Genomic DNA, 42,492 nt, shown 5'->3' with positions numbered 1-42,492 from the left:
CGCGACGCGCGGCGCACGAGGGCAAGCGCGGCACCTGGCCGGAGACGGTGGAGGCGGCCGGCGTGTCGCGGTTGCGTCGTGAAATGCATCGTGAAGTTTCCTTTCGTTCGGATAAAGAGAGGCGCTGCCGGGCCAGGGGTCTTGTGCCGGCCCGGCAGCGCGCGGCGCGCGTGGCGCCTGCGCCGGTTAGCGTATTTCGATCGTAATGCCCGCCGCGCTGACGAGCCGGCGGCTTTCCACGCCGGCCGCGGTGGCCGCGTCTTCCCAGATGCTGATGGCTCTCGGGATGTCGATGTCGTGACTTTCGGCGTAGGCAAACCATCGGTTCGCCGCGTCCGGCTCGGGCAGTTCCTGATTCTGCAGAAAATATTTTCCCATATTGCGCTCGCTGATTTCGGAATCGTGCCGCCGACGTCAAACCCGTCGACGGGATGGAGTGGGCCGATCGGACGGTTCGACCGGCGGGAGCCGCATAAGTGCGGCGGGCGGTGGCCGGTCGGCGCAGAATCCGGCGCTTCCGGTACTGCCTCGGGCGAGCCGCCGCCCGCTGGACCCCGGTCCGGCGGCACGAGTACCATAGCGTGACCCGCGGAGGCCGGCCGCGTCTGGCCGATTATCGCTGGCGCAGCCTTCCCGCCGGAACCTTTTGATGAGGCGATCATGGACATTCGCTTTCCCGCGGACGCGCCCGCTTATCGCGACTCGAATCTGACCGTCGTCTTTCCCGCGCTGGTGGACGGCGAACCGGTGCCGTGCGCGATCTCGGTCGAAGCGCTCGAGGACCATTTCGGCGCCTATAGCGAGGATCTCGAAGGCTGGCTGCGCGCATTCGACGCCGGCCGGCCGCGTATCGAAGCGGTGGCGCGCGGGCATCTGCAGATCAGCAACGGCACGCCGGTGTTGCTGAAGAGCGGGCATTTTCCGCCGGGGCAGGTGGCGGGCTAGCGCCGAATCTGCCCGTAAGGCGCAAAGCCGCGAGCCCGTGATAACGTTCAGTTCCCTCTCACCTCGCGCCGCCGCGCCCTGTTTCCCATGTCCATCTCCGTCTCGCCTGCCGCCAGCGACGAAATCGCGACTCACGTAGCCAACCGCATCGGCTTTATCGAACTGGAGCGGCCCAAGGCGCTCAACGCGCTGTCGACCGGCATGATCCGCGCGATGCACGCGGCGCTCGATCAATGGCGCGAAGACCCCGAGGTGCTCGCGGTCGTGGTGCGCAGCCAGCATGCGCGCGCGTTCTGCGCGGGCGGCGACATCCGCTTCATGTACGAGGCGGCGCAGCGTGGCGATCAGGCATCGCGAGATACATTTTTCACCGAGGAATATCGCCTCAATCACGCGATCTTCACGTATCCGAAGCCCTATGTCGCGCTGATGAACGGCATCGTGATGGGCGGCGGCATGGGTATTTCGCAGGGCGCGCATCGCACGGGCGGCCTGCGGGTCGTCACGCAATCGACGAAGATGGCGATGCCCGAAACGCGCATCGGCCTCTTTCCCGACGTCGGCGCGAGCTGGTTTCTCGCGCGCACGCCGGGGGCGATCGGCCGTTATCTGGCGGTGACCGGCGAGACGATCGGCGCGGCCGACGCGCTCTACGCGGGTCTCGCCGATACCTATATCGACGAGGAGGCGCTGCCCGCGCTGCTCGACACATTGCGCTGCGAACTGTTCGAGCGCGGCGCGGACGTGGTTGCCTGCATCGAGCGCGAGGCGCGCGCGTATCAGGTCGCGCCGCAGCCCGACGAGTCGCCGCTCGCGGGGGGGCGCGCATTGATCGACCGGCATTTCGCGCTGCCCGATGTCGCGCGGATTCTCGCCTCGCTCGACGAAGCGCGCGAGCGGGGTGGCGACGCGGCGGAGTGGGCCGAGCAGACGATCGCGGTGTTGCGCGAGCGCTCGCCGTTGTCGATGGCGGTATCGCTGGAAGTGGTCACGCGCGCCGAGGGTTCGATGGCGGATGCGCTGCGCGTCGATCTCGATCTGACGCGTTCGAGTTTTTTAATTGGCGACACGGTGGAAGGGATTCGCGCGCGCATCATCGACAAGGACAACGCGCCGACCTGGCGAGTCGCTCGCATCGAGGACGTGCGCGCGGCCGACGTCGAGAAGATGTTCGACAGTCCGTGGGCGGAGAGCGAGCATCCGCTGCGCGATCTGCGTGGCTGAAGCACGCTCGAACCGCTGAAGAAGCAAGCGGAGCTAGGCCGGCGCGAGCCGATTCGCCCGCGCTTACGCTTCCTCTTCGCTCGCCATGAACGCGCGCATGAACACGAGCGCGCCCCAGCCCCACATCGCGTTGGCCGCGAAACCGACCGCGAGCCGCGGCAGCATGTTGCCGCTCGGCCAGATGCCGCGCAGCGGATCGACGACGAACACGCTCGCTGCCGTCAGCACGATGCCGCCGAACACGAAGGCCGGCACCCACGGCGCGCGCCGCTGCGGCGCGACGCGCAGCAGCCACGCCATCAGCACGGCCCAGAACGCGCTCCAGATCGCGTTGGCGATGAATTCAGGCAGTCCGAGCGGCAGGAACGGCGCGGTCGAAAAGCCGCTCGGGTCGATGAGGCCGGCGGCGTGCAGCAGCGCCAGCGTTGCTTCGCGAAAGAACAGGGAGGCCAGAAAGCCGGCGACGAACGGCAGGATAAGTTTTTGCATGCATTGCACCGCGCAAGGTACAGGCGGCGCGAATCTGCAAAGCCTGTAGCGGATGATCGGAAAACGTGCGCCATTATATCGACAGGGTTGGCGCCGCCCGTCGCCGCGTGCATAAAGCGCAACACCTGTATGCGCGCGAACCCGTATGCTCGGGCGTCGGGCTAATCACGAAAGCGGAAAACCTAAGCTCAAAAAAATCGTTCAAAAGCCTCGGGCCGCTCCATAGACTGTTTCCTCATGCAGACGGCGCCGGTCGCCGTCATCCGTTGAATCGGGCGCGTTACGCGCACGTTGGTCGAGGAAAGCCGCCGCGATGTTCAGCCTGCCGCCGTCGAAGTATTTCCATTGCCGCGTCGGCATGCGCGCGCGGCCGTGCCACGGCTCGCGGGGCGGTTCGCTCCGTAGCTCGCGCTGTCCGCCTCGCCGCGAGTAAGCCGCCTCCGGCCTGAACCGGCCGGCCATTTTTCAATTTCCCCATGCGTTGCAGCGCGTGGCCGCATGCCGGCTCGATGCGCGCGGCAGGCGCTCGCGCAGCGTTTTCCCATTACTTCGTTAGAACAGGCAGGAGCAACAACTCATGAATGTGTTCTGGTTCATTCCGACTCACGGCGACAGCCGGTATCTCGGTACGTCCCAAGGCGCGCGCGCAGCCGATTACGATTACTTCCGACAGATCGCCGTCGCCGCCGACACGCTCGGCTACGAAGGCGTGCTGCTGCCGACCGGGCGCTCGTGCGAGGATGCATGGGTGGTCGCCTCGAGCCTGATTCCCGCGACCCGGCGGCTCAAGTTTCTCGTGGCGATCCGCCCGGGGCTCTCGTCGCCGGGGCTGGCCGCGCGCATGGCGGCGACGTTCGACCGATTGTCGAACGGGCGGCTGCTGATCAACGTCGTGACCGGCGGCGACGCGGCTGAACTTGCGGGCGACGGCGTGTTCGTCGATCACGACACGCGCTACGAAATCACCGACGAATTCCTGCATATCTGGCGCAAGCTGCTGAGCGCGGCGCATACCAACGACGCGATCGATTTCGACGGCCAGCATCTGCAATCGAAGGGTGGCAAGGCGTTGTATCCGCCGGTGCAGAAGCCGCATCCGCCATTGTGGTTCGGCGGTTCGTCGGCGGCCGCGCACGACATCGCGGCCGAGCACATCGATACGTACCTGACCTGGGGCGAGCCGCCCGAAGCGGTGGCGAAGAAGATCGCCGACATTCGCGCACGCGCCGCGGCGCGCGGCCGGCAGATCCGCTTCGGCATCCGCCTGCACGTAATCGTGCGCGAGACCGAAGAGGAAGCGTGGGCCGCCGCCGACAAGCTGATCAGCAAGCTCGACGACGACACGATCGCGCGCGCCCAGGCCTCGTTCGCGAAGATGGACTCGGAAGGGCAACGCCGCATGGCCGCGCTGCACGGCGGCAAGCGCGGCGGGCGCGAGCAGCTCGAAATCTATCCGAATCTGTGGGCGGGCGTCGGCCTCGTGCGCGGCGGCGCGGGCACGGCGCTGGTCGGCAGTCCGGAGCAGGTGGCCGCGCGCATGAAGGAATACGCGGAACTCGGCATCGAAACGTTCATCCTGTCGGGCTATCCGCATCTGGAGGAATCCTATCGTTTCGCCGAACTCGTGTTCCCGCTGCTGCCGAAGCGGCTCAACAAGGTCGCGAACGGACCGCTGTCGGGGCCGTTCGGCGAGATCGTCGGCAACCACCATCTGCCGAAGGCGGCGAGCGCGAGCTGAATGGCGCCGTGAGGCGCGCGGGTGTCGCGGCGCTCGCGCGCCAGCGCCACGACGACTTTCGACCGGCCGACTTTCGACAGACAACAAGGACAGCCATCATGACCCCAACCACTTTGAGCGCGGGGCAGCGCGCCGGCGCTGCGGCGCCGGCGGCCGGTACGCGCGCGAATCCGTTGCGCCGCTTCGGCGCGCATCTGCTGCCATGGCTCGCGCCGCTCGCGATTCTGCTCGCATGGGAAATCGCGGCGCGCAGCGGCGTGTTGTCGACGCGCGTGCTGCCCGAACCGCTTGCGGTCGTGAAGGCCGCCTGGTCGCTGATCCAGTCCGGCGAAATGTGGGCCGACGTGCGGGTCAGCACGTGGCGCGCGGTATCGGGCTTTGCGATCGGCGGGGGCATCGGGCTCGTGCTCGGACTCGCGACCGGGCTGTTCAGGCCCGCCGAAGTCGTGCTCGACTCGACCGTGCAGATGATCCGCAACATCCCCGCGCTCGCGATGATTCCGCTCGTGATCCTGTGGTTCGGCATCGAGGAGGAAGCGAAGGTGTTTCTCGTCGCGCTCGGCGTGTTTTTCCCGGTCTATGTGAACACGTTCCACGGTATCCGCTCGGTCGACGCGAATCTGGTCGAGATGGCGCGCAGCTATGGCGTCAATGGTTTCGCGCTGTACCGGCACGTGATCCTGCCGGGCGCGTTGCCGTCGATTCTGGTCGGCGTGCGTTTCGCGCTTGGGCTCATGTGGGTCACGCTGATCGTCGCCGAAACTATTTCCGCGCAATCGGGCATCGGCTACATGACGATGAACGCGCGCGAATTCCTGCAAACCGATGTGGTAGTGGTCGGCATTCTGCTGTACGCGGCGCTCGGCAAGCTCGCCGACGTGCTCGCGAAAAGCCTCGAACGCGTGTCGCTGCGCTGGCATCCGGCTTATCAGCGAGGAGCAAAAGCATGAGTGCAACGATATTGTCGACGAGCTTCGGCGCAGTCGCGGGACGCGATCTCGAAGCCGAGCTCGCGCAGACGCGGGTCGCGGACCGCGATGCGAACGAAGCGCTCGATGCGGGGCGCGGCGGCGCGACACAGTATGCGCTGGAGCGGGCGCAGTCGCAGACGAAAACGCAGACCCAGTTGCAATCGCGCGAAAAAGCACGCCACGGCGCGGGCGATAAAACGCTGGCGGCGCACGGCGCGCTTTCCCGCCACGACGCGCGTTACGACAGCGATTACACCGTGCAATTGTGCGGTGTCGGCAAGCGGTATGGCGAGCGTCAGGTGCTGTCGGATTTCGATCTGTCGATCGAGCGCGGCAGTTTCGTCGCGATCGTCGGCCGCAGCGGTTGCGGGAAATCGACACTACTGCGGCTCGTCGCCGGTCTCGAAGAGACCAGTTCGGGCGTGCTCGAAAAGCGTGCGGCAGACGAGGGTCCGCTCGACACCCGCATCATGTTTCAGGACGCGCGCCTGCTGCCGTGGAAGACCGTGCTGCAGAACGTGATGCTCGGTCTCGGCCGCGGGGCGCGCGACGACGCGCGCGCCGTGCTCGCCGAAGTCGGTCTGCTCGAACGCGCGAGCGACTGGCCCGCGCAACTGTCGGGCGGCCAGCGTCAGCGCGTCGCGCTTGCGCGGGCGCTCGTGCATCGTCCGCAATTGCTGCTGCTCGACGAACCGCTCGGCGCGCTCGATGCGTTGACGCGCATCGAAATGCACGCGTTGATCGAGCGGCTGTGGCGCGAGCATCGCTTCACCGCGCTGCTCGTCACGCACGATGTGCACGAAGCGGTCGCGCTCGGCGACCGGATTCTGCTGATCGAAGAGGGGCGCATCGCACTCGATCAGCCGGTGGCGCTCGAGCGTCCGCGTGCGCGCGCGTCGGCGGGTTTCGCCGCGCTCGAAGAACACGTGCTGCAACGCGTGCTGAAAACCGGCCCCAACGACGACACGCTTCTGCATCGCGCCTATGGCGAACCGGCGCCGGAGCGGTTCGCGCGTCCGACCGACGTGCGCTGGGCGATCTGACATCCCAATCCGCGGTTCTTACCGATTCGTTTCCAACCGTTTTTCTGGAGTCACTTTAAATGAGCATTTCCGCAATCAACGTGCGCAATCAGTTCAAAGGCAAGGTCAAGGAAATCATTCGCGGCTCGGTGGTGTCCGAAGTCGACGTGGAGACGCCGTTCGGCATCGTCACCTCGGTGATTACGACGCGCTCGGTCGACGAACTCGAACTGAAAGTCGGCTCGGAAGTAGTCGCGCTCGTGAAGTCGACGGAAGTGTCGATCGCGCGGCTGTGATCGCTGCGAGTATCGGGCGCTGACCGAGTTATAGCGCCGGCGCTCGCACGCGCCTATTTCGCGTTCGCGCCGCTTGCGGGCGGCTCGTGTGTCATGCGATCGTTGGCTGGCGTCCGCGGATGCCAGATCGGCATGTTGTCCGGATTGTCCGAACCACCCGGGCGCGATGTCGTTGCGGGCGGCGTGACCATCGGCGAGTGACGGTCGCGGTTGCTGTCGCCGTCGCGCGATGCTTGTGGCCGCCAGCGTTGTCGATCTGCCTTGCTTCATGTCGTTCTCCTTCGCGGTGCCGCCGACAGGTCCCGGTGCGCTCGCACTGCATGCGCGGCCCATGCCCGCCCCAGCCGCCAATCGTCAGCGTTTGCAGCGCACACCGCGTGCCTGCGCGTATAGTGAACCTGCATCCGCCGATGAAACTTGCTACGATGAATCAAGCGTTCAGACGGAGACGGCCATGTCGAAGTCCTTGAGTCCCGAAGCGGTTGAAGCGTTGCGGCGTCTGAACGACGTCGGCGTTGGACAGACGGCGCCCGAACTCGCGCAGTCCGTCGTCGCTGAGTTATTGGCGAGCGATCTCGTCGCCGAGTCGGGGAGCGGCGAGGTCGAGATCAACTGCAATGGCCGGCAATATCTTTCCGGCGATTGCGACTGATCCTCAAGCAGGGCATCGAGCCAGGGTGGCCTGATGACGAAGCAGAGTCTCGCGGGCGTCGGCGACGCTCGCGGGATGAGTGCGTCCGCTTTCTTTCATGCATGCGATCAGGCGATACCACGGAGGCGGGCATGGAGCCAAAGAGCCTCGATATGGGGGACTACCAGGAGCGCTACGGAGACTACGACATCGAGGTCGCGGTCGAGCAGGTGCTGACCGGCGTCAAGGCGCATTTTCGGGTGCTGCGCAACGATGCGGTGGTCGTCGACTGGCAACTCGTGCATATCGACAGCTTGTGGTCCACCGAGCATGCGGCGGCCGAGGCGGGCTTTCGCGCGGCACGCGAATTGATTGACGCGGGGCTCCCGCGTTAGCGGCGGATAACCGCAGATAAAGGACGTCGTGCGGATTGGCACATGCATTGGCTGTGGCGCGCTGCGGCACCTGTTTTGCGAACGCCTGCCTTAAGGCGATGGGCTGGCGCGTGGATCCTGCCCATACGTGAGACGACCACGTGGTAAACGCAACTGGGCGCCGGCATCGATACCCGATGCGCGGCGCCCAGATCGATCGCGGTCCGCCCGAGCGGGCCGCGAATCGACGTGACTGCTGATTGGCTTAGTGGCCGAAGAACACCGATTGCGGGCCGGAAGCCGGCTCGCGCGTGCCCGATTGCGACGACACGTTCTTCACGCCGCCGTAGGCATTCGTCGTGGCTTCGTTGCGTTCAGCGGCAACGGTCTGCGCGTTCTGGCCTTGTTGCGAGGCCGGAGCGCCAACCGCCGGACGATAGAACGGTGCCGGACCATAACCGCTTGCAAAAGCGGGAGCGGCGATCGAGGCAGAAGCGGCAACCAGCAGGGCGGCGATGAACTTGGTCTTCATGGTAGGACTCCGATAACGTTCGACTGCATTTCAGGGAGGCGTCGCAGGGAGCTACTGAGGTGTGTCTGCAACGTCGATGGAATGCAGTGTATACCCCTACTATTGAAAATTTGTGCCGATAAACTGAAATTACTATTCCTCGCTGCGAAACAATCTCTCAGACGTAAGCGCGGCAAGGCTCGACGATGATCGGTCCCCATTGACCAAGTTTTTTGAAGCCGAGACCATAGAGCGGGGAGGGTTTAGAAAAGGGAGATAGCCCTTGGAGCCGGAAAAGCGGAGAACAGTGGAAAATCCCAACCCAAAACAAAAACGGCGTTGTGATTTCTCACAACGCCGTTTGCAAAACTTTACCGCTGAATTCTCTGGGGTGGCTGATGGGACTCGAACCCACGACGACAGGAATCACAATCCTGGACTCTACCAACTGAGCTACAGCCACCACTAACATCTGCTTGACTTGCTTTAAAAACCTGTCTCGCCGACGAAGAAACGAGATTATAGGGACTAGATTTGCGTTTGCCTAGTCCTTTATTCAGAAATTTCGACAGGCTCGCGCAGATGCTGTCTTGCTTCGTTGAAGATGGACAGATCGCGCGCCGCGAGCCGCTTGCTATCGGACAGCACGCGCCGCCAGCCGCGCGCACCCGCTTCGCCGCGATAAAGCCCCAGCGCATGACGCGTGATCGCGCCGAGATACGTGCCGCGCGCCATTTCGGCGGCGCAGTATTCGATCAGCTTCGCTTCGACTTCGTCGCGCGTCGGCGGCGTTTGGCTGGAGCCGTAGAAGCGCGCGTCGACCTCGGCGAGCACATACGGGTTGTGATAAGCCTCGCGTCCGAGCATCACGCCATCGACGTGCTGAAGATGCTGTTCGACTTCATCGAGCGTCTTGATGCCGCCGTTGATAATGATCTCGAGTTGCGGAAAATCGCGCTTCAACTGATACGCGTAGTCGTACTTGAGCGGCGGAATTTCGCGGTTTTCCTTTGGGCTCAATCCCTTCAGGATCGCATTGCGCGCGTGAACGATGAACACCTCGCAACCGGCCTGCGCGATCGTGCCGACGAAGTCGCGCACGAAGCCATACTCCTCGACCGTATCGACGCCGATCCGGTGCTTGACCGTCACCGGCACCGAGACCGCGTCGCGCATCGCTTTCACGCAATCGGCGACGAGCTGCGGTTCGTTCATCAGACACGCGCCGAATGCGCCGCGCTGCACGCGCTCGGACGGGCAGCCGCAGTTCAGATTGATTTCGTCGTAACCCCATTGCTCGCCGAGCTTCGCCGAACGCGCGAGGTCATCGGGCTCGCTGCCGCCCAGTTGCAGGGCGACGGGAGCTTCGTCGGGCGTGAACGCGAGGTGGCGCGGCACGTCGCCGTGCAGCAGCGCGCCGGTCGTCACCATTTCCGTGTAAAGCCACGTATGGCGCGAAATCATGCGATGCAGCGAACGGCAATGGCGATCGGTCCAGTCCATCATCGGCGCGACGGAAATGCGACGCGGGCTGGGAGTGCGAGGTACAGACATGGGACGGCGGGGCTTGATTCAAAACGCTAATTTTACCGCAACGCCGTAAATTGCCGATGGCGTGGGCCGACGGCGAGCCACGGGGCGCCGCTGTCGCGGTCATTGCATGCATGTCACGGCATGACGGGCCGCGCGGCCTCGCACGCCACCTCAATGACCATGCCCGCCGCTACTCCACGAACTTCCACCACCATGTCCGCCGCCGTGCCAGCCGCCATGGCCGCCATGCCAGCCGCCGCCGTGCCCGTATCCGTGGCCGCCGTGGTAGTAGCAGCACGGACCGCCAAAACCGCCCCAGACGTCGACCGTGCCGTACACCGGCGCATAGGGCGGGCCGTAGGCGTACGGGTAATACGGTTGTGCGTACGCGTAGCCCGCCGGCGGCGCGACCACGCATCCGGTCAAGCTCGCTGCCGCCGCTAGCAGCGTCATCGATGCAATGAGCCTGCTCACGATTTTCTCCTTCATATATACGTGAGAAAAACCGCGCGCCGTGGAGTTCAGTGGCATTTGTGTCCGCGCGTTACCGCGCGAGCGCATCGGGACACGGTCGTCACTCATGCTACGCGGTCGAATGCCGTCATGCTCAACCTTGGCCGCAATCTTGCCGCGTCTTACGAGACGACCCCGCGGTAACACTTGGTTAACGATTCGAAACGCAACTGAAGGGCGTGGCTGCTAATTTCGGCCCAGACAATGAGCCTTTGAATCCGGGCCGTTCGATAACCCTGCGCATGCGATTGCGCATGCCGAAGCCGGAAGAAAAGAACGTACCCGCCCTCGAGCCGTTATCGGGCCGCCCGGGCGACGCCTGCCCGAATCCAGTTCTCGATGAAGCACGATCCTCCGCCGGCCACCGCGGCGCAATGGCGCGCCGAAGCCGACGCCTGCCTCGCACGCGCGGAGCACGAAGCCGCATTGCGCTGTTTCGAATCCGCATGCGCGCTCGAACCCGCCGATGCCGGCCATCACGAGCGCCTTGCCGCGACGCTGGTCGTGCTGGACCGTTTCTCCGAAGCCGAAGTCCGTTATCGCGAGGCCATTGCGTGCGATCCCGGTAACGCCGATCTGCACCACGGGCTCGGCTGGACGCTCGAACGGATGAACCGGCTGGAACCGGCGGTCGATGCCTATCGCGAGGCGGTGCGTGTCAATCCGTGCGCCGACGGGTCGCACAACAACATCGGCAACTGTCTGCAGGCGCTCGGCCGCTTCGAGGAAGCGCATGAAGCGTATCGGCGCGCGATCGACGGGGCGCCGCGCGTGCCGCTCTATTACCGCAATTTCGTGCAGATCCAGCACCTTGCCGCCGACGACCCCGTGTTCGTCCGGCTTGCACAGCTTGCCGCCGATACGGCATCGTTCAATCCCGCCGAACAGGCCGAGTTGCATTTCGCGTACGCCGCGGCGCTGTCGGGCGTGGGGCGTGACGACGAATCGTTCGATCATCTGCTCAAAGGCAACGCGCTGTTTCGCGCCGGCCTGCGCTACAACGAGGCCGAATCGCTCGGACTGTTCGCGAGCCTGCCCGGGTTGCTCAGCGCGGATACGCTGGCGGCCGCGCGAGGTCTCGGCGATCCATCGGCGGCGCCGATTTTTATCGTCGGCATGCCGCGTTCGGGCTCGACGCTGATCGAGCAGATTTTCGCGAGTCATCCCCAGGTGTTAGGCGCGGGTGAGCGCACCGAATTCGGCGAGGCGCTGGTGACGTGCATTCGCCGTGACGCCGCCGACCCGTTGCGGATCGATATCGAAGCGTTGCAGCAGGCCGGCGCCGCGCAATGGCGCACGCTGGGCGCCGACTATCTGCAACGGATGCAATGCGTGCTGGCGGAAACCGGGGCGCGCGCGGGGAACGCCGCACCGCGCCACCCCCATTTCACCGACAAATATCCGTTCAATTTCATCAACGTCGGCCTGATTCATCTGGCGCTGCCGAATGCGCGCTTCATTCACTGCCGCCGTTCGCCGTTGCAGACCTGTCTGTCGATTTTTTCGCGGATTTTCCACGACGTGCCGTTCGGCTACGATCTCGGCGAACTGGGCCGCTATTACCGCGCGTACGATGCATTGATGTCGCATTGGCGGCGCGTGCTGCCCGAAGGCGTGATGATCGAGATCGAATACGAAGACCTGGTCGACGATTTCGAGGCCAATGTGCGTCGTCTGCTCGCGCATTGCGGACTCGACTGGGACGAGCGTTGTCGCGCGTTTTACCGGACTTCGCGGCGCGTGAGCACCGCGAGTTCGGCGCAGGTGCGCCGTCCGCTTTACCGGACTTCGATACGTCGCTGGCAGCCGCGCGCGGAGTTGCTCGAACCGTTGTTGACGGGGCTGGGGGCGGAACTGGGAGCGGCGCGGGAAATGAGGCGGCGAGAAGAGGGATCGCAGGAGAGAGGACTACCGGAAGCCGACGTAAACAACCCGCCTTGATCCCGGCACGCAGCGAACACGACCGGCACCGGCACCGGCACGAGCGGATAAAAACGTAGCGCGCGTCAACGCGGGATCGCCGCCGCGTGATGCAGCGCAGGGTACACGCCGACGATGAACGCCGCGTAGAGCGCGGCCATCGTCACGCCGGCGGCCGTGCCCCAGATATCGCGCGATGCCGCGCCCTGGCGGAAATGCACGGGCAGCCCGACGATCACATAGCCGATCACGAAGAACACGATGACCGCGCGCACGGGCGACAGATCGTGACCGATAAATTCAAGCAGGGCGGACAGATTGAATGCGGGCATGGACAGGCAGGCAATCACGCGGTCGGAGGTGTCGCGCGCGAAGCCGGAAGCCGAGAGCGGCGAGTGCGAGGCAGCGAGCGGTTCGCTCCATTTCACTCGTGCGGCGAGCTTCATCGCGCGATGACTTATGCGCATTAAAGGCTACGCACTCGCGACACGCAAGAAAAAGACTGTATAAATTTGTACGGCGCCGCCTTGCTTGCAGCGGGCCTGCAAGGCGACTTTCAGCGGGGCTTCACGACGCTCCGGATGGCTTTCGACGCGAGGGTGCCGGCGTATGTCCGGCGCTGCCTTAATGTCGCTTCAATAGTGCTTTAACGTTTCCCCGAGGCGACGCCCGAACCTTGCCTAAGCGCCCGCTTCGCGCTTGCGCAATGGATCGAGCAACGGCTTCAGACCGTTGTGATCGATCTCCTGCATCAACGCGAGCAGACGGCCGATTTCGCCAGGCGGAAAGCCCTGGCTCGCGAACCAGTTCAAATAGTGGCCAGGCAGATCGGCAATCACGCGGCCCTTGTATTTGCCGAAGGGCATCACGCGCGTGACCAGCAGTTCGAGTTGTTGGGGATTCATGGAGGATTCATGCGGGGTAATTGCCGGGAAGCCGGCGCGAGGTTCATGAAGCGCGCCGCGAAGGATCGGGCCCGAGGCGCGGCCGCGAGCACGACCATCGAGGCCCGGCAGCGCCGGTCCGGCTTGGGTTCCGCGCAGGCACCGTATTCTAGCCGTGCTGCAGGCAGGGCGCCGGCATGGTAACGTCTGCGCTTTCCGTTCATCTATTCGACAGGACAAGCTAAATGGAATACCGCAGACTCGGTGACTCCGACGTGAAAGTCAGCCAGATCGGTCTCGGCACCATGACGTGGGGCGAGCAGAACACCGAACAGGAAGCGCATGCGCAGATCGACTACGCGCTCGATCACGGCGTCAATCTGATCGACACTGCTGAAATGTATCCGGTGCCGCCGCGCGCCGAAACGCAGGGCTCGACCGAGCGCTACATCGGCACGTGGCTCGCGCAGCACGGCAGCATGCGCGAGAAGATCGTGCTCGCCACCAAGATCACCGGGCCCGCGCGTCAACCGCATAACCCGCGCCATATTCGCGGCGAGGCCAACCAGTTCGATCGCAAGAATCTGACCGAGGCGCTCGACGGCAGCCTCAAGCGTCTGCAGACGGACTACGTCGATCTGTATCAGATGCACTGGCCCGATCGCAGCACGATGACGTTCGGCCGCCCCCTGTATCCGTGGGTCGACGACGCGTACACGGTGCCGATCGAAGAGACGCTCGCGGTGCTCGCCGACTTCGTCAAGCAAGGCAAGGTGCGTCACATCGGCGTGTCGAACGAAACGCCGTGGGGCGTCGCGCAATTCCTGCGCGCGGCCGAAAAGTTCGGCCTGCCGCGCATCGTCAGCGTCCAGAATCCGTACAACCTCGTGAACCGTACCTACGAAGCGGGCCTGTCCGAGTTCGCGCATCGCGATGGCATCGGCCTGCTCGCGTATTCGCCGCTCGCGTTCGGCTGGCTGTCGGGCAAGTACGAAGGCGGCGCGCGTCCGGCCGGCGCGCGCATCACGCAGTTCGAACGTTTCCAGCGCTACAGCAAGCCGCAGGCCATGCAGGCGACCTCGCGCTACGTCGAACTCGCGAAGCGTCACGGCCTGTCGCCCGCGCAGTTCGCGCTCGCGTTCGTCAACAGCCGCCCGTTCGTGACGAGTACCCTGGTCGGCGCGACCTCGCTCGAGCAGTTGAAGGAAAACATCGCGAGCGCGCAGGTGACGCTGTCGGCGGAAGCGCTGGCGGAAATCGACCAGCTGCATGAATTGCAGCCGAGCCCGGCGCCTTGAGCGTGAGGTGAGGGCGAGGTGAGCGCTGCGTGTTCCGGTGGGCCGGGCTGGTCTGCCGGAACACGCCCGTGAAGCTGTTTCAGCCCGCGGCCCTCGCTGCATCTGCCGCTGCGTTCCTAGGCTCATGCGTCGACTCATGCGTCGGTTCGCGCGTCGCCCCATGCGGCGCATTCTCGCCGAGATCCCAGAACAGTCCCGCCATCATCCGCAATCCCTCGCGCACGACCGGGCTAAGCAGATGCTCGTTCGGCGCATGCTGCGAGCAGGCCGGGTACGAATGCGGCACCCAGATCGTCGGCAGACCGAGCGTGTCGGCGAATACGTCGTTGGGCAACGTGCCGCCGAGGTTCGGCAGCACCGCGGTTTTCTTGCCCGTGGTCCGTTCGAGCGACGCGATCGCCCATTCGACCCACGGGTCGTCCGGATTCAGGCGCGTGGCCGGCGCGCCGCGTTCGACGTCGAGTTCGACGAGCTGAAAACCATGCGCGTCGAGATGCGCGCGCAGATGCTGGCCGAGGTTCTCCCAATCGGTGCCGACCACGAAGCGCAGCTGGCAAACCGCGAACGCCGACGGCGGAATCGCATTGACCGGGTTCTCGGGATTGCCGGCCTTGAACGCGAGCACCTCGACGCTGTTCCAGCCGAACACACGCTCGGGCGCCGTGAGACCCGGCTCGCCCCAGTTGTCGTCGATGGCCGGGTCGCCGGGGCCGCCGCCCACTGCGATGTCGGCGAGCGCGCGGCGCACGGCCTCGGGAATCGGCGGCGGACGCAAGCCTGCGACCGCGATCACGCCGCGCGTATCGACGAGACTCGCGAGCGCACTCGCGAGCACGGTGGCCGGATTGCGCAGCAGGCCGCCCCAATTGCCCGAATGGTGCGCGCCGTCGCGCAGGTTCAGCGACAGCCTGAAATTGACCGCGCCGCGCGAGCCGAGGAACACGGTCGGGCGGTGCGCGGCGAGACGCGGGCCGTCGGAGGCGATCAGCACGTCGGCGGCCAGTTCGTCGCGCTGCGCGCGGCAGATCGCATCGAGCCCCGGCGAGCCGGTTTCCTCGCCCATCTCGATCAGCAGCTTCGCGTTGAAGCCGAGCTTGCCGCCGCGCGCCTCGCGCACGCTCGCGAGCGCGGCGAGGTTGATCGTGTGCTGGCCTTTGTTGTCGGCGGTGCCGCGGCCGAACCAGCGTTCGCCTTCGACCGTCACGGCCCACGGCGTGAGCGGCGCGCGCCACTGGCTGTCGTAGCCGCGCACGACGTCGCCGTGGCCGTAGATCAGCACGGTCGGCAGAGCGTCGCCTTCATGACGGTTCGCGATCAGGAACGGTCCGAAGCCGTTCACCGGGTTATCGACGATGCGCGTCTGGAACCCGAGGCGTGTGGCTTCGGGTGCGATTTCGTCGCTCAGATAGGACCGCAGCAGTGCGTCGCGACCGCTTTCCTCGCTCTCGGTGCGAAAGCCGACGCGGCGGTTCAGGTCGGCGAGAAAGGCGCCGGATTCGAAATACCGGGTTGCGTGCTCGATCGCCTCGTTGCGGCTCATGGATGTCTCCGATGCGGGTTGGGCTGAATGGCTCGGGAGGCTGACGAGATCGTCATGCGTGTCATGCCCTGTCATTGAGAGCGATTCTAGAAGCCGGGCTTTTTTGTCACAATGGCCGCATGGCCATGTGCGACACCCAACGGCAAATGTTCTCCAGGATGCCGAATCACGGCCTACACTGTGGTGGACAGCGGCATCCCTCGACAATGCATTGCGTAAAAGGTCACGAAAAACGGCGCAGAGATAACTCAGGAAGTTCGCGGAAGAACCACGCAGAGGCAGCACGGTAACGCCGTCCGCCCGCGATGCTGCAATGCACATCGACGGCGGATATCGACCCGGACAAGAAGCGCGCACCCTCATCGGTACGAGGCGTTCGCTCACAACAGAGCAATAGGACCAGGACATCGAATGGCGCAGCAAAAAACCAATCCCAAACTCGAACAGGCGCTGACGCGCGGCGATCTGGCGATCCGTCAGGCGAACTCGGCACGCGCAACCGCGTTGTTGCGCGCGCTGGCCAAGATGATCGTCGATGCGTCGGCGACCATCGGCGTGGAAGCCTTCACGTTGATCCACGACGGCGACAGGATCTACGATCCCGCCGATGGTTTGTGGCCGCAGGCATTGCTGATTTCGCTCGACGGTCCGGTCGAGGATACCGATCCCGACGAAGTGCGCACGGTGCGGCTTATCGCCGACGATCCGGGCACGGTGTTCCGCGTCGAGTGGCAGCGCGCCGACGGCAAGATCGGACGTCATGAGGGAGGACCGTTCGCGACGGTCGCGTTTATCTCGGACGTCGATATTCCGTGGACCGATGACGAGGATTGATCGGGAGCCAGACTGAGGCGCGGGAGCGCTGCGGTTCAACCCCGCGCGCGGACAGCATCGCGCGTGCCCGATGCCTTGCACGGGTGGCTCACGTTTCTTGCCTGGCGTGACGTGCAGGGTTCCACGGAGTGGGGGCCGCGGCTTGCCGCACTCGGCCTACTTCATCATCCTGCGGCGAAACAGAATCGCCGCTACGACGAAGCCACCCACCGCATACGCGGCCAGCACGCCCGCGTGCCACAGCGCGTGAGCGACCGGCCGCCCGAGCATGACCGGGCGCATCAGTTCGACCGCATGCGCGAGCGGCAACGCGCCGGTCGCGGCCTGCGCGGCGGCAGGCAGTTGCGAGGTCGGAAAGAACACGCCCGAGAGCAGCAGCATCGGCGTGAGCACGAGCGTCTGATAGAACATGAAAAAGTCGTACGACGGCGCGAGTGCCGTCACGATCATCGCGATGCTGGCGAAGGCGAGACCGGCCAGCACGATGACCGGCAAGCCGAGCAACATCGATGGAAAGCTCGCGTAGCCGAGCACGCCGGCCACGAGCATGATCGCGGCGCCCGACAGCATCGACTTGCTGGCTGCCCAGATCACCTCGCCGAGCACGATATCACCGAGCGTGAGCGGCGTGTGCATGATCGCTTCCCACGTGCGCTGCACGTGCATGCGCGAAAAGCCCGAATACATCGACTCGAAACTCGCCGACATCATCACGCTCGAAGCGACCGTGCCCGCCGCGAGAAACGCGATGTACGAGACGCCGTCGACGTGCCCGACCATCAGCCCGAGTCCGAGGCCGAGCCCAAACAGATAGATCATCGGGTCGGCGAGATTGCCGAACATCGACGCAAGCGCGAGCTTCTTCCAGACCAGATAGTTGCGGCGCCACACCGCGATCCAGTTCACGGCGTTGGCGGGGAAAGCGGCGAACGGTTCCTGTGCCGAAGGCGTGCCGCCGTGGGTTTCGTAGGTGCGTGCGTCCATGAGGTGTCTCGGGTTGTTCTCGCGTGCCCGGGGTTTGCCGGGTGCCTGCCTTGTGCCTGGTCCGTGCCTGCTTTGCGCGATCTTCTCGGCGGCGTCCTTTGTTTGCGGTTTCTATCCGGTTGCCGCATCTATTGTGCGACGTCGCGGCCGCTTATGCCTCGCGTGCCGGGCATGTTTCGACGCCTCGTTTCGATGCGCGTTCTCAATCCTGCATCTCGCGGCCCGTGAGCCGCAAAAACACGTCTTCGAGATTCGCCGGCCGATGCAGATAGCGCAGATCGGCGCGCTGCTTGAGCCGCGCATGCACAGGCTGCGCGTCGTTCACGTAGCAGAACAGGGTTTCGCCGCTGATCTCGGTTCGCTCGGCGAGCGGCGCGAGTTCGTCGCGCAACGCAAACGGGTCGGCGCCGTAGATCTCGATCACGTCGCAGCCGATCTCGGAGGCGATCAACTCGCTCGGCGCGCCCTCGGCGATCTTGCTTCCTTCCTCGATCACGCAGAGCCGATGACATAGCCGCTCGGCTTCTTCCATGAAGTGCGTGGTCAGCAGGATGGTTTTGCCGCGCGCGAGCAGCGAGCGCAACCGCTCCCAGATCAGATGCCGCGCCTGCGGATCGAGCCCGGTGGTCGGCTCGTCCATGATCAGCACGTCGGGGTCGTTGATGAGCGCACGCGCAAGCGTGAGGCGCCGCTTCATGCCGCCCGACAGTTCGCTCACGCGTGCGTCCGCCTTGCTTTCGAGCCGCGCGAATTCGAGCAGTCCGGGCACGGCCGCGCGGCATTGCGCGGCGCTCAAGCCAAAGTAGCGGCCGAACACGAGCAGGTTTTCGCGCACCGTGAAATCGGGATCGAGGTTGTCGAACTGCGGCACCACGCCGACGCGCGCCCGCGCCACGCGCGCACGGCCCGGAATCGGCTCGCCGCACAGGCGGATTTCGCCGGCATCGGGCGACGCGATGCCGAGCAGCATGCGCAAGGTCGTGGTCTTGCCCGCGCCGTTGGGGCCGAGCAGGCCGAAGCATTCGCCCGCATTGACATGGAACGACAATCCATCGACGACCGTTTTTTCGCCGTAGCTTTTCCTGACCTGATGGAATTCGATAGGGGCGGCAGGCATGGATCGACGAAGGCTCCGGAAGAACACGCTACGGCAGGCAATGGACGCGGTGCGCGCGGATGGCCGCAACGGCTACGAAAGCAGTCCATTCTAGGGCATTGTCGAGCGAAGACGCCTGCAGCCCTGTTGGGCGTAGACGCGTGTTGGACATCCTTCAGGCACCTATCGTGCTGGGGAATCGATGCTCGGGGGCGACGCTGAACGGAGCGTCGCCACGCGATATTTTTTGCGCTGCCATATTTGCGTGCAAAACCGGGCCGATGCCGCCGCAACGTCCGTGCGGCCTGCATTAACCTGTAGCGACTACGCACTTAGCGTTTTCCATCTCTTGCAAGCTGAATTGCGGCGCACCATGATTGACTCAGACCGCGCTTTCCGCGCGAAGGGAGAAAATGATGGCGAGCTACCAGAAAATCCTGTTGTGCTACGACGGCTCGCGCGAAGGCCGTAAAGCCCTGCGTTGCGGCGCCGATCTGGCGTTGGACCTGAAGGCGGAAACGCATTTGCTGTCGGTGGTCGACATGCGTTCCAGCATCGCGCAAAGCGCGGGCCTGTTGACCGACGTGGCCTGTGGCAGCTTCGAAAAAACCGCCCGCGAGATTCTGCAGGAGGGCGTGAACTGGCTGACCGAGCGCGGCGTGAACGCACAAGGGCATTTCGCGTTCGGCCATCCGATCGACGAGATCGCCAATCTCGCCAATGAGTTGCAGGTCGATCTCGTGGTGGTCGGTCATCGCTGCCGGACCGGCTTGTCGCGCTGGTGGATGGGCGCGGGTAATACGCCGCTGCTCGATCGCGTGTCGTGCAGCATTCTGGTCGCGTGTTCGTCGGTGCAGGAGCAACAGCAGGCCGCGGCCTGACGCGGTGATGTACCGATGAGCGTTGCCTGAGCAACGCTTGCTTATGCAAGATGAGGCACGATCACGCGCGGGATTTCGACATGGCGCGATCGTGCATGAGAGTTGACGCGTGCGGCTCGTTGCGTGCCGGTCTGAATGAGGGCTTGCACGAAGGTCTGAATGACGGCGAGCGCCATTGAAAGACCTCGATGCGGTATCGAACTGCGCCGGGTGTATCGAAACGCTTGTCGCATCCTGCCGAGTGGCCGGCTACGATAGCCGGCCACTCGACCATTCAGATCAAACTTCCCATTCACTCGTTCAGATTGATCGCGGCGAGCTTCCACGTGATCAGACCTTCGCGGCGGAAGATGGCCGAGTAGTTCGCATTGCCTTCGCCGCGCCGGTACGTGATGACGAATTCATTGAGGCTGCGATAACCGGCCGTGCTTTGCCGCGCGGGCGGTGCCGCATTCGGTTGATTGGTGTTGTTTGCGGCGGGTGGCGCCGGCTGGCCTTCCGTGCCCGCGGCAGGTGGTGCCGCCGGCTGCTCGCCCGGGGTGCCGCGTGGCGGCATGCCGTTCAGCAGGGCCGCGACACCGTCTGGTGTCGCATAGGCATCGACGAGCGGACCGATCAACGTCACGCCGATCACCGCGCCAATCGTGGCTATCTTGTTACCGGCGTCCGCTTCGAGCCGGCGCGTCAGCATGTCGGCCACCTGCAGCTTGAGGCTGTCGCGTAACGCGGGAAAGTCCACGTACGAATTGACGGTTTGCACGTCTCGCGCATCGGCCGCGCGTTTGAGATTGTTCACCGCGATATACGGCGACGCATAAATAAACCCTAGCGCGGCAATCACGATGACCACGATCAACGTGATAAGTAGTGGCCGGGTGGCACTGCCCTGGATGCGTTTCTGAACTCTCATCGGATCGGACTCTCCCGTCAGGTTGGGTCTAACGTGGACCACGGCGAGGACGAAACGATCCCAATACCACGCGAATACCTGAACACAGGAAGTACGCTCCGCGTTCATTCACAAATTATTCAGGACTCGCTCAGAATTTGCTCAGGACTCGAACACCGCGCCGTGCATATTGGCTTCGTCGGCTATGCAGCGATCGATCATACGGCATACGGCCTCGATCGTGCCGACCATGATTAATCGCGATGGCCCATGATAGACGCGCACCGGCGCGCGCCGCGATGGCTCGGCCGTATTCAAGCCCGAATTCAGCGAGACGCGCGCGAATGCCGGCAACGACGACGGCAAGCCGGAGCTTGCAGCGGGCTCGTCGAACAGCGACGGCGTGTGCTCAGCGGGCGCTTCGATCAGTGGGCAGGGCGTGAGCTTGCGCAGATGGCGCAGACGGCCGAACTGGCGAAAAGGCAGCAGACGGGCAAGACGTTCCATGAGTCTCTCCAGGCGATGCGAGGTAAATGCAGCTTGGGTTGGACAAACCGGCGCGAGCGGTCCTGGCGGTACGGACGTACCAGCCAATCAGAACTCGCTCGGGCGGATCAGCCCTACGGCGATCCCTTCCAGCGCGAAATCCGCGCTGCCGGTTGCCACGAAGATGTTTTCGTAATCGGGGTTTTCCGCGATCAACTCAATGCCGTTCGAGCGGCGCTTCAGGCGCTTGACCGTGACGTCGTCTCCGAGCCGGGCAATGATGATCTGGCCGTCCTTCGCTTCGCTGCGCTTTTGCACCGCGAGCAGGTCGCCGTCGAGAATGCCCGCGTCGCGCATCGACAGGCCGCGCACCTTCAGCAGGTAGTCGGGCTTGCTCGAGAACAGCGCCGGGTCGCATGCGTAGTGCTGCGAGATATGTTCCTGCGCGAGGATCGGGCTACCCGCCGCGACCCGGCCGATGAGCGGCAGCGACAACTGCATGAGCCCCGCGTGCGGCAGCGTGAACTGGTGCGGCGCATCATCCTGCCCGGACAGCAGGCGGATGCCGCGCGAGGCGCCGGCCGCGAGCTCGATCACGCCCTTGCGGGCCAGCGCGCGCAGATGTTCTTCCGCCGAATTGGCCGAGCTGAAACCCAGTTCGGCCGCGATTTCGGCGCGGGTGGGCGGAAAGCCGGTGCGTTCGATCGCGCGGCGGATCAGATCGAAAACCTGCTGCTGTCGTGCGGTGAGTTTTGTCATGGCCACTGTATGTATGAACAGGTGACTGTATTTTTATACAGTATTCGGCGCATTTCAAGCTTTACTTTAAGTTCTCGAAACGGGGGACGTTCCGGCGTCGCTTTGGGGCGTCATCGCGGCTGTTTGGTCGTTACGGCGCCGCGCCCGTCTGCCGTTACCACTTTTGCGTATTAAAAAATGAAGAAACATTATTTTTAATGATGAAAGCGCTTCGATAGACTGGCTTCCGGGTTGGCGCTCATGTGCACGTGACCGCGACGCAAAACAACAGCAGATTCGCCGAGGCGGATCATCACGCGGAGAAAAGTTGACATGAACCATCGGCAGACGGGGCTTACGGGCAGGACGAAACGATTCATCGCGGCATTGGCCGTCGGCGCGGTGGGCGCGCTCGGCATGTTCGGCGCGAGCGGGGCGGCGTATGCCGACACGACGCTGCTCAACGTGTCCTACGACCCGACGCGCGAGCTGTACCAGGACATCAATCAGGCCTTCGGCAAGGAATGGAAGGCGAAGACCGGCGAGACCGTCAATTTCAGGCAGTCGCACGGCGGCTCGGGCGCACAGGCGCGCTCGGTGCTCGACGGCCTGCAGGCCGACGTCGTGACACTGGCGCTCGCTTACGACATCGACGCGCTCGCGAACAAGGGCCTCGTCGACAAAAACTGGCAGAAGCGCCTGCCCGACAATGCCTCGCCCTACACGTCGACGATCGTGTTCCTCGTGCGCAAGGGCAACCCGAAGCACATCAAGGACTGGGACGATCTCGTCAAGCCGGGCGTGTCGATCGTCACGCCGAATCCGAAAACCTCGGGCGGCGCGCGCTGGAACTACCTCGCCGCGTGGGCGTACGCCGAGCACCTGGCGGGCGGCAACGCGCAGACGGCGAAGGCGTTCGTCGGCAAGCTCTATAAAAACGCGGGCGTGCTCGATTCGGGCGCGCGCGGCGCGACCACGAGCTTCGTGCAGCGCGGGATCGGCGACGTGCTGATCGCCTGGGAAAACGAGGCGTTCCTGTCGCTGAAGGAATTCGGCCCGGACAAGTTCGAGATCGTCGTGCCGTCGGCGAGCATTCTTGCCGAGCCGCCGGTCGCGGTGGTCGACAAGGTCGTCGACAGGCATGGCACGCGCAAGCTCGCCGAGGCCTATCTGAACTTCCTCTATAGCGAAGAGGGCCAGGAGATCGGCGCGCGCAACTTCTATCGTCCGCGTTCGAACAAGGTGCCGGCCGAGCTGACCGCGAGGTTTCCGAAGCTGAAGCTCTACACGGTGGACGATTCGTTCGGCGGCTGGGCTAACGCGCAGAAGACCCATTTCGCGGACGGCGGCGTGTTCGATTCAATCTATCAGCCGCAGTAACAGCGGTTGCCGCCGCGCCTGAAAACGAGCGCGGCGGCAATGCCGCATCAGGCAGCATAAGACGACATAAGGCAACGCGCGGCGCGGCGGCGCGCGGGCCATCCGCCGCGCGAGCATCAACCCTGAACGAGTATCCAGCATGACCACGTTGACCTTTCGCAAGCCGAGCGCATTGCCCGGCTTCGGCCTGACACTCGGCATCACGGTGGCGTATTTGAGCCTCGTGGTGCTGATTCCGTTGGCATCGACCTTTCTGAAGACCTCGACGCTCGACTGGGACCAGTTCGTGCGCGCGGTCACCTCGCCGCGCGTGCTCGCGTCGTATCGGCTGACGTTCTTCTCGGCGCTCGGCGGCGCGCTCATCAACGCGGCGTTCGGCTTTCTCGTCGCGTGGGTGCTGGTGCGCTACACGTTTCCGTTCAAGCGCATCGTCGATGCGGTCGTCGATCTGCCGTTCGCGCTGCCGACCTCGGTGGCCGGCATTTCGCTCGCGGCCGTGTATGCGGGCAACGGCTGGATCGGCCAGTTTCTCGTGCCGCTCGGCATCAGGATCGCGTTCACGCCGGCCGGCGTGCTGGTCGCGCTGACGTTCATCGGCCTGCCGTTCGTGGTGCGCACGGTGCAGCCGGTGCTGGAGGAGTTCGAACGCGAGCAGGAAGAGGCGGCCGCCTGCCTCGGCGCGTCGCGCTGGCTCACGTTTCGCCGCGTCGTGCTGCCGGCCGTGTTGCCGGCGCTGCTGACCGGCTTCGCGCTCGCCTTTGCGCGCGCGCTCGGCGAATACGGCTCGGTGATCTTCATCGCCGGCAACGTGCCGATGAAGTCGGAGATCACGTCGCTGCTCATCATCACGAAGCTCGAACAGTACGACTACGCGGGCGCGACCGCGCTCGCGGTCGTGATGCTGATCGTGTCGTTCCTGATGCTGCTGTTCATCAATACGTTGCAGTGGTATTTGCAGCGGCGCACGAGCCGCGGCGGCGCGGGGCCCGTGCCGCAGGGGCCGGCGGGCGGCGCCGTGAGCAACGCGGCGAGCGGCGCCACTGGCACAGCAACGAGCCATGCAGCGCGGGTCGCGGCAGTCGGCGGAGGTGCGCAATGAGCGGCCGTTCTACGAACCCGAGCAACCACGCGAACGGAGCCAGCGAAGCGCAGGGCGCAAATTCCGCGCGGGCCCGCGCCAGTGCGTCGCTTGACACCTCGCTTGACACCTCGCGTGGCACCTCGCCTGATACGTTACTCAACACGTCGCCCGGCGTGCCGCGCCGGCCCGATCCGGTCAGCGAGCCGCCGGCGGTGCGCTGGCTGCTGACCGGCATCGCGCTGCTGTTTCTCGCGCTGTTCCTCGTCGTGCCGCTTGTCGCCGTGTTCTATCAGGCGCTCGCCAAGGGGCTGCGCTTTTACTTCGCGTCGCTCGCCGATTCCGATGCGCTCTCGGCCATCAAGCTCACGCTGCTGACCGCCGCGATCGCCGTGCCGCTCAATCTCGGGTTCGGTCTCGCAGCGTCGTGGTGTATCGCGAAGTTCGAGTTTCGCGGCAAGGCGCTGCTGACCACGCTGATCGATCTGCCGTTCTCGGTCTCGCCGGTCATCTCGGGTTTGATTTACGTGCTGATGTTCGGCGCGCAGGGCTGGTTCGGCCCATGGCTCGCAGACCACGACGTGCAGATCATCTTCGCGGTGCCGGGCATCGTGCTTGCGACGATCTTCGTGACGTTCCCGTTCGTCGCGCGCGAACTGATTCCGCTGATGCAGGCGCAAGGCAACGACGAGGAAGAAGCCGCGCACGTGCTCGGCGCCTCGGGCTGGCAGATTTTCCGCCGCGTCACGCTGCCGAACATCAAATGGGGCCTGCTGTACGGCGTGATTCTCTGCAACGCGCGCGCGATGGGCGAGTTCGGCGCGGTGTCGGTGGTGTCGGGCCATATTCGCGGACAGACCGACACGATGCCGCTGCACGTCGAAATTCTCTACAACGAGTACAACTTCTCGGCAGCATTCGCCGTGGCGTCGCTGCTGGCGCTGCTCGCGCTCGTCACGCTCGGGCTCAAGTTGCTGGCCGAGCGCCATATGTCGGCGGAGCTGTCGGCCGCGCGCGAGGTGCCCGCGTATGCGGGGCCGGCGCCGGTGCCGTTGTCCACGGACACGAGCACGGGCACGCGGCCGGCCGGTGCGCCGTCCGCGCCTCATTCGTTTTTTGCCAACGCAACGCCTGCGTCGCAGCCACACCCGCTCAAGCAAGGAGAGCTGTAAATGGGTATCACCGTTCGTCACCTGCACAAGCGCTTCGGCGATTTCGTCGCGCTCGACAATGTCTCGCTCGACTTTCCGCCGGGCGAACTGGTCGCGCTGCTCGGGCCGTCGGGGTGCGGCAAGACCACGCTGCTGCGCGTGATCGCCGGTCTCGAATACGCGGACGCCGGCCAGGTCGTGCTGCAAGGTCAGGACGTCGCGGCGGTTGGCGCGCGCGAGCGTGAAGTCGGCTTCGTGTTCCAGCATTACGCGCTGTTCCGTCACATGACGGTGTTCGAGAACGTCGCGTTCGGTCTGCGCGTGAAGCCGCGCAAGGAGCGGCCTGCCGAGAGCGTGATTCGCGAGAAGGTGCATGAGCTGCTCAGGCTCGTGCAGCTCGACTGGCTCGCGCAGCGTTATCCGTCGGAACTGTCGGGCGGGCAGCGGCAGCGTATCGCGCTCGCGCGTGCGCTCGCCGTGGAGCCGAAGGTGCTGCTGCTCGACGAGCCGTTCGGCGCGCTCGACGCGAAGGTGCGCAAGGAGTTGCGCAGCTGGCTGCGGCGTCTGCACGACGATCTGCATATCTCGACGATCTTCGTCACGCACGACCAGGAAGAAGCGCTCGAAGTGGCCGACCGCATCGTCGTGCTCGATCGCGGCCACGTCGAGCAGGTGGGCAGCCCGCAGGACGTCTACGATCATCCGCAGACGCCGTTCGTCTACGAGTTTCTCGGCGCGGCGAACCGTCTGCATGGCAACGTCGACGCACAGGGCTTCGTGGTCGATGGCGCGGCTTTGCCGGTCGCGATCGCGGCCGGTTTCAGCGGGCCGGCGTTCGCCTACGTGCGGCCGCACGATCTGCAGCTGTATCCGCAGACGGCGGGGCATCGCGAGGGTATCGTGGTGGACGTGCAGCGCGTCGTGACGCTTGGCGGTTCGGTGCGCGTCGAACTCGCGGGCCGCGAGGGCAATCTGCTCGAAGCGGAACTCGATCGCGAGACGTGGCGCGATCTGCAACTGGCGGTCGGCGATGGCGTGACCGCGGTGCCGCGCGCGTTGCGCGTGTTTCCCGCGCAGTGAGAGGGGGGCGCCGCCGCGCGGCGCGCATGACAGGAGAGCAACGTATCGGCCGGACCCGGCGGTTGCGCCGGGTGAGTGGCTTCAAAGCGGTGACTGCAAATCGGCTTCAATAACTCAACATAACTCAACTCTGGCTGAACCGGAGACACATCGATGAATTTCCAGCAATTGCGCTTCGTGCGCGAGGCCGTGCGGCAGAACATGAACCTGACCGAGGTTGCGAACGTGCTGTACACGTCGCAGTCGGGCGTGTCGAAACAGATCAAGGACCTCGAGGACGAACTCGGCGTCGACATCTTCATCCGCCGCGGCAAGCGGCTGACGGGTTTGACCGAGCCGGGCAAGGCCGTGCATCAACTGATCGAGCGGATGCTGCTCGACGCGGAGAATCTGCGCCGCGTGGCGCGTCAGTACGCGGATCAGGACAGCGGCCATCTGGTCGTGGCGACCACCCACACGCAGGCGCGCTACGCGCTGCCGAAGGTGGTCCGGCAGTTCACCTCGGTGTTCCCGAAGGTGCATCTGGCGCTGCGCCAGGGCAGCCCGCAGCAGATCGCGCAGATGATCATCAACGGCGAGGCCGACATCGGCATCTCGACCGAAGCGCTCGACCGCTTCCCCGACATCGTCACGTTCCCGTGCTATTCGTGGCATCACGTGGTGGTCGTGCCGAAGGGGCATCCGCTCGTGGGCCGCGAAAATCTGACGCTCGACGAGATCGCCGAATTCCCGATCGTCACCTACGACCAGGACTTCACGGGCCGCTCGCATATCGACCAGGCGTTCGCGAAAGCAGGTGCGTTGCCCGACGTCGTGCTGACCGCGATCGACGCCGACGTGATCAAGACCTACGTCGAACTCGGCATGGGCATCGGCGTGGTCGCGGCGATGGCCTACGATCCGAAACGCGACACCGAACTCGTCGCGCTCGACACGCAGCATCTGTTCGAGGCCAGCACGACGCGCGTCGGCTTGCGCAAGGGCGCGTTTTTGCGCGCCTACGCGTACCGGCTGATCGAAATGTTCGCGCCGCAGTTGAGCGAGGCCGATATCGCGGCGCAGTTGCGCGAGGCGGTGTGAGCGGGCGATGAAGGCGCCGGGTCCTTGAGACTGGGGTGCGTCTTCGCGGCGCCCGCGTGATGCCTTCATGATGCCCATCGCCTAATGCCCTCACGACACCCGCACGCGCTGCTCAAGCCTTGCGGGCTCCCGGTTTTCCATACATGGCGGCGGCGGGCGCATCGCTTACAATCGCCGCCATGAATACTTCCACTTCCTCTTCGCCGGTTTCTCCCGGCCACGGCGCGGCGCCGTCGCTGCCGCGCATCGCCGTGCTCGCGACCGGCGGCACGATCGCCGGCGCGGCCGCGGATGCGGCCAATACCTCGGGCTATCAGGCGGGCGTCGTCGGCGTCGAGCAGTTGCTCGCGGCAGTGCCGGCGTTGTCCGCGGTCGCGCGGATCGCACCCGAGCAGATCGCCAGCGTCGACAGCAAGGACATGGCGCTACCGCTATGGAGCACGCTGGCGCAACGCATCGACACGCTGCTCGCGAGCGAGGACGTCGACGGCGTCGTGGTCACGCACGGCACCGATACGCTCGAAGAAACCGCCTACCTGCTGCATCTGACCGTCAAGTCGGACAAGCCCGTCGTGCTGACCGCGGCGATGCGGCCGGCCTCGGCGTTGTCGGCCGATGGTCCGCTGAATCTGCTGAATGCCGTGACGGTGGCCGGGCATGCGTCGGCGCGCGGGCAGGGCGTGCTGGTGGTGTTCAACAACCGCATTCATAGTGCGCGCGACGTCGTCAAGACGAGCACCTATGCGGTCGACGCGTTCCAGTCGCCGGAGATCGGCGCGCTGGGCTGGGTGCAGGACGGCCGCGTCGAATTTCAGCGCGGCGTGGTGCGCGCGCATACGCTCGCGAGCGAATTCGCGAGCGGCGCGCAGTGGCCGCATGTGGAGATCGTCGCGAGCTATGCGGGCGTCTCGCGGCTTGCCGTCGATGCGCTCGTCGCGGCCGGTGTGCGCGGCATCGTCGTGGCGGGCACGGGCAATGGCTCGATCCATCAGACGCTGCAGCAGGCGCTGGCCGAGGCGGTGACGCGCGGCGTCGCGGTGGTGCGCGCGTCGCGCGTCGGCTCGGGCCACGTGATGCGCAACGGCGCGGCCGCCGACGACGCGCTCGGTTTCGTCAGCGCAGGTTCGCTGAATCCGTACAAGGCGCGGGTGCTGCTGATGCTGGCGCTGGGCGCGGGCCATACGGCGCCGGCCGCGCTGCAGAAGGTGTTCGATACGTATTGATTGACGGCCCGGCGGTGTGAGCCGATGCGAGCCAGTATGAGCGCCGATCAGGCGTCGGATCGGCAACGCGCGCCGCCTGCAGCGATGTGACGACGGTTCCAGCGGATGGTCGCTCGACCCGAAGTAGAGTCCAGGATCGTGATTCCTGTCGTCAACGCGGCGTTTGGCAGAGCGCGGGAAACCCGCTCAAAGAATCGCCACGACAACCGATCCGACAGCCGGACACCCGACGACGACGTCTGACCGACCAAGGCTTCCCCGCCTTCGCCGGGTGCCGCTGCGGACCCCACTTGCCGCTCTCAGCCCAGAGCGGCACGATTTGCCCGTTGCGCCGCGCGGACAGCCGAAGCTGCCGCGCGACCAACAGGCGCCCCACCTGTGCTTGCCGTGACGCCGCCCGCCGATGCCGGGCTGCGGGCCATGGCGGCGGGCCGAAGTCGGCCGCGATTGGTAACCGTCATTGGCAACCGTCGTCGGCAACCGGCAATAGCCACGAATAGCCGGCAATAAATAGCCAGCAACAACCGCCGGCAAGCTCAACCGCGAAAACCGGAACCTCAGGCCGCCTTCGCTTCCTCACCGCCCGGCGCCTGCGCGACCTCATGGTTCGCCATGATTTCGAGGGCGCGCACCATCGCCGAGTGATCCCACGCCTTGCCGCCGTTCGCCGCGCACACGCTGAACAGTTGCTGCGCGCTCGCGGTATGCGGCAGCGCGATACCGAGCTTGCGCGCGCCGTCGAGCGCGAGGTTCAGGTCCTTCTGATGCAGCTCGATGCGAAAGCCCGGGTTGAAGGTGCGCTTCGTCATGCGCTCGCCGTGCACTTCGAGAATCCGCGACGACGCGAAGCCGCCCATCAGCGCGCGGCGCACGCGTTCCGGATCGGCGCCCGAGCGCGACGCGAACAGCAGCGCTTCGGCCACCGCCTCGATGTTCAGCGCGACGATGATCTGGTTCGCGACCTTGCAGGTCTGGCCCGCGCCGTTCTCGCCGATCAGCGAGATGTTCCTGCCCATCAGCTCGAACAGCGGTTTCGCCAGCGCAAAGGCTTGCTCGGGACCGCCGACCATGATCGTCAGCGTCGCGTCGCGCGCGCCGATTTCGCCGCCGGATACCGGCGCGTCGAGATAGTCGGCACCGAGCGCGTTGATCTTCTTCGCGAATACCTGCGTGTCGAGCGGCGAGATCGAGCTCATGTCGATCACGAGCTTGCCTCGCGTGAGGCCGGCGGCGACGCCGTCGTCGGCGAACAGCACGTTGGCGACGTCGGGCGTGTCCGGCACCATGATGATGACGATGTCGGCGGCCTGCGCGACGGCGGTCGAACTGGCGGCCACGCTGGCCGTTTTCGCGATGTCGTCCGGCACCGGATACGCGCCGTTCACGAACAGCGAGTGGCCGCCCTTGATGAGGTTGCGCGCCATGTGCGCGCCCATAATGCCGAGGCCGATGAAACCGATCTTTGCCATGTGTCTGAATCTCCAGGGTGATAGGGAGGCGTGCGTCAGGCCGCTTCAGGGGACCATGAGGAAACCGAAGCAGGCTCAGGCCGCCGCGTGCGCCGCGCCGCGCGATTGACCGGCCACGCTGTGCAGCCAGCCGAGGCCGGCCTCGGTCGTCGCACGCGGCTTGTATTCGCAGCCGACATAACCGTCGTAGCCGAGCGAGTCGAGCCGCGCGAACAGATACGGGTAGTTGATTTCGCCGCTGCCCGGTTCGTGCCGCCCGGGGTTGTCGGCAAGCTGGATGTGCGCGATCTGCGCGAGGTTCTTTTCGATCGTCGCGGCGAGTTCGCCTTCCATCCGTTGCATGTGATAGATGTCGTATTGCAGGAACAGATTGTCCGAGCCGACCTCGCGAATCACGTCGAGCCCGTCGCGCGAACGGTTCAGCGCGAAGCCCGGAATGTCGTACGAGTTGCACGGCTCGACGAGCAGGCGGATGCCGGCTTTCTTCAGTTCGGCCGCGGCAAAGCGCAGGTTCCCGACGATCGTCGCGCGCGCGGTGTCGGCATCGATGCCCGTGCCCGGAATGCCGACGAGGCAGTTCAGTTGCGGCACCTTCAATGCGCTGGCGTACTCGATCGCGCGGTTGACGCCTTCCCGAAACTCGCCGACCCGATCGGGCAGGCACGCGATGCCGCGTTCGCCGGCGTCCCAGTTGCCCGCGGGCAGGTTGTGCAGCACGAGCTTCAGGCGGTTCTGCTGCAGACGGTCGCTCAAATCGGCGATCGAATACGGATACGGAAACAGGAATTCGACGGCATGAAAGCCGGCGTTGGCCGCGGCCGCGAAACGGTCGAGGAACGGCACTTCGTTGAACAGCATCGTCAGATTCGCTGCAAATTTCGGCATGGTGCGTGTGTCTCTCTGGTCGGTCAGGGCGGTCAGGGGAATCGCGCGCGCGGTTCTCGCGCGGCGAGGGCGGGGCGTTTCATGCGAACGACCCCGGCCCTCGCGCGCGGCATGCATCGCGTGCGCTACAGCTACGGCGGTGACGGCGGCCGCCGCGAGCGCGGCCGGCTCAAACTCAGGCCCGGTCTCAGTCCAGCAGGCTGATCGCGGTCGGTGCGTCCTCGTGCCTTTCGGCCAGTTCCTCGAACTCGTTGATCGCGTCGATCTCGGTGCCCATCGAGATATTGGTCACGCGTTCGAGAATCACTTCGACGATCACTGGCACGTTGAACTCGCCGAGCATCGACTGCGCCTTCTCCAGCGCCGGTTTCAGCTCTTCGGGCTTGAACACGCGAATCGCCTTGCAGCCGAGACCTTCGGCCACCGCCACGTGATCGACGCCATAGCCGTTCGTCTCCGGCGAATTGATGTTCTCGAAGCCGAGCTGCACGCAGTAGTCCATCTCGAACGCGCGCTGCGCCTGGCGGATCAACCCGAGATACGAGTTGTTCACGACCACATGCACGTACGGCAGCTTGAATTGCGCGCCGGCCGCGAGTTCCTCGATCATGAACTGGAAGTCGTAGTCGCCCGAGAGTGCGACGATCGGCCGTTGCGGATCGGCCGCGCGCACGCCGAGCGCCGCCGGAATCGTCCAGCCGAGCGGGCCGGCCTGGCCGCAGTTGATCCAGTTGCGCGCCTTGTAGACGTGCAGGAATTGCGCCGCGGCGATCTGCGACAAACCGATCGTGCTCACGTAGCAGGTATCGCGGCCGAACACCTGGTTCATCTCTTCGTAGACGCGCTGCGGCTTCATCGGCACGTTGTCGAAGTGCGTCTTGCGCAGCATCGTGCGCTTGCGCTCCTGGCAATCGGCAACCCATGCGCTGCGGTCCTTGAGCTTGCCCGCGGCCTTCCACTCGCCCGCCACGTCGACGAATAGTTCGAGCGCGGCCTTCGCGTCCGAGACGATGCCGAGATCGGGGCCGAACACGCGGCCGATCTGCGTCGGTTCGATATCGACGTGCACGAACTTGCGGCCCTTCGTATAGACGTCGACGCTGCCGGTGTGGCGGTTGGCCCAGCGGTTGCCGATGCCGAGCACGAAGTCGGAGGCGAGCATCGTCGCGTTGCCGTAGCGGTGCGAGGTCTGCAGACCGACCATGCCGGCCATCAACGGATGGTCGTCGGGAATCGCGCCCCACGACATCAGCGTCGGGATCACCGGCACGCCGACCGTTTCGGCGAACTTCACGAGCAGGTCTTCGGCCACGGCGTTCAGCACGCCGCCGCCCGAGACGATCAGCGGTTTGTCGGCCTCGTTGAGCAGCGCGAGCGCGGCTTCGATCTGTTTTCTCGTCGCCTTCGGCTTGTAGACAGGCAGCGGTTCGTACGTGTCGATGTCGAATTCGATTTCGGCGAGCTGCACGTCGATCGGCAGATCGACCAGCACCGGGCCCGGACGGCCCGAGCGCATCAGATGGAACGCCTGCTGGAACACGCGCGGCACCAGCGCCGGCTCGCGCACGGTCACGGCCCACTTGGTGACGGGCTTGGCAATCGATTCGATATCGACCGCCTGGAAGTCTTCCTTGTAGAGACGCGCGCGCGGCGCCTGGCCTGTGATAGCCAGAATAGGAATCGAGTCGGCCTGGGCGGAGTACAAACCGGTGATCATGTCGGTGCCAGCAGGCCCCGAGGTGCCGATGCACACGCCGATGTTGCCCGGCCGGGCGCGCGTGTAGCCTTCGGCCATGTGCGAGGCGCCCTCGACGTGGCGCGCAAGCACGTGGCTGATGCCGCCGGCTTTGCGCATCGCCGAGTAGAACGGGTTGATCGCGGCGCCCGGCACGCCGAACGCGGTATCGATACCTTCTTTTTCGAGCACCAGCACGGCGGCGTCGACGGCTCTCATTTTGGCCATGAATGTCTCCTCAATGTCTGGAAATGGGCAAACCAAAATCTGTTGAGATGCACTTTAGGCCTGACCTAAAGGTTTGATAAGATCAGTTCGGGTCGCTTATTCCGAAACAAAAAGTATTGAATGGCGTGAAGTCCGACGGAGGGCCGGCGACAGCCGGCAGCAACCGGGCGGCAGACAGGTGGAAAACGGGTAGGAGACGGGTAGGAGACAGGCATGGACCGCTTCAAACAGATCGAAACCTTCGTGCGCGTCGCCGATGCGGGCAGTCTCGCGGCGGCGGCGCTCGAAGAGGGCGTGTCGCCGGTGATTCTCGGTCGCCGCATCGACGCGCTCGAAAAGCGCCTCGGCGTGAAGCTGATGTACCGCACGACGCGGCGGCTCGTGGTCAGCGAGGACGGCGCCGCGTTTCTCGAACGCTGCCGGGGCCTCCTCAGCGAATGGGATCAGGCCGAAAACGAACTGAGCGCGGGGCGCCGCGCGGTGAACGGCCATCTGATCGTGTCGGCGCCGGCCGCGTTCGGCCGCAAGCACGTCGCGCCGCTCGCGCCGGCGTTTCTCGCCGGCAAGCCCGAGTTGCAGATGTCGTTCAACCTGACCGACCGGGTCGTCGATCTGGTGCGCGAGGGCTACGACCTGTCGATCCGCATCGGCGGCACGGTCGATCCGAATTTCGTCGCGGTGAAGCTCGCCTCGAACCGGCGTGTGGTGTGCGGCACGCCCGAGTATTTCCGCCGTCACGGCAAGCCGAAGACGCTCGAAGACCTGCCGGCCCACAACTGCCTCGCGTTCAATCTGCAAGGCGGGCAGAACCGCGGCTGGTATTTCCGCCGCAACGGCAAGCTCGCGACGGTGCGCGTCGGCGGCACGCTCGATTGCAACGACGGCGAACTGCTGCACCGCTGGGTCTCGGAAGGGCTCGGGCTCGGCTGGCGCTCCACCTGGGAAATCCAGCAGCAGCTCGCGCGCGGCGAACTCGAAACCGTGCTCGACGAGTACGCGCTGCCCGATTACGACATCCTCGCGGTCTATCCGCAGCAGCGCTACGTGCCGGCACGCGTGCGCTATTTCATCGACTACCTGAAGGACGTGTACGCGAGCGACGACTATTGGAACCGGCCGTCTTACTAGCCTGCCAGCGCGCCGCGCCGGTCTTTTTGCGAATTTGTGCCATGGGGCGGGAATAAACTCGGCGTGCGGCGGGTTATGCGATGAAAGGGGCGTCGTGAGGCACGGCGAAGCGCATGCGGTTTTGGCTGTTGCGGGAGCGGCGGGGCGTGGTTTGGTCGCGTGGCCTGGTCGTACGGCTTTGCCGTATGACGCCGCGCGAGCCGTGCGGTTCGGCGCGCAGCGATAAGCGCGCCAGTCGCACCGGAGCGCGCTCCAGCCGAGGCCCGTTCGCGACCCCGGCGCGCCCCTGTCGCACCCCAATCGCACGACCTACGCAGCCGCAATGCCCTTGGAGGGCCCACGTGGTCCAGACCGATCCAGACTCCGCCCGCGCGCGCGGCGCAGCCGATGCCGATGTCGGCGCCGACACCGATGCCCATACCGTGCGAAGCCGTCGCTTCGAGCAGTTGGCGCTACCGCATCTCGACGCCGCGTACAACCTCGCGCGCTGGCTGTGCGGCAACGCCCACGATGCCGAGGACGTCGTGCAGGAAGCGTTCATGCGCGCGTTCCGTTTTTTCGATACGTTTCGCGGCGATTCCGCACGGCCGTGGCTGCTCGCGATCGTGCGCCGCACCTGGTACACGGAATGGCGGCGGCGTGCGCCGTCGCACGAGATGCTCGAATTCGACGAAACAATGGACGACGCGACTTTCGACGGCTGGAGCGCGGGCGGCGACGATCCGCAAACCCTGCTGATCCGCGACGAGGATACGAGGCAGGTGCATGACGCGCTCGCGCGTCTGCCGGTCGAGTATCGCGAGGTGCTGATTCTGCGCGAACTCGAGGAGATGGGGTATCGCGAGATCGCGCTCGTTGCCGACGTGCCGATCGGCACGGTGATGTCGCGGCTCGCACGCGGCCGGCGCAAGCTAGCCGAGATGTTGAGGGGGGAGCGGGGCGCGGTGCGCAGGGATACGCGGAGTGCGCCGGACACGCGCGAGCCCGCGCGGTGTTCTGAACTCATGGGGGGCGAGCCGGGGGGCGAGCCGGGCAACGCCGCCGGTTTGACTGCCGATGCGGGAGCGCCGCCGTTCGCAATACCAGACGATCCGCATGCGCAGTCCACGCGCACGGGACGAGACGGCGAGGAGCGCGCCACATCGTTCACGCCGCGCGCGACGGTTGCACAGCTCCGGGCGTTCGTGGACGGCCGGCCCCTCGAGATTCCCGGCACGGCCGCGGACCCAGCTCAGGAGACGCCGGATGAACTGTAACGAAGCACGGCCGCTCCTCGATGCGAATGCCGATCACGAATTGCCGGCGCCCGATGCGCGCCGGGTCCAGCAGCATATCGAGAGCTGCGACGATTGCCGGCGCGCGAGTGAAAACCTGCGCGCGTTGCGGGGAGCGTTGCGCGCGGCGCCGTATCATCGGGCGCCATCGTCGCTGCGGGCGCGGATTGTCGCCGGCTTGCCGGCTGCGCTCGATGAGGGGCGCGGGGTGGCGGATCGGGTTGAGGCTGGGGCGCAGATGGGTGAAGGCATGCCGGCTGACGGGGCGGCTAATGCGCCCAATGCGCCCAATGCGGCGAAGGAACCTCGACGTCGGCGGGGCGTGGCGTGGTGGTCCGCGTGGCTCGATGGGTTGCTCGGTTCCGCCGGCTCAGGTGGTCGAGGCCATACCGGAGGTTGGAGTGGCCCAGGCGGTTCGGGTAGCGCAGACGGCTGGGGCGGCTTCGGTCGTCCCGCCACTGCAGGCGGCGTGAACCGCGTGGCCGTGCGCGGCGGGCTCGTCGCGCTCGCCATTGCGTTGTGTGCGGCCGCGGCGATCCTCACGCTGAATCTGCACCGTCCCGCCGACGCCCAATTCTCGCCGTTCATCGACGAACTCGTGGAAAGCCATGTCCGGGCACAGGTATCGGGCCGCGACATCGACGTGATTTCGACGGACCGGCATACGGTCAAGCCGTGGTTCAACGGTCGGCTCGATTATTCGCCGCCGGTCGAGGATCTCGCCGCGAGCGGTTTTGCGCTCGAAGGCGGCCGCCTCGATTACATCGCGCATCAGCGGGTCGCGGTGCTCGTGTACCGCTATCGCAAGCACGTGATCGACGTGTATGTGTTCCCGCAAGGCGCCGCGCGCGGGGCCGACGGCGCGATGGCTGCGGTGCTCGGCCACGACGGCTATTCGATCGCGCACTGGGACGCGCAAGGCATGACCTGGTGGGCGATCTCCGATGCCGCGCCCGACGCGCTGAGCGGCCTCGAAGCCGCGCTGAAGGCGCGCTTGCAGAGCGGCAGCGAGAGCACGGAGGCCGGTTAGGGGGCCACGGCGGGGAGACGCAGAAGCCGGCAAAAGAGGGCGCGCCCGGGCGAATTTTGCCGAGGAGGCAAGCGTTCGGTTCTCACCGCGCAGGCCGCCGGCCCCGCCGTCTGCGCAGTGGCGCCTGGCATCGCACCGAGCCACTCCGCCACGATGTTTTTCACCCACGCCTCTCGGTCAACCCTCCTAAGCTCTTGAAAACACTCCCGATTCGCTTGCCGAATCGGCGGAATATCTTGCAACCCGGCCCCATTCTGGTTATACTCTTTGGCTTCTCACTTGCCGCACCGGTTCCGACGCCCGGGCGGCTTCAATCCAAAAGTCAGCACAAGGAGTGTGTAATGCGTCATTACGAAATCGTCTTTATCGTGCATCCCGATCAAAGCGAGCAGGTGCCCGCCATGATCGAGCGTTACAAGGGCACGATCACGTCGCACGGTGGTCAGGTCCACCGCGTCGAAGACTGGGGCCGTCGTCAACTGGCCTACATGATCGAGAAACTCGCGAAGGCTCACTACGTCTGCATGAACATCGAATGCGACCAGACCACGCTCGACGAGCTGGAACATGCGTTCAAGTTCAACGACGCCGTTCTGCGTCACCTTATCGTCAAGATGAAGAAGGCTGAAACCAGCCCGTCGCCGATGATGAAGGAAGTGCAGCGCGAAGAAGCCAAGAAGTCGGCAGCCGCTCAGCCGACCGAAGCGCAGGCTTAAGACACACTATTTAAGCTACCAGACCCCAGCGTCGCTGTCGCTCACGTACACGAAGGCATACCCAGGTACATGAACCGGCTGCAACTCACGGCGAGCGTCGTCGAACGCGAACCGGTGCGGTATACCCCCGCCGGCGTTCCGATTGCCAGCTGCACGTTGCATCACCGCACGGAAGTCGTCGAAGCGGGCATTGCCCGCCAGGTCGAACTGACCATGCAGGCGGTGGCCGCGGGCGAAGCGAGCGGTCAGCTCGAAAGCTGCCAGATGGGCGTGGAAACGCTCTTCACCGGCTTTCTGGCCAAGAAGCACCGCAACGCAAGAACTCTGGTATTTCATATCACAGCATTGCAGGACATTGGAAAGGACTAATCATGCCCCGCCCGACTGGTAAGAAATTCGACAAGCGTCGTCAGCAACAGAACCCGCTCTTCAAGCGCAAGAAGTTCTGCCGTTTCACGGCTGCTGGCGTCGAAAACATCGACTACAAAGACATCGAAACGCTGAAGGACTTCATCGGCGAAAACGGCAAGATCACGCCGGCGCGTCTCACGGGTACCAAGGCTCACTATCAACGCCAGCTGGACACGGCTATCAAGCGCGCGCGTTTCCTCGCGCTGATGCCGTACACCGACCAGCACAAGGCCTAACCCGACGACGCGATAAGGAGCATCCGAATGCAAATCATTCTTCTGGAAAAAGTCGTCAATCTGGGCAACCTCGGCGACATCGTGAAGGTTAAGGACGGTTACGCACGTAACTTCCTGATCCCGAACAAGAAAGCCCGTCGTGCAACGAAGGAAGCGCTGGCCGAATTCGAAGTGCGTCGCGCGGAACTCGAAAAGATCGCCGCTGAAAAGCTGGCTGCCGCTCAGGCTCAAGGCGAGAAGCTGGCTGGCTCGACGGTTCAGATCAATCAGAAGGCTGGTGTCGACGGCCGTCTGTTCGGTTCGGTGACCAACGCCGACGTGGCCGAAGCACTGGCCAAGCAAGGCTTCGCAGTGGAAAAGGCGCAAGTGCGTCTGCCGGAAGGCCCGCTGAAGATGGTTGGCGAGCACGCTGTCCAGGTTTCGCTGCACACCGACGTTCTCGTCGATGTGACGGTGGCCGTGATCGGCGAGCACGTCTAAGCATCATGTAGGATCAGCCAGGACGTTGCTGGCGAAAAGCAGGGGCCGGGTGACCGGCCCCTGCTTTTTTTATGCCGGTTTTTATACCGACTCTTTCCGTTCCGTCTGTTTTTCCGCTCGCCGCAACCGGCGGATTGCCCGATAATTCCACCCCATGAACGCACCGTCGAAAGATCCCCAACTCGAGTCGCTGAAAGTCCCGCCGCATTCGATCGAGGCCGAGCAATCGGTGCTGGGCGGGCTGCTGCTCGATAACGCGGCGTGGGACCGCATCGCCGACTTCCTCGCGCAAAGCGACTTCTACCGCTACGACCACCGCATCATCTTCGAACATATCGGCAAGCTGATCGCGGCCACGCGTCCGGCCGACGTGATTACCGTGTACGAAGCGCTCGGCACCTCGGGCAAGGCGGAGGAGGTCGGCGGTCTCGCCTATCTGAACGCGCTCGCGCAGAACACACCGAGCGCGGCCAATATTCGCCGCTATGCGGAAATCGTGCGCGATCGCGCGGTGCTGCGCCGGCTCGTGTCGGTCGCTGACGAAATCTCCGCCGACGCGTTCAACCCGCAAGGCAAGGAAGTCCGGCAACTGCTGGACGAAGCCGAATCGAAGGTGTTTTCGATCGCCGAAGACGGCGCGCGCGGCACGCAGGGCTTCCTCGAAATCGGGCCGTTGCTGACTGAAGTGGTCGAGCGGATCGACACGCTCTATCACACCGCCAATCCGAGCGACGTGACCGGTACGCCAACCGGCTTCGTCGATCTGGACCGCATGACTTCGGGCATGCACGGCGGCGAATTGATCATCGTCGCGGGTCGTCCGTCGATGGGTAAGACGGCGTTTTCGATGAACATCGGCGAATACGTCGCCGTGGAGTACGGGCTGCCGGTTGCGGTGTTCTCGATGGAAATGCCGGGCACGCAGCTCACGATGCGTATGCTCGGCTCGGTCGGCCGGCTCGACCAGCACCGCATGCGAACTGGGCGTCTGACCGACGAGGATTGGCCGAAGCTCACGCACGCGGTGCAGAAAATGAGCGAGGCGCAGATTTTCATCGACGAAACCGGCGGCCTGAACCCGATGGAGCTGCGCTCGCGCGCGCGCCGGCTTTCGCGCCAGTGCGGCAAGCTCGGCCTCATCATCATCGACTATTTGCAGTTGATGAGCGGCTCGTCGTCCGGCGAAAACCGGGCGACCGAAATCTCGGAAATCTCGCGTTCGCTGAAGAGCCTCGCGAAAGAACTCGACGTACCCGTGATCGCCTTGTCGCAGCTGAACCGCGGTCTCGAACAGCGCCCGAACAAGCGGCCGATCATGTCGGACCTGCGTGAATCGGGCGCTATCGAACAGGACGCGGACGTGATCCTGTTCATTTACCGCGACGAGGTGTACAACCCCGACAGCCCCGACAAGGGCACCGCGGAGATCATCATCGGCAAGCAGCGTAACGGTCCGATCGGTCCCGTTCGGCTCACGTTCCACGGCCAATACACGAAATTCGACAACTTTGCCGGTGCGCAGAATTTCTACGGCGGCGAGTGACGCGCACCCGGCGCCGTTGTTGTAACGGCGCCGTCATAAAGTGCGGCATTGGTGACACAACGGTACAATATGGCGGTTTTATGTCAGCCATTACGTGACCAATTTTCGGGATCCCAATGTTCGGTCGTTTCATGCCCACCGAGGGCAAATGAGCCGAAAAAAGAACGCGTTGTAGGAAGCTACAGCGCGTTTTTTCATTTCTAAGACCTTGAAAAGTCTAAGAAAGTGGCGAAAAGTGAAATAGAATCGCTCCTATTGCGTTTTTCTGTTTTCCGTACTTTTCCATGCTGGCCTGGTATCCTGCTGCTTCTACAAGGCAATCGGACAATTCTGAAAAGTAGCGGGCCACAGAAAAGCCTCTAACCCCACACAGATCGATAGCACGGATTAAGAATCGTCTGATTGCCCGCTGCCCGTCCTTGCCACTACCGTGGGCGTTTCACCAACGGGAATAGTTGAATAATGGCTCTTACTGGCAAGTTTGTAGTAGATAACCAGGAAATGTGTAAGCTCGATATTATTGGGATCGGCACCTTTAGAGCATATTCTGGAAACAAGCAATACATGAATCGCGGCGGCTGTACGGATGTTCCAAAGAACGGACCGATTCCGGCCGGCAAGTATTGGATCGTAGATCGTCCCAAGGGCGGATTCAGATCGCAGGCGTGGACTACATTAAAAGATGTCGCTGTATCCTCGATATGGACACCTGTAGACCATCGCGAATGGTTCGGGCTCTATCGCGATGATGGTGCGATTGATGACGTGACGTGGGTAAATGGTGTAGAGAGGGGGAATTTCCGATTGCATCCGGCAGGTGGGTTAGGTGTTTCGCTCGGATGCATTACTATGCCAAGCCATGTCGATTTTTCGATTATTCGGAGTGCCTTGCTACGTACCGAAACTATCCCCGTCCGTAATTCAGGGCTTCATGCATATGGAACAATTGAGGTAGTGACCTATGGCAACACTTGCCCGTAGGCTTTTCAAGGTTGCTCTATTCTGCGTGCTGTTCCGCATCTCATTGGCCTACGTTCACCCGCCCCCACCGACTGAAAGCGATAGGGTTGCATGGTTGAACGCGGCAAATCAGCTTGGAATTAGCGACCCCGACGACCTATTCGTACCACTTCTCTTAATAGTCAATCTGTTCGTTGCCGCATTGCTCTATATGGCGATCATGAAGCTATGGCGGTGGTATCGCTCGAAATAGAGCCGCGTTATGCAAAAGCCCGCATTGTGCGGGCTTCGTCATTTACAGATGCGTGAAGAGCTTTCGACAGGCTCGAAGGAAGTCAACGATCCAGCCGGGTTCGCGTCGCTGACGCTCGAAGAACTTCCGAGCGGAAATCCGCCACTCTTTGAACAGTTCCTTCGCGATTGTCCACGCGATAATCAAGCAAATGAACCAGAAGAGGGGCCACCCGCTACGGTGGTGTCCGTAGTAGTGCCATCCGCGCGCCTGGGCAAGCATCGGCAACACCAGCATCGCGAGCGCGCAAAGTCTTTTCATCGTTACCCCGTTCATTTACCACTTGGCGAGTAATCCGCCCAATTGTTCGATTCGCTTCAGAATGCGTTCCGCGTATTCGTCCGCAGCTACAGCGCCGTCATACTTCGGTGCCGTGCGATAGTCGCGAAGACGTAACCCAGATTGAAGCGAAGCCGGGTTTGGAACCAGCGAAACCGAAAAATAGTCTAGAAAAGTGTTTCGCTAATCGCGGAAAGCTCCGCTCAGCTTGGAACGGCAGGGCGCGAAGCCCATATGCCAACGTTCCGAAAAGGTCTATAAAATTGTTGGACGGTGCAATGCCGGTCAACGCTTCCGCGCGCCGTGAAAAGATTTTCACGGCAGGGCCGGAGGCTGGCGAGTAATCGCTAATTTCATGGTGATGGGTAATCACGCCCGGTTAGAGGAAATCTCCCCATGAAAGCATTAACCGATATTCTGGCATTCGTCTTGACCGTTCTTTCACTTGCCAACGTTGGCGGGTTGATCCTGAAACGGCGGACAAGAAAAAAACCGCTCAAGGCGGGTTCGTGACGCTTACCGCTTGCGCTTGAGCGGATGACCGTCAGGCAGTCCCGCATTGAAGGCGGCGGCAATGAAATTGAAACCCGTGCTTTCTTCTTCCGGTTCCGGCGTTGTCGTATGGCCTATCGCCTTCGCGAACGCTGAAAAGAAGTTCATCGTTTCTTCGCCGCCGTCCTTTGCCTTGCGTTCGGCCAGTTCGCGCTTCTTCTGTTCCAGATATGGCGTCGATTGCGACCCTTGCGGCTTCGACGTGGTTTCGAGAATCAACGTCATAACGTCTTCGTTCGCACCTTGGACGAACTCCGAAATCTTCAGCCAAGGCACGTTACCGCGCGACGTGAGCGAATGACCGCAGTAATCCAGCAGCGCGAGACGGAAGGTATTCGCTTCGCGCTGCACTAAGAACCCTTATGTGGACGCCTCCCGGATTGCAAGCTGGTTTGCATTTCTGGTCTACAGGTAAAGGCAGCACGCTTATGTCCGGCCCGTTGATGCAGGCCGGTCGACCTGCTGGCCCATATGGAATTCGCTGA

General features: G+C 64.1%; 48 protein-coding genes and 1 tRNA gene. 30 read left to right on the top strand and 19 right to left on the bottom strand.

All coding sequences use genetic code 11. The features are described from left to right. Window positions 1-206, top strand: a 206-nt coding sequence (locus GXB81_RS18505) for a hypothetical protein (protein WP_205989989.1), incomplete at its 5' end; no start/stop codon positions are given. Here GXB81_RS18505 and GXB81_RS18500 read toward each other — a convergent pair. After that, the gene (locus tag GXB81_RS18500; protein WP_167285140.1) at window positions 187-378 is read right to left on the bottom strand and encodes a hypothetical protein; all 192 of its coding nucleotides are present in this window, start codon (window positions 376-378) and stop codon (window positions 187-189) included. The two genes, GXB81_RS18505 and GXB81_RS18500, sit on opposite strands and share 20 nt — an antisense overlap. A gap of 282 nt (window positions 379-660) precedes the next feature. Between GXB81_RS18500 and GXB81_RS18495 the strand changes: the two genes are divergently transcribed. Continuing rightward, complete coding sequence (locus tag GXB81_RS18495; RefSeq protein WP_205989988.1) at window positions 661-945, top strand: DUF1488 domain-containing protein; 285 nt, start codon at window positions 661-663, stop codon at window positions 943-945. Between the two features lie 87 nt (window positions 946-1,032). Then, window positions 1,033-2,169, top strand: coding sequence for an enoyl-CoA hydratase/isomerase family protein (locus GXB81_RS18490; protein ID WP_205989987.1), 1,137 nt, complete (start codon window positions 1,033-1,035; stop codon window positions 2,167-2,169). A 63-nt stretch (window positions 2,170-2,232) separates the two neighbouring features. Here GXB81_RS18490 and GXB81_RS18485 read toward each other — a convergent pair whose 3' ends face one another. Then, window positions 2,233-2,658 (bottom strand): hypothetical protein, encoded by a 426-nt coding sequence (locus GXB81_RS18485; RefSeq protein ID WP_167038604.1) that lies wholly within the window; start codon window positions 2,656-2,658, stop codon window positions 2,233-2,235. Window positions 2,659-3,235: 577 nt separating this feature from the next. On the opposite strand from GXB81_RS18485, the gene ssuD reads away from it, so the two are divergent. From ssuD to GXB81_RS18455, 6 genes are all read left to right on the top strand, one after another. Continuing rightward, window positions 3,236-4,396, top strand: coding sequence for an FMNH2-dependent alkanesulfonate monooxygenase (gene ssuD, locus GXB81_RS18480; RefSeq protein WP_167285144.1), 1,161 nt, complete (start codon window positions 3,236-3,238; stop codon window positions 4,394-4,396). Between the two features lie 98 nt (window positions 4,397-4,494). Further along, window positions 4,495-5,346 (top strand): aliphatic sulfonate ABC transporter permease SsuC, encoded by an 852-nt coding sequence (gene ssuC, locus GXB81_RS18475; protein WP_205989986.1) that lies wholly within the window; start codon window positions 4,495-4,497, stop codon window positions 5,344-5,346. After that, entirely contained in the window at window positions 5,343-6,410 is a 1,068-nt protein-coding gene (locus GXB81_RS18470) for an ATP-binding cassette domain-containing protein (RefSeq protein WP_205989985.1), read from the top strand. The genes ssuC and GXB81_RS18470 overlap by 4 nt, the downstream gene beginning before the upstream one ends. A 59-nt stretch (window positions 6,411-6,469) precedes the next feature. Next, window positions 6,470-6,685 carry a molybdopterin-binding protein gene (locus GXB81_RS18465; protein ID WP_008922916.1) on the top strand — a complete coding sequence of 72 codons (216 nt, stop codon included), beginning with the start codon at window positions 6,470-6,472 and terminating at the stop codon, window positions 6,683-6,685. A gap of 454 nt (window positions 6,686-7,139) precedes the next feature. Beyond that, a complete protein-coding gene (locus tag GXB81_RS18460; protein ID WP_167038594.1) occupies window positions 7,140-7,337 on the top strand; it encodes a hypothetical protein in 198 nt (65 codons plus the stop codon). Window positions 7,338-7,468: 131 nt separating this feature from the next. Then, window positions 7,469-7,711, top strand: a complete 243-nt coding sequence (locus GXB81_RS18455) for a DUF6566 family protein (RefSeq protein ID WP_167038593.1) — start codon at window positions 7,469-7,471, stop codon at window positions 7,709-7,711. A gap of 244 nt (window positions 7,712-7,955) precedes the next feature. Here the strand turns inward: GXB81_RS18455 and GXB81_RS18450 are convergent, their stop codons facing one another. The 4 genes from GXB81_RS18450 to GXB81_RS18435 form a co-directional block, all read right to left on the bottom strand. Then, entirely contained in the window at window positions 7,956-8,222 is a 267-nt protein-coding gene (locus tag GXB81_RS18450; protein ID WP_167038591.1) for a hypothetical protein, read from the bottom strand. A 366-nt stretch (window positions 8,223-8,588) separates the two neighbouring features. After that, window positions 8,589-8,664, bottom strand: a tRNA-His gene (locus GXB81_RS18445). An 89-nt stretch (window positions 8,665-8,753) separates the two neighbouring features. Beyond that, window positions 8,754-9,755: a tRNA dihydrouridine(20/20a) synthase DusA gene (gene dusA / locus GXB81_RS18440; protein ID WP_167038589.1), complete on the bottom strand. Its 1,002-nt coding sequence runs from the start codon at window positions 9,753-9,755 to the stop codon at window positions 8,754-8,756. Window positions 9,756-9,905: 150 nt separating this feature from the next. After that, the gene (locus GXB81_RS18435; protein ID WP_205989984.1) at window positions 9,906-10,208 is read right to left on the bottom strand and encodes a hypothetical protein; all 303 of its coding nucleotides are present in this window, start codon (window positions 10,206-10,208) and stop codon (window positions 9,906-9,908) included. A gap of 378 nt (window positions 10,209-10,586) precedes the next feature. On the opposite strand from GXB81_RS18435, the gene GXB81_RS18430 reads away from it, so the two are divergent. Next, on the top strand, window positions 10,587-12,188 hold the full coding sequence (locus GXB81_RS18430; RefSeq protein WP_205989983.1) for a sulfotransferase: 1,602 nt from the start codon (window positions 10,587-10,589) through the stop codon (window positions 12,186-12,188). A gap of 65 nt (window positions 12,189-12,253) precedes the next feature. Here the strand turns inward: GXB81_RS18430 and GXB81_RS18425 are convergent, their stop codons facing one another. Further along, entirely contained in the window at window positions 12,254-12,595 is a 342-nt protein-coding gene (locus tag GXB81_RS18425) for a hypothetical protein (protein ID WP_241016427.1), read from the bottom strand. 252 nt (window positions 12,596-12,847) lie between these two features. Beyond that, window positions 12,848-13,072: a DUF3820 family protein gene (locus GXB81_RS18420; protein ID WP_205989982.1), complete on the bottom strand. Its 225-nt coding sequence runs from the start codon at window positions 13,070-13,072 to the stop codon at window positions 12,848-12,850. A 224-nt stretch (window positions 13,073-13,296) separates the two neighbouring features. Between GXB81_RS18420 and GXB81_RS18415 the strand changes: the two genes are divergently transcribed. Beyond that, window positions 13,297-14,349: an NADP(H)-dependent aldo-keto reductase gene (locus tag GXB81_RS18415; RefSeq protein ID WP_167038582.1), complete on the top strand. Its 1,053-nt coding sequence runs from the start codon at window positions 13,297-13,299 to the stop codon at window positions 14,347-14,349. Window positions 14,350-14,428: 79 nt separating this feature from the next. Here GXB81_RS18415 and GXB81_RS18410 read toward each other — a convergent pair whose 3' ends face one another. Continuing rightward, window positions 14,429-15,889, bottom strand: a complete 1,461-nt coding sequence (locus GXB81_RS18410) for a M20 family metallopeptidase (protein ID WP_240162916.1) — start codon at window positions 15,887-15,889, stop codon at window positions 14,429-14,431. Window positions 15,890-16,300: 411 nt separating this feature from the next. Between GXB81_RS18410 and GXB81_RS18405 the strand changes: the two genes are divergently transcribed. Further along, window positions 16,301-16,723, top strand: a complete 423-nt coding sequence (locus GXB81_RS18405) for a hypothetical protein (protein WP_167038580.1) — start codon at window positions 16,301-16,303, stop codon at window positions 16,721-16,723. A gap of 156 nt (window positions 16,724-16,879) precedes the next feature. On the opposite strand, the gene GXB81_RS18400 is transcribed toward GXB81_RS18405, so the two are convergent. Both GXB81_RS18400 and nodI read right to left on the bottom strand, forming a co-directional pair. Beyond that, window positions 16,880-17,707, bottom strand: a complete 828-nt coding sequence (locus GXB81_RS18400; RefSeq protein ID WP_167285169.1) for an ABC transporter permease — start codon at window positions 17,705-17,707, stop codon at window positions 16,880-16,882. Between the two features lie 202 nt (window positions 17,708-17,909). Further along, entirely contained in the window at window positions 17,910-18,824 is a 915-nt protein-coding gene (nodI, locus tag GXB81_RS18395; RefSeq protein WP_167285171.1) for a nodulation factor ABC transporter ATP-binding protein NodI, read from the bottom strand. 395 nt (window positions 18,825-19,219) lie between these two features. Between nodI and GXB81_RS18390 the strand changes: the two genes are divergently transcribed. Next, window positions 19,220-19,684, top strand: a complete 465-nt coding sequence (locus GXB81_RS18390; RefSeq protein WP_167038692.1) for a universal stress protein — start codon at window positions 19,220-19,222, stop codon at window positions 19,682-19,684. 41 nt (window positions 19,685-19,725) lie between these two features. On the opposite strand, the gene GXB81_RS31785 is transcribed toward GXB81_RS18390, so the two are convergent. From GXB81_RS31785 to lexA, 4 genes are all read right to left on the bottom strand, one after another. Further along, the gene (locus tag GXB81_RS31785; protein ID WP_277396794.1) at window positions 19,726-19,860 is read right to left on the bottom strand and encodes a hypothetical protein; all 135 of its coding nucleotides are present in this window, start codon (window positions 19,858-19,860) and stop codon (window positions 19,726-19,728) included. A gap of 116 nt (window positions 19,861-19,976) precedes the next feature. Further along, window positions 19,977-20,594: a DUF2939 domain-containing protein gene (locus GXB81_RS18385; RefSeq protein ID WP_205989981.1), complete on the bottom strand. Its 618-nt coding sequence runs from the start codon at window positions 20,592-20,594 to the stop codon at window positions 19,977-19,979. A 141-nt stretch (window positions 20,595-20,735) separates the two neighbouring features. Continuing rightward, entirely contained in the window at window positions 20,736-21,080 is a 345-nt protein-coding gene (locus tag GXB81_RS18380) for a hypothetical protein (RefSeq protein WP_205989980.1), read from the bottom strand. Window positions 21,081-21,167: 87 nt separating this feature from the next. Continuing rightward, window positions 21,168-21,818 (bottom strand): transcriptional repressor LexA, encoded by a 651-nt coding sequence (lexA, locus tag GXB81_RS18375; RefSeq protein WP_167038568.1) that lies wholly within the window; start codon window positions 21,816-21,818, stop codon window positions 21,168-21,170. Window positions 21,819-22,130: 312 nt separating this feature from the next. Between lexA and GXB81_RS18370 the strand changes: the two genes are divergently transcribed. The 6 genes from GXB81_RS18370 to GXB81_RS18345 all read left to right on the top strand — a co-directional run bounded on the left by GXB81_RS18370 (window position 22,131) and on the right by GXB81_RS18345 (window position 28,789). Next, window positions 22,131-23,177, top strand: a complete 1,047-nt coding sequence (locus GXB81_RS18370; protein ID WP_205989979.1) for a sulfate ABC transporter substrate-binding protein — start codon at window positions 22,131-22,133, stop codon at window positions 23,175-23,177. A 139-nt stretch (window positions 23,178-23,316) separates the two neighbouring features. Next, window positions 23,317-24,276, top strand: coding sequence for a sulfate ABC transporter permease subunit CysT (gene cysT, locus GXB81_RS18365; RefSeq protein WP_240158753.1), 960 nt, complete (start codon window positions 23,317-23,319; stop codon window positions 24,274-24,276). Continuing rightward, window positions 24,273-25,427, top strand: coding sequence for a sulfate ABC transporter permease subunit CysW (gene cysW, locus GXB81_RS18360; protein ID WP_241016426.1), 1,155 nt, complete (start codon window positions 24,273-24,275; stop codon window positions 25,425-25,427). The genes cysT and cysW overlap by 4 nt, the downstream gene beginning before the upstream one ends. After that, the gene (locus GXB81_RS18355; RefSeq protein ID WP_205989978.1) at window positions 25,428-26,486 is read left to right on the top strand and encodes a sulfate ABC transporter ATP-binding protein; all 1,059 of its coding nucleotides are present in this window, start codon (window positions 25,428-25,430) and stop codon (window positions 26,484-26,486) included. A gap of 153 nt (window positions 26,487-26,639) precedes the next feature. Then, complete coding sequence (locus GXB81_RS18350; RefSeq protein ID WP_167038562.1) at window positions 26,640-27,566, top strand: CysB family HTH-type transcriptional regulator; 927 nt, start codon at window positions 26,640-26,642, stop codon at window positions 27,564-27,566. Between the two features lie 179 nt (window positions 27,567-27,745). Then, window positions 27,746-28,789 (top strand): asparaginase, encoded by a 1,044-nt coding sequence (locus tag GXB81_RS18345; RefSeq protein ID WP_167285179.1) that lies wholly within the window; start codon window positions 27,746-27,748, stop codon window positions 28,787-28,789. A gap of 557 nt (window positions 28,790-29,346) precedes the next feature. On the opposite strand, the gene GXB81_RS18340 is transcribed toward GXB81_RS18345, so the two are convergent. Next, window positions 29,347-30,258 carry a 2-hydroxy-3-oxopropionate reductase gene (locus GXB81_RS18340; RefSeq protein WP_205989977.1) on the bottom strand — a complete coding sequence of 304 codons (912 nt, stop codon included), beginning with the start codon at window positions 30,256-30,258 and terminating at the stop codon, window positions 29,347-29,349. Between the two features lie 75 nt (window positions 30,259-30,333). After that, window positions 30,334-31,143, bottom strand: coding sequence for a hydroxypyruvate isomerase (gene hyi / locus GXB81_RS18335; RefSeq protein WP_167038557.1), 810 nt, complete (start codon window positions 31,141-31,143; stop codon window positions 30,334-30,336). 81 nt (window positions 31,144-31,224) lie between these two features. Here hyi and GXB81_RS31780 point away from each other — a divergent pair, with 81 nt between their 5' ends. Then, window positions 31,225-31,347 carry a hypothetical protein gene (locus tag GXB81_RS31780; RefSeq protein ID WP_275691487.1) on the top strand — a complete coding sequence of 41 codons (123 nt, stop codon included), beginning with the start codon at window positions 31,225-31,227 and terminating at the stop codon, window positions 31,345-31,347. On the opposite strand, the gene gcl is transcribed toward GXB81_RS31780, so the two are convergent. Further along, on the bottom strand, window positions 31,331-33,106 hold the full coding sequence (gene gcl / locus GXB81_RS18330; protein WP_167038555.1) for a glyoxylate carboligase: 1,776 nt from the start codon (window positions 33,104-33,106) through the stop codon (window positions 31,331-31,333). The two genes, GXB81_RS31780 and gcl, sit on opposite strands and share 17 nt — an antisense overlap. A gap of 213 nt (window positions 33,107-33,319) precedes the next feature. Here gcl and GXB81_RS18325 point away from each other — a divergent pair, with 213 nt between their 5' ends. The 10 genes from GXB81_RS18325 (at window position 33,320) to GXB81_RS18280 (ending at window position 41,470) form a co-directional block, all read left to right on the top strand. After that, window positions 33,320-34,234, top strand: a complete 915-nt coding sequence (locus tag GXB81_RS18325) for a substrate binding domain-containing protein (RefSeq protein WP_167285183.1) — start codon at window positions 33,320-33,322, stop codon at window positions 34,232-34,234. Between the two features lie 341 nt (window positions 34,235-34,575). Continuing rightward, entirely contained in the window at window positions 34,576-35,490 is a 915-nt protein-coding gene (locus tag GXB81_RS18320; RefSeq protein WP_205989976.1) for an RNA polymerase sigma factor, read from the top strand. After that, the gene (locus GXB81_RS18315; protein ID WP_205989975.1) at window positions 35,480-36,538 is read left to right on the top strand and encodes a zf-HC2 domain-containing protein; all 1,059 of its coding nucleotides are present in this window, start codon (window positions 35,480-35,482) and stop codon (window positions 36,536-36,538) included. The genes GXB81_RS18320 and GXB81_RS18315 overlap by 11 nt, the downstream gene beginning before the upstream one ends. Before the next feature lie 341 nt (window positions 36,539-36,879). Further along, window positions 36,880-37,254 (top strand): 30S ribosomal protein S6, encoded by a 375-nt coding sequence (gene rpsF, locus GXB81_RS18310; protein WP_167038547.1) that lies wholly within the window; start codon window positions 36,880-36,882, stop codon window positions 37,252-37,254. Window positions 37,255-37,323: 69 nt separating this feature from the next. Then, window positions 37,324-37,623 (top strand): primosomal replication protein N, encoded by a 300-nt coding sequence (gene priB / locus GXB81_RS18305; RefSeq protein ID WP_167038545.1) that lies wholly within the window; start codon window positions 37,324-37,326, stop codon window positions 37,621-37,623. Window positions 37,624-37,625: 2 nt separating this feature from the next. Beyond that, window positions 37,626-37,901, top strand: coding sequence for a 30S ribosomal protein S18 (rpsR, locus tag GXB81_RS18300; RefSeq protein ID WP_167038543.1), 276 nt, complete (start codon window positions 37,626-37,628; stop codon window positions 37,899-37,901). A 27-nt stretch (window positions 37,902-37,928) separates the two neighbouring features. Next, window positions 37,929-38,381 carry a 50S ribosomal protein L9 gene (rplI, locus tag GXB81_RS18295; RefSeq protein WP_167038541.1) on the top strand — a complete coding sequence of 151 codons (453 nt, stop codon included), beginning with the start codon at window positions 37,929-37,931 and terminating at the stop codon, window positions 38,379-38,381. 154 nt (window positions 38,382-38,535) lie between these two features. Then, entirely contained in the window at window positions 38,536-39,924 is a 1,389-nt protein-coding gene (locus tag GXB81_RS18290; protein WP_167038539.1) for a replicative DNA helicase, read from the top strand. 462 nt (window positions 39,925-40,386) lie between these two features. Then, entirely contained in the window at window positions 40,387-40,905 is a 519-nt protein-coding gene (locus GXB81_RS18285) for a DUF2778 domain-containing protein (protein WP_205989974.1), read from the top strand. A gap of 241 nt (window positions 40,906-41,146) precedes the next feature. Beyond that, on the top strand, window positions 41,147-41,470 hold the full coding sequence (locus tag GXB81_RS18280; protein WP_205989973.1) for a hypothetical protein: 324 nt from the start codon (window positions 41,147-41,149) through the stop codon (window positions 41,468-41,470). 501 nt (window positions 41,471-41,971) lie between these two features. On the opposite strand, the gene GXB81_RS18275 is transcribed toward GXB81_RS18280, so the two are convergent. Further along, window positions 41,972-42,232: a hypothetical protein gene (locus tag GXB81_RS18275; protein WP_205989972.1), complete on the bottom strand. Its 261-nt coding sequence runs from the start codon at window positions 42,230-42,232 to the stop codon at window positions 41,972-41,974. Window positions 42,233-42,492: the final 260 nt, after the last annotated feature.

The sequence above is a fragment of the Paraburkholderia sp. Ac-20336 genome, from assembly GCF_017105025.1.
Lineage (GTDB): Bacteria > Pseudomonadota > Gammaproteobacteria > Burkholderiales > Burkholderiaceae > Paraburkholderia.
This window is presented reverse-complemented; position numbering and strand designations above follow the sequence as displayed.

Bases quoted from the DNA above. Each gene is read 5' to 3' on its own strand.
- GXB81_RS18500 (WP_167285140.1), bottom strand. From the start codon at position 378: ATGGGAAAATATTTTCTGCAGAATCAGGAACTGCCCGAGCCGGACGCG.
- GXB81_RS18495 (WP_205989988.1), top strand. From the start codon at position 661: ATGGACATTCGCTTTCCCGCGGACGCGCCCGCTTATCGCGACTCGAAT.
- GXB81_RS18490 (WP_205989987.1), top strand. From the start codon at position 1,033: ATGTCCATCTCCGTCTCGCCTGCCGCCAGCGACGAAATCGCGACTCAC.
- GXB81_RS18485 (WP_167038604.1), bottom strand. From the start codon at position 2,658: ATGCAAAAACTTATCCTGCCGTTCGTCGCCGGCTTTCTGGCCTCCCTG.
- ssuD (WP_167285144.1), top strand. From the start codon at position 3,236: ATGAATGTGTTCTGGTTCATTCCGACTCACGGCGACAGCCGGTATCTC.
- ssuC (WP_205989986.1), top strand. From the start codon at position 4,495: ATGACCCCAACCACTTTGAGCGCGGGGCAGCGCGCCGGCGCTGCGGCG.
- GXB81_RS18470 (WP_205989985.1), top strand. From the start codon at position 5,343: ATGAGTGCAACGATATTGTCGACGAGCTTCGGCGCAGTCGCGGGACGC.
- GXB81_RS18465 (WP_008922916.1), top strand. From the start codon at position 6,470: ATGAGCATTTCCGCAATCAACGTGCGCAATCAGTTCAAAGGCAAGGTC.
- GXB81_RS18460 (WP_167038594.1), top strand. From the start codon at position 7,140: ATGTCGAAGTCCTTGAGTCCCGAAGCGGTTGAAGCGTTGCGGCGTCTG.
- GXB81_RS18455 (WP_167038593.1), top strand. From the start codon at position 7,469: ATGGAGCCAAAGAGCCTCGATATGGGGGACTACCAGGAGCGCTACGGA.
- GXB81_RS18450 (WP_167038591.1), bottom strand. From the start codon at position 8,222: ATGAAGACCAAGTTCATCGCCGCCCTGCTGGTTGCCGCTTCTGCCTCG.
- dusA (WP_167038589.1), bottom strand. From the start codon at position 9,755: ATGTCTGTACCTCGCACTCCCAGCCCGCGTCGCATTTCCGTCGCGCCG.
- GXB81_RS18430 (WP_205989983.1), top strand. From the start codon at position 10,587: ATGAAGCACGATCCTCCGCCGGCCACCGCGGCGCAATGGCGCGCCGAA.
- GXB81_RS18420 (WP_205989982.1), bottom strand. From the start codon at position 13,072: ATGAATCCCCAACAACTCGAACTGCTGGTCACGCGCGTGATGCCCTTC.
- GXB81_RS18415 (WP_167038582.1), top strand. From the start codon at position 13,297: ATGGAATACCGCAGACTCGGTGACTCCGACGTGAAAGTCAGCCAGATC.
- GXB81_RS18410 (WP_240162916.1), bottom strand. From the start codon at position 15,889: ATGAGCCGCAACGAGGCGATCGAGCACGCAACCCGGTATTTCGAATCC.
- GXB81_RS18405 (WP_167038580.1), top strand. From the start codon at position 16,301: ATGGCGCAGCAAAAAACCAATCCCAAACTCGAACAGGCGCTGACGCGC.
- GXB81_RS18400 (WP_167285169.1), bottom strand. From the start codon at position 17,707: ATGGACGCACGCACCTACGAAACCCACGGCGGCACGCCTTCGGCACAG.
- nodI (WP_167285171.1), bottom strand. From the start codon at position 18,824: ATGCCTGCCGCCCCTATCGAATTCCATCAGGTCAGGAAAAGCTACGGC.
- GXB81_RS18390 (WP_167038692.1), top strand. From the start codon at position 19,220: ATGGCGAGCTACCAGAAAATCCTGTTGTGCTACGACGGCTCGCGCGAA.
- GXB81_RS31785 (WP_277396794.1), bottom strand. From the start codon at position 19,860: ATGGCGCTCGCCGTCATTCAGACCTTCGTGCAAGCCCTCATTCAGACC.
- GXB81_RS18385 (WP_205989981.1), bottom strand. From the start codon at position 20,594: ATGAGAGTTCAGAAACGCATCCAGGGCAGTGCCACCCGGCCACTACTT.
- GXB81_RS18380 (WP_205989980.1), bottom strand. From the start codon at position 21,080: ATGGAACGTCTTGCCCGTCTGCTGCCTTTTCGCCAGTTCGGCCGTCTG.
- lexA (WP_167038568.1), bottom strand. From the start codon at position 21,818: ATGACAAAACTCACCGCACGACAGCAGCAGGTTTTCGATCTGATCCGC.
- GXB81_RS18370 (WP_205989979.1), top strand. From the start codon at position 22,131: ATGAACCATCGGCAGACGGGGCTTACGGGCAGGACGAAACGATTCATC.
- cysT (WP_240158753.1), top strand. From the start codon at position 23,317: ATGACCACGTTGACCTTTCGCAAGCCGAGCGCATTGCCCGGCTTCGGC.
- cysW (WP_241016426.1), top strand. From the start codon at position 24,273: ATGAGCGGCCGTTCTACGAACCCGAGCAACCACGCGAACGGAGCCAGC.
- GXB81_RS18355 (WP_205989978.1), top strand. From the start codon at position 25,428: ATGGGTATCACCGTTCGTCACCTGCACAAGCGCTTCGGCGATTTCGTC.
- GXB81_RS18350 (WP_167038562.1), top strand. From the start codon at position 26,640: ATGAATTTCCAGCAATTGCGCTTCGTGCGCGAGGCCGTGCGGCAGAAC.
- GXB81_RS18345 (WP_167285179.1), top strand. From the start codon at position 27,746: ATGAATACTTCCACTTCCTCTTCGCCGGTTTCTCCCGGCCACGGCGCG.
- GXB81_RS18340 (WP_205989977.1), bottom strand. From the start codon at position 30,258: ATGGCAAAGATCGGTTTCATCGGCCTCGGCATTATGGGCGCGCACATG.
- hyi (WP_167038557.1), bottom strand. From the start codon at position 31,143: ATGCCGAAATTTGCAGCGAATCTGACGATGCTGTTCAACGAAGTGCCG.
- GXB81_RS31780 (WP_275691487.1), top strand. From the start codon at position 31,225: ATGCGAACGACCCCGGCCCTCGCGCGCGGCATGCATCGCGTGCGCTAC.
- gcl (WP_167038555.1), bottom strand. From the start codon at position 33,106: ATGGCCAAAATGAGAGCCGTCGACGCCGCCGTGCTGGTGCTCGAAAAA.
- GXB81_RS18325 (WP_167285183.1), top strand. From the start codon at position 33,320: ATGGACCGCTTCAAACAGATCGAAACCTTCGTGCGCGTCGCCGATGCG.
- GXB81_RS18315 (WP_205989975.1), top strand. From the start codon at position 35,480: ATGAACTGTAACGAAGCACGGCCGCTCCTCGATGCGAATGCCGATCAC.
- rpsF (WP_167038547.1), top strand. From the start codon at position 36,880: ATGCGTCATTACGAAATCGTCTTTATCGTGCATCCCGATCAAAGCGAG.
- priB (WP_167038545.1), top strand. From the start codon at position 37,324: ATGAACCGGCTGCAACTCACGGCGAGCGTCGTCGAACGCGAACCGGTG.
- rpsR (WP_167038543.1), top strand. From the start codon at position 37,626: ATGCCCCGCCCGACTGGTAAGAAATTCGACAAGCGTCGTCAGCAACAG.
- rplI (WP_167038541.1), top strand. From the start codon at position 37,929: ATGCAAATCATTCTTCTGGAAAAAGTCGTCAATCTGGGCAACCTCGGC.
- GXB81_RS18290 (WP_167038539.1), top strand. From the start codon at position 38,536: ATGAACGCACCGTCGAAAGATCCCCAACTCGAGTCGCTGAAAGTCCCG.
- GXB81_RS18285 (WP_205989974.1), top strand. From the start codon at position 40,387: ATGGCTCTTACTGGCAAGTTTGTAGTAGATAACCAGGAAATGTGTAAG.
- GXB81_RS18280 (WP_205989973.1), top strand. From the start codon at position 41,147: ATGCAAAAGCCCGCATTGTGCGGGCTTCGTCATTTACAGATGCGTGAA.
- GXB81_RS18275 (WP_205989972.1), bottom strand. From the start codon at position 42,232: ATGACGTTGATTCTCGAAACCACGTCGAAGCCGCAAGGGTCGCAATCG.